Here is a 57,671-nt window from a genome sequence, read left to right on the forward strand (position 1 = left end):
ACAGCATGTAGCAGCAGCAGGCAACTTTAAAGAGGCAGGCTTTGAATATACAGGAGCTTTGCGGATTTTAAAAGTGATGCTAAGCTACGAATATCTGTGGATGAATATTCGTGTAAAAGGCGGAGCTTATGGTTGTATGAGCTCTTTCAGAAGAAACGGTGATGGATTTTTAGTTTCTTATCGAGATCCAAATCTGGAAAAAACTTTGGAGGTATTCAGAAAAACAGGCGATTTTATCCGTTCTTTTGACGCAGATGAAAGAGAAATGACAAAATACATCATCGGAACCATTAGTGAACTGGATGTTCCTATGACTCCGTCTACAAAGGGAAACATGTCTTTAAATGCTTGGTTTTCTAAAGTAACAGAAGAAGATATGCAAAGAGAGCGTCAAGAAATCTTAGATGCACAGCCAAAAGATATTCGAAAGCTGGCAGGAATTGTAGACGCCATGATGGAACAGAACCGTATTTGTGTAGTGGGCAGCGAAGAAAAGATAGAACAAGAGAAAAAGGTATTTGAGGTTACGAAACATTTACTGTAAAAGGAGAATTTATGAGGGCAGATTTTAAATCAGGATTTGTGGCAATTATCGGAAGACCGAATGTGGGGAAATCTACGTTGATGAACCACTTAATCGGGCAGAAGATTGCCATTACTTCCAGAAAACCACAGACAACAAGAAACAAGATACAAACTGTGTATACAGGAGAAAAGGGACAGATTGTCTTTTTAGATACTCCCGGTATTCACAAGGCAAAGAATAAACTGGGAGAATACATGGTAAATGTAGCCCAGAGAACCTTTAAAGATGCAGATGTGATTTTGTGGCTGGTAGAACCAACTTCTTATATCGGAGCAGGAGAACGACATATAGCAGAACAGTTGAAAAACTGCAAGCTTCCGGTGATTTTAGTAATTAACAAAGTAGATACGGTAAAGAAAAGTGAGATTGCGGGATTTATTGACGGATATCGAAAGCTGTATAATTTTTCTGATATCGTACCGGCGTCCGCACTTCGGGCACAAAATTTGGATACGGTATTGGATTGCATCTTTAAATACCTGCCTTACGGACCGATGTTTTATGATGAAGATACCATTACAGACCAGCCTCAGAGACAAATTGTGGCAGAGATGATACGAGAAAAGGCGCTTCGAACCTTAGATGAAGAAATTCCTCACGGCATAGCCGTTACCATTGACCAGATGAAGGAACGTACAGATAAAGATTTGGTGGATATTGACGCTACCATTATCTGCGAAAGAGACTCCCACAAGGGAATTATTATCGGAAAACAAGGTGCAATGCTGAAAAAAATCGGCAGCGCAGCCAGATATGAAATCGAGCATTTCTTAGAAAAACCGGTAAATCTGAAGCTGTGGGTAAAGGTGAAAAAAGATTGGCGTGACAGTGATTTTCTCATTAAAAACTTTGGATATGATAAGAAGGAAATTTAATGAATGATTTCATTACCGTAACGGGTATGGTTTTATCTGCCATGCCCGTGGGAGAATATGATAAACGTCTTGTGATTTTAACACGGGAAAAAGGGAAGATAACCGTTTTTGCAAAAGGTGCAAGAAGACAGAACAGCACCATGATGGCTGTATCAAATCCCTTTGTGTTCGGTTCTTTCCTGATATATGAAGGGCGCACAGCCTATCAGCTGCGTTCTGCTTCTGTGAAAAATTATTTCTCAGAGCTGGCAGGAATTCAGCCGGAGGTTTATTATGGTTTTTATTTTCTGGAACTGGCAGATTTTTATGCCAGAGAAAATATTGACGAAAAAGAAGTGTTAAATTTACTGTATATTACCTTAAAAGCGTTGATAGCACAGCGAATAGAGCCAATGCTTATCCGTTACATTTTTGAGTTAAAAACAGTTGCCATTAACGGAGAAGCCCCTTATGTGTTTGCCTGTGAGGAATGTGGCACAACAGAGGAGCTGCAATGGTTTTCTGTAAGAGAAGCAGGTGTTTTCTGTAAAAATTGCGGAAACGGCAAAAAAGGAGTAATGTATATCAGTCCCTCCGCTTTGTATACCATGCAGTTTATTCTTGCGGCAAAATTAGAAAAACTCTATTCCTTTACTGTGACAAAAGAAGTGCAGGAGGAGTTGGGAAAAATAATGCGTTCTTATATGAAAGAACAAATTGATAAAAACTTAAAAAGTCTGGAGATTTTACAGATGATGATATAGAAAGGCGTTGGCTGAAAATCAGCCGGCGCCTTTTGACTGTGCAAAATTCTTTCTTCTTATAATAAAGTGAAAATGTATAAATATTATAGATGAAATGTATGAAAATTGCATAAAATGCCAAACGTTTGCGGAAAAAGATAGATAAAATAACGAAAAATTCATTGATTTAAAAGGGAATGGTAAGTTAATATGTAAAATATGGAAACTATATAAGAAGATGGAGGAATGCGACATGAAACGATGGAAACAAGTTTGCAGCACCATGCTGGCAGGAACTATGCTGTTCCAGACTCCGGTAGCAGCTGCTCCGAAGGAGGAGAAAGAAGAAAAATCTCCTTGGGTATCAGACTGGAAACCGGAAGACGGTACAACCACAGGGGATGCTTACCAGATTTATCCTGTTCCCCAGAAGATTGAATATCCCTCAAAGACAGAATTTGACATGGATAAGAACGTGGGTGTGGTAAGCGGCGAAAAGGTAGACAAGGCTACAAACGACTACTTGAACGAAGTCTTGGAGGAGTTTGACAGAACGCCAAAGAAAGAGAAAAAGGCAGGAGACGGTAGTGATATTATTATTGGTGTAAAGGGCAGCGGAGACGAAGCTGATAAATACTTTGCCGATAAGAAATTAGATGAAAATCTCTTTGAACAAAGCGGCGGCTACGCATTAAGCGCAGACGGAGAGGATATTGTCATTTTAGGAAAGGATACAGAAGCAGCATTTTATGGAGTTGCCACTTTGAAAATGATGTTTTCTTCCTTTAACGGAGAAAAATTTTATCCGGTAGAAATTCAGGACTATGCTTCCATTGATGCCAGAGGTTATATCGAAGGCTTTTACGGAAGCTGGACACATGAGCAGAGAAAGAGCCTGATGGAGTTTACCAGAGATGTGAAGATGAATTTGTACGTATACGCATCAAAAACAGACGCATATCACACTTCCAAATGGGCAGAGCTCTATCCGGATGATATGTTAAACCAGTTTAAAGAGTTGGTGAAATTACAGGAAAAGAATAAAACGGAATTTTCATGGGCAGTACATATCGGAGACATGTTGAAAGGTGTACAGCCTAACGCATCTGTACAATATGACGAAAATAAATATCAGGAAAGCAAGAAAAAGCTTATGGCGAAATTCGACCAGTTATATAATATCGGAGTGCGCCGCTTCTGTCTCTTGAACGATGACTTTGGAGCAGGCTCACCGGAACTGGTAGTTCGTCTTGTAAATGACTTGAATAAGGAATACATCAAAGCAAAAGGATGTAAGCCGATTATTTACTGTCCGCAGGGCTACAATGTGGCATGGTCACAGGGAGCAAACGGACAGAAGGAACTGGAAACTCTGAAACAGTTTGACAAAGATGTTTTGATTTTCTGGACAGGACAGGATGTAAACTCTCCGTTTACACAGGAGTCCATTAATTATGCAAAAGAAAAAACGGGACACTCTCCTGTATTCTGGGTAAATTATCCATGTAACGAGCATGCAAAATCCGGTATTTTCTTAGGAAGCAGCGCTCATTATATCAGAGATAATATTACAGGATTGGCAGGGGCAGTATCCAACCCAATCCATTTTGCAGAAGCAGATAAAGTAGCATTATTCCAGTTGGCTTCTTATTTCTGGAATGTGAATGATTATTCACAGCACACAGAAGAGGTGTGGGAGCAGTGCTTTAAATACTTAGAGCCGGAAGTATATGACGCATATCTGACCATTGCAAGAAACGTATCCAACTGTCCGGGTTCAGGACGTGTGCCGGAAGGCTTTGAAGAGTCCTTATACCTTGCAGATACCTTAGATGCAATCAAGAAAGCAGTAGAAGGAAATACTTTTACGGCAGATATGCAGGAAGTAAAAGATTTAAAAGCAGAATTCGCTCATATTCTTTCTGCAATTAAAACTTTTAAAGAAGAGTGTACAAACAAAGCTTTAGTACAGGAGCTTACCAATCCGGGTAACCGTGAGAACGGTGAAGGCTGGCTACAGGCTCTTGAAAATGTCGTAAAAGCAGGACAATACATTTTACAGGCACAGGAAGAAATGGCAAAAGCAGAACCGGATATGGGTATTGTATGGCAGAATTTCTCTGACGCATCAGCAGAAATGGACGTTTACAACAAACGTACTTACGAATTTCCGGCAGGCGGCACACAGTCTGTAAAAGCAGGAAGCCGCAGACTTGTACCATTTGTCAATGCCTGTATGGAAGATGTAAAAGCAGTGGTGGATGAGCTTCTGGCAACAGGAAATGCAGAAACACCTGCTGACCGAATTTATACAAACGTAAGTAAATATGCAAAAACACCGTTAACCATTGATGAAAAAGAGTATGGTGTTCGCAATGTAAAGGTAACTCTCGAAAAAGACCAGTACATCGGTATTAAAACAAAAGAAATCGCTGAAACTTCCAAGGTTATTCTGGAAAGCTCTGATGTATCCGGTCTGACATTAGAATATGCTCTTTACGGGGATGACTGGAAAGAAGTAGAACCAGGAGATTTACAGAAAAATATAGAAGCAAGATATTTGCGTCTGGTAAACAAAGGAGAGAAACCGGTAACTGCTATGGTGAAAAAGCTGGCGGCAGTAATTGAAAACAGAGCAGTATCCATGTCTGTAAAAGGAACAAATATCAAAGAACTTCAGTCCGGTTCATGGGATATGATGCTTGACGGCAATGCTGAGACTTTTGCCTTGACAAAAGGAGCGCAGAAAAAAGGAGACTATATTACCGTTGATTTAGGCAGAACACAGGCAATCAATGATATTACTTTCCATACAGCAGACGGAGACCAGAAAATTTATGACGCAAAGGTATCTGTTTCTAAAAACAATAAAGATTTTGAAGAAGTTGCCACATGGAACAGTGAAAGCGGAAAAGTAGACCCTCCTCGCAGAGAGTACAAGGCAGATGCTAAAGGAAAAGAAGGACGTTATGTTCGTTTACAGGTAACAAAGGATAATAATAATCCTCTGAAAATCTTTGAAGTAGAAGTAAATAAAGGTCAGAAAGCACCGGGAACAATTTCTCCTGATTTTGCTCTGACAAGTGATGAAAAAGCAGACAAGAAAGCTCTGACAGATAAAAATCTGGCAACCGTATTCCAGATTTCCCAGACAGATGACAAGAGCTATCTGGAATACAGAATTACAGATAATGTAAATCTGGACAGCTTTACTGTATTGCAGGCAGGCTCCTGTGAGGCAAAAGTTATTTTGAAAACAGCGGACGGAAAAGAAAAAGACTTAGGAAAGCTGACAAAAACCACACAGGAATTTAAAGGCTGGGAAGAAAATGTTCATGCAATAAGATTTGAATTCCCAAAAGGAAAAGATGTAAAATTAAATGAAATCATTCTCAAATACGGTGAAAATCCATCCGGCGACGTAGGACAGGCAGTTGAAAACATTCCTGTTGACCCGGGTGTGGAAGACTCAAAAGAAACAGTAAACCTTGCATTAAACCAGCCGGTAGAAGTATCCGGCATTGAAACAAATAACGTAAAACCGGAAAGCGCCGTGGACGGTGATGAAAATACAAAATGGGACAGTGCGGCGTTAAAAGGCAGCGGAGCTAAGAGCCCACAGTGGATTATTGTTGATTTGGGAACTTATACAAATATGATTTCCGAAATCAAAATGAGCTACTTTAACAAAGTATATCCGACCGATTATGATGTACAGGTAGCCAATGACAAGGAAAACTGGGTAACTGTTAAAACCATTAAAAAAGAAAATAATGGACCTACAAACCCGGTAGATACTGTAAAAGAAGAACTTACACAGCCGGTAGCAACCAGATATGTGAGAATTCTCTTTAGAAGCATCAATGCCAATGCGGCAGGTAACTGTATCGGATTAAAAGAACTGACCGTAAATGGTGTAAGACGCCATGTACCGGTAAGCTATACTTCCGTAGCAGAGCTTGAGAATGTAAATGCAGAAGTAAACGCAGAAAATGTAGCATTACCTGCAATGGTAGAAACAACGATAAAAGCAGGAGAAGAAAAAGAACAGCCATTAAAGGTTCTTCCTACATGGGATACAGAAAAAATTGATACATCAAAACCGGCAGATATTTTAGTAAAAGGTGCACTGCCAATCAATTACAGCTTAGTAAATCCGGAAGCTCTGGAAGCACAGGTTCATGTAATTGTAGGCGAGGGAGGAACAGAGCCTGAAAATCCGGAAAGAACCAATCTTGCCTTAAATCAGAAAGTAGAAGTTTCCGATGTAGAAACAGACTTTGACGGAAGTAAAACAGATTATGAGGGAGAATACGCTGTTGATGGAAAAGCAGATACCAGATGGAGCAGCGGACCTTTGAACAGTAAGCTGGGATTAGGCGGAGAACCAAAAGACCAGTATATTATTGTAGATTTAGGTGCAGGCAAAAATACCATAGATGAAATTAAAGTTTCTTATTTCAAGAAAGTATGGCCTACAAATTATACAGTGGAAGTTTCAGCAGATAAAAATACATGGGAAACTGTGAAGACCATTGAGAGAAATTCTTCAAATGACCTTAATGTTGTAGACGATTTCAAATTAGAGGAAGTGAAAAATGCCAGATATGTGCGTCTGTCCTTCCCGAAGGACGGTTTGAATACCAATGCAGCAGGAAGCAGCGTTTCTATTACAGAGCTGGAAGTATACGGAACAAAAGAAAATGTTGAACTTGATACCACAGCTTTAGAGCAACAAATTGCGGCAACAGAAGAAATTATAAAGAATGCAGAAGCTGAACCAAATAAATACGACAGTGCAACGGTAGAAGCGTTAAAAACAGCATTGGAGGCAGCAAAAGCAGTTGTAAATAAACCGGAAAGTCAGGAACAGCTTGATAAAGCGGTAGAGGACTTAAAAGCAGCACAGGCAGGCTTGAAAGAATTAAACTTAGATGAATTAAAGGCAGCGCTTCAGAAAGCAGAAGAAATTCTGACAGAAGAAAACTGCTATACACCGGAAAGCTATGAAGCCTTTAAAGCGGTTTATGAAAAAGTAAAAGCTCTTTTAGGAAAACCCATGACACAGCAGCAGGCAGATGATGCAAAAGCAGAGCTGGAAGCAGCACAGGGACAGTTAGAAAAAGTAGGAAAAGAAGGCTGGGTTCAGACCGAAAACGGCTGGGAATACTATGAAAACGGACAAAAAGTAACCGGATGGTTATATACAGGAAATCATTGGTACTATATGAACGATAATGGTATCATGGTAACCGGCTGGGCAGCGGTAGACGGACATTGGTATTATATGGACCAATGGGGAGCAATGTGCACCGGCTGGGTAGCGGCAGACGGACATTGGTATTATATGGATCAATGGGGAGCAATGTGCACCGGCTGGGTAGCAGTAGACGGACATTGGTACTATATGGACCAGTGGGGAGCAATGTGCATCGGCTGGGTACTTGTAGGAGATACATGGTATTACATGAATGGCAGCGGAGCAATGTGCACCGGCTGGGTAGCGGCAGACGGACATTGGTATTATATGGATCAATGGGGAGCAATGTGCACCGGCTGGGTAGTAGTAGACGGACATTGGTACTATATGGACCAATGGGGAGCAATGCGTACCGGCTGGGCGCTTGTAGGAGATGATTGGTATTATCTGAATGCAGACGGAACCATGGCAAGCAATCAGTGGATTGGCGGTTATTATGTAGATGCGTCCGGAAAGATGGTGTAAAGAATAAAATATCTTCTTTAGAGGTTGAAAACCTGTTACTTAACAGGTATAATAGGCTTCATAAACAAAAATGCCATAACAGTATTTTGAAAAAATGTAAAATAGAGGAGATTGTACAATGGAAAAGACAATGGAAAAGATTGTTGCACTTGCAAAATCCAGAGGATTTGTATATCCGGGTTCTGAAATTTACGGAGGTCTGGCAAACACATGGGATTATGGAAATCTCGGTGTTGAATTAAAAAACAACGTAAAAAGAGCATGGTGGCAGAAATTCGTAATGGAAAGCCCATACAATGTAGGTGTTGACTGTGCCATTTTAATGAACCCGCAGACATGGGTTGCTTCAGGACATCTGGGAGGCTTCTCTGACCCTCTGATGGATTGTAAAGAGTGTCACGAACGTTTCCGTGCAGATAAAATTATTGAAGATTACTGTGCGGAAAAGGGAATTGCCATTGAAGGAAGCGTAGATGCGTGGTCACAGGAACAGATGAAGGATTTCATCGAAGAACATCAAATTCCATGTCCTACCTGCGGAAAACATAACTTTACAGATATTCGTCAGTTTAACCTGATGTTTAAAACTTTCCAGGGTGTTACAGAGGATGCAAAAAATACAGTATATTTAAGACCGGAAACAGCGCAGGGTATCTTTGTAAACTTTAAAAATGTGCAGAGAACATCCAGAAAGAAGCTTCCTTTCGGTATTGCGCAGATTGGTAAATCCTTCCGTAACGAAATTACACCGGGTAACTTTACATTCCGTACTCGTGAATTCGAGCAGATGGAGCTGGAATTCTTCTGTAAACCGGATACAGACTTAGAATGGTTTGCATACTGGAAACAGTTCTGTCTTGACTGGCTGCACAGTCTGGGATTAAAAGACGAAGAAATCCGTTACCGTGACCATGATAAAGAGGAATTAAGCTTTTACAGTAAAGCAACCACAGACGTAGAGTTTCTTTTCCCATTTGGCTGGGGCGAGCTTTGGGGTATTGCGGACAGAACAGATTATGATTTGACACAGCATCAGAATGTTTCCGGACAGGATATGACTTACTTTGATGATGAAACAAACCAGAAATACATTCCTTATGTTATCGAGCCTTCACTGGGCGCTGACCGTATGGTGCTTGCATTCCTTTGCAGCGCTTATGACGAAGAAGTGTTAGACGCAGAAAAGAACGATGTTCGTACCGTGCTTCGTTTCCATCCTGCATTAGCGCCTGTAAAAATCGGTGTGCTTCCATTATCTAAGAAGTTAAACGAAGGTGCGTTAAAGGTGTTCGAGCAGTTATCTAAGAAATATAATTGTGAATTTGACGACAGAGGAAACATTGGTAAACGTTATCGCCGTCAGGATGAAATCGGTACACCATTCTGTGTAACTTACGATTTTGACTCTGAAACAGACGGAGCTGTTACAGTACGTGACCGTGACACAATGGAACAGGAAAGAGTAAAAATTGAAGATTTAAAAGCATATTTCGAAGAAAAATTTGTATTCTAAGAAAAGCTTGTAAGAAGCAGGAGTTGTTGTGAAAGACAACTCCTGCTTTTTATGGTGAGTCCAGCGGGCGCACGTTTTAAATTTCTTGCCGAAAAAGGTTGAATATGGTATATTTTTACTATGACACAAAGGTAGAAGAATATAAAGGCTAGAGTGGGGCTTATGTAGAAGTATAAAAAATTTGAAAATAAAAAGAAAAGCCTTAGAGCATTGGGGGTAGGCTTAACTATATCAGTTGTCGCAATACTTGTTATTTTTTATTCGAATTATAACAGAATTTATAAATTGTTTTTAGAAAAGGATATGGAACAAATTAAGTTTACATCTAACTATGTTACAAAGCTTATACAGACAGAAATCGAAAATCTGTTATCAGAGATGGAAACCAGTTAGAAGATTTTTTTGGACCATAACGAAGAACAGCAGGATGAGGTTGTAGAACATTTAAAAGAAATAAAAGAACAAGGGGCTTTTGAAAAAATCGGTGTGGTAGATTTAACGGGAAGAAGTCTTGATGATACGGGAAAAACAGAAAAAATTCAAGATACAGAATTTTTGAACAGCATGTATCATAATCAAAATTATGTGTCAAATGTCCAAGATATTTCAGATACGATGATGATAGCCGTACCCATAACAAGAAACGGTCAGGTGACAGGGGCGATTTGGGGATATTATTCTATTTCAAGAATTTGATGTAAATACGATTAAGCTGGACAGATTGTTTTTCTTAAACAGTAATGAAAAAACATGGAAGGTTGTAAAAGTATTTATTTCTTTGGCGCATGAGCTGAAAATTACCGTTGTGGCAGAAGGCGTGGAAAATCGAAGCCAGATTGAAAAGTTAAAAGAAATAAATTGTGATTTGGTGCAGGGGTATTATTATTCAAAACCATTACCGGAAGAAGAATTTATATATTGGGTAAGCAAAAGAGGATAAAGAATGTGGGGAAAATCTTATGGACGAAAAAGAAGAACTATTAAAAAAAGACAGAGAACGGCAGAAAAAACGTGAGGCGCTGCGGGAAAAACGTGAGCAGGAGCTGAAAAAGAAGGTCAGGCTTTTTACGGGAATTGGAATACTGGTATTTTTGATTTTGACAGCAGGCATTTCCCTAGGCGTACATAATCACAAAAAAGCCGAGGCAGAAAAAAAGAAAGAAAAAGCCAGACAGGAAAAACTGGAAAAGAAGAAAGCGCAAGAAGATCTGACTGTGGAGTTTCTTGCAGTAGGAGACAACATTGCCCATAGTCCTATTTACAAATCAGGGAAAGGGGAAGGAGATGTGTGGAATTATGACCACATCTATGAACCGGTGAAGAAAGATATTGAGGAAGCGGATTTGTCTTTGGTGGTACAGGAAACTATTTTCGTAGAAGACAGAAATGATATTTCCAGTTATCCGACTTTCGGGACACCTGTGGAAATCGGTGATGCACTGGTGAATACAGGATTTGATGTTATTGCCCATGCGACCAATCATGTATTGGATAAAGGCACAAAATCCATTGAATACACACTGGATTGGTGGGAACAGGCACATCCGGAGACCGAGATACTGGGAATACATAAAAGTGCAGAGGAAGCAGAAAATATTTCTGTAATTCAGTGTAAAAACTTAAAGATTGCCATGGTGAATTATACATACAGTTTTAATGGAATGGAATTGCCGAAAGAGAAGGAATATCTGGCTGATTTATTCGATGAAGAAAAAGCACGCAAGGACATTCAAAAAGCAAAAGAACTGGCGGATGTTGTCATGGTAGTGATGCACGTAGGAGATGAGTATGTGCAGGAAGTAGACGAGCAGACAAGGAACTGGACTGAGATATTCTTGGAAGAAGGGGTAGATATTGTCATTGGTTCTCATCCGCATGTCATTCGCCCTATGGAAACTTTAACAGGCGAAGACGGACATAAAATGTTGGTATATTATTCTCTTGGAAACTTTGTATCTACACAGAATGATTTGCCATGCCTTTTAGGTGGAATGGCAAAAATCACTGTTCAAAAAGATTTAGAAAGTGGAGAAATTCGGATACCAAATCATGAGTATATTCCGTTATTGATGTATTATGACAGAGAAAATCCGAAGGCAACAGTGTATAAGCTGGAAGATTATCCTGCGGATTTGGTGGAAAAACATTCCGTATATAAGAAAAATCCAAGAGAATTTTCGTTGGAATACTATCAAAACCTGTTTAAAAAAATAGAAGAACAGGGAAATAAGGATGCAATTTAGAAGAAAATGTTGAAAATGCACAAAAAAATATAAAAAAGAAGAAAAAACTATACAGAAAAACCATAAAACTATTGAAAATAACGTTTCTTTTTGTTACAATAATACTCACATTGAGTGACTTGTAAGGAGGGAACGGCAAAATGGCGAAAAAGAGAAATATTATTGTTGGACAATCAGGCGGACCGACAGCAGTAATCAATTCAAGTCTTGCAGGGGTTTATAAAAATGCCATTGAACGTGGCTTTGATAAGGTGTACGGTATGTTACACGGTGTTCAGGGGCTTTTAGATGAGCAGTATGTGGACTTATCCACACAAATTCATTCGGAGCTGGATATTGAGCTTTTAAAGAGAACGCCGTCTGCATTTTTAGGCTCTTGTAGATTTAAACTGCCGGAAATTCATGAAGACAAGACGATTTATGAAAAGTTATTTGGTATTTTAAATAAGCTGGAAATTGACACCTTTATTTATATCGGTGGCAATGACTCTATGGATACCATTAAAAAATTATCAGATTATGCCATTATCACAGGACAGAGTCAGAAATTTTTAGGCGTACCAAAGACCATTGACAATGATTTGGCTTTGACAGACCATACGCCGGGCTTTGGAAGCGCTGCAAAATATATCGGAGCTTCCACAAAAGAAGTAATTCGTGATGCACAGGGCTTGAATTATAAGAAAAATACCATTACGATTATGGAAATCATGGGAAGAAATGCCGGCTGGCTTACAGGAGCAACAGCTCTTGCAAAAACAGAAGACTGTGACGGACCGGATTTGATTTACCTTCCGGAGGTTCCTTTTGATACGGAGCGCTTCTTAAAGAAGGTAAAGGAATTATTAAAGAAAAAATCTTCTATCGTAATTGCAGTTTCAGAGGGAATTAAATTGCAGGACGGCAGATATGTATGTGAATTGGGTAATGTAGGGGATTATGTTGATGCCTTTGGACACAAGCAGCTTCAGGGAACAGCGACTTATCTTGCGAATTTCCTTGCGGCAGAATGTAACTGCAAAACAAGGGCAGTGGAGCTTTCCACACTTCAGAGAAGCGCTTCTCATATGGCGTCCCGTGTAGATATTGAGGAAGCCTTTATGGTAGGCGGTGCGGCAGTAAAAGCAGCGGATGAAGGGGATACAGGAAAGATGATTGTCATTGACAGAGTTTCCGATGACCCGTACATGAGTGCGACCGGCATTTATGATGTTCACAGAATTGCCAATGAAGAAAAACTGGTTCCGAGAGAATGGATGAATAAAGAAGCAAATTATGTGACAAAAGATTTTATCGACTACATAAAACCATTAATTCAGGGTGACTATCAGCCGATTATGGTAAATGGTCTTCCAAGACATTTGGTATTAAAGATGAAAAAGAAATAACAATACAGAGAGTAAAAGCTTTGGAGAAGGTTTTTATAGAGGGACAGTCCGAATTGGGGAATTCGGGCTGTTCTGTTTTTCTAAGGGGTTGTGGTTTGTTCTGTAATATAGTATCATTATTTATATTTCAAACGAAAAGGAGAACGAACATGAAACAAACAGCACTTGTAATTATGGCGGCAGGAATTGGCAGCCGTTTTGGAAAAGGAATTAAACAGTTGGCAAAGGTAGGACCAAGCGGAGAAATTATTATGGATTATTCCATACATGATGCGCTGGATGCAGGCTTTAACAAGGTTGTTTTCATTATTCGCAAGGATATTGAAGAAGAGTTTAAGCAGGTTATCGGAAACAGAATTGAGAAAATTACACAGGTAGAATATGTATATCAGGATATTCAGGACTTACCGGAAGGATTTACCTGCCCAAAAGAACGTACAAAACCTTGGGGAACGGGACATGCTGTTTTAGCAGCTAAAAAGGTAATTAACGAGCCTTTTGTGGTAATCAATGCAGATGATTATTACGGAAAAGAAGCTTTCGTCAAAATTCATGAATATCTTGTAGAAGACAGAGAAAAAACAGATAAGATGGATATCTGTATGGCAGGCTTTATTCTGGAAAATACATTAAGCGACAATGGCGGTGTTACAAGAGGAATTTGCGCACTGGATGAACAGAAGAACCTGATTGGTATTACAGAAACTTATAATATTCAGAAAACAGAAAACGGACCGGCTGCCGTAGAGGAAGAAACAGGAGAAAAGACAGCTCTTGATGAGAAAACCTTAGTTTCCATGAATATGTGGGGACTGACACCGGAATTTCTGGAGGTTCTGGAAAGCGGTTTCAGAAAATTCCTTTCAGAAACAAAGCCAGAGGAACTGAAAAAAGAATATTTACTTCCGACAGTAGTAGACAATATGATTAAAGAAGGAACCGCACAGGTTGCCGTATTAAAGACACATGACACTTGGTTTGGCGTAACTTATCAGGAAGATAAGGAAAAAGTTATGGAGTCATTTAAAGAATTAGTGAGAAAAGGTATTTATAAAGAACAGCTCTTTTCATAAAATGCGTGACAAAATTCTTATTTTGTGGTATTTTAGTATATGACAAAAATACAAAAAATAAGAATGATTGTGCAAAGGAGCGATTATGGGTAAATATTTTGGGACAGATGGGTTTCGAGGAGAAGCAAATGTAAACTTAACAGTAGAGCATGCTTTTAAAGTAGGACGCTTTTTAGGTTGGTACTTTGGAAAAGAGCATAAGGCACAGATTGTTATTGGAAAAGATACCAGAAGAAGCAGCTACATGTTTGAATATTCCTTAGTAGCAGGTCTTACAGCATCCGGTGCAGATGTGTATCTTCTTCATGTAACAACAACACCAAGCGTGTCTTACGTGGTGCGTACAGAGAATTTTGACTGCGGTATTATGATTTCCGCCAGCCATAATCCTTTCTATGACAACGGAATTAAAATTATGAACGGCAACGGACAGAAGATGGAAGCTGCCGTAGAAGAGCAAATTGAGAAATATATTGACGGCGAGCTGGAAGAGCTGCCTTTGGCAAAGAGAGAGGATATCGGAAGAACAATAGATTTCTCAGCAGGAAGAAACCGCTATATCGGATATCTGATTTCTATTCCTACCCGTGCATTTAAAAATGTAAGAGTGGGACTGGACTGCTCAAACGGAAGTGCATCTGCCATTGCGAAAAGTGTTTTTGATGCACTGGGTGCGAAAACTTATGTTATTCATAATGAGCCGGATGGTACGAATATTAATACCAACTGTGGTTCTACCCATATTGAAGAATTAAAGAAATTTGTAAAAGAAAAGCAGCTGGATGTAGGTTTTGCCTATGACGGTGATGCAGACCGTTGTATTGCAGTTGATGACAAAGGAGAGGAAGTCAACGGCGATTTAATCATGTATGTTTGCGGAAAATACATGAAAGAATGTGGAAAATTAAATAACAATACCATTGTTACAACAGTAATGTCGAATTTAGGACTTTATAAGGCATGTGACAGAGAAGGAATTTCCTACGAAAAAACAGCAGTGGGAGATAAATATGTATGTGAAAATATGATGGCAAACGGACATTCCATTGGAGGAGAGCAGTCAGGACATATTATTTTCTCTAAGCATGCCACAACAGGTGACGGAATTTTGACTTCATTGAAGCTGATGGAAGTAATTATTGAGAAAAAACTTCCGTTAAGCGCATTGACAAGAGAAGTGAAAATTTATCCCCAGGTCCTTAAAAATGTGAGAGTATATGATAAAAAGACGGCAAGAGAAAATCAGAAGGTAACAGAGGCTGTTCACAAGGCAGAAACAGAATTAGGCGAAGACGGAAGAATTCTGGTAAGAGAAAGTGGAACAGAGCCTTTAATCCGTGTTATGGTAGAAGCGCCCACAGATGAGGTATGTGAAAAGTATGCACAGCAGGTGGTGGATGCCATGAAAGAAGAAAATCTGATTGCCGAATAAGGAAATGAGGTTAAAAGGGTGAAGAAACGAGTCGTACTGACGGTTTTCTTGAGCATGTGTCTGTTAGGCGGATGCAAAGGAAAAGAACTTACAGATTATGAAAAAGGTATGGAAAATCTGGAAAAGCAGAATTATAAAGAAGCTCTGGAAAATTTTCGGGAAGCAGTAAGTGACGGAGAGGATGCCGCAAAAGCATGGAGAGGTATAGGGATTTCATGGAGCGGACAGGGAGCTTTTGACAAAGCAGAAGAAGCTTTTTTAACAGCTTTGGATTTTACAGAAAAATCTGAAAAGAACCTCAGAACAGACTTGAGTCTTTACCTTGTAGATGCACAGTATCATCAAAAAGAATATCAGGCGTGTATTAAAACCTGCGATGAAATTTTAGATGAAAAAAAAGAAAAAAACGGGTATTTTCTTCGAGGAAGTGCATATCTTCATTTAGACGAGTATAAAAAAGCAGAAAAAGATTTCTCAAAAGTGATTTCCGGTTCTAAGGAATATGAGGACTATCTGGATATTTATCGAATTTATCAGGAATGTGACTTAAATGCAGACGGAGCGGAATATCTGGAGCTGGCTTTGGAGATGAAAGCCAAATCACCGGAGGATTTTTATAACAGAGGCAGAGTCTATTATTATCTGTCAGAATTTGAAAAGGCAGAAAAAGAGCTGAAAACAGCATGGGAAAAAGAATATGCTCCTGCTGCCGTTTATCTGGGAAAAGTGTATGTGGAAGCAAACGAGCCGGAAAAAGCCAAAGATATGTATCAAAAGTGCTTAAAGCAGGATGAATTAAAAGCAGAGGCATATAATGGGCTGGCGTATTGTTCGATGGAGCAGGAAGACTACGAAAAGGCTTTGGAATATATTCAAAAGGGATTGGAAGTAAAAGACAGAGAAGTCAATCAGGCATTACTTTTTAATGAAATTGTTGTATATGAAAGAAGCAGAGACTTTGCTTCGGCAAAAGAGAAAATGCAGCAGTATTTAGCCCAGTATCCGGCAGATGCTGCTGCTGTAAAGGAGAATTATTTTTTGCAGACCAGATAGTGAAGGGACACATGAAAATGTGTGGAAGGAATGGTGACAAATATGAGGTTAAAAAGAGTAATGTTAATTGCCGCAGTAATGGTAATGGCGGGGGCTTTTACAGGCTGTGGTAAAAAAGAAGAAAAACCGGAGCAGCCGAAAATTGAAAAAGAGAAAGAACCGGAAGCAGAAAAAACAGTAGGTGAAGTCGTAGAAGAACCGGAAATTCCGGCAAACCAAAATCTGCTTACGGGGTTAGGTGATTTGTCAGAGGGGGCAATCGGAAAACGTCCTGTGGCGGTTATGGTAAATAATGTGGAAAAAGCCATGCCACAATATGGAATTGGGCAGGCAGATATTATTTTTGAAATTCCGGTAGAAGGGGATGTAACCAGATTTATGGCGCTCTACGGAGACTATACAAAGGTTCCGAAAATCTGTCCAATCCGAAGCTGTCGTTATTATTTTCCGGCGATTTCACAAGGATTTGATGCCTTTTATGTAAATTGGGGAATTGATGAAACGGTTTCAGATTATCTGAAATCCTTAAATATGGATCAGATTGAAGGAATTACCAACACAGGAGGGCTTTTCGGCAGAGACCAGGATAAGAGAAATCAGGGCTATGCGCTGGAGCATACAGGATATTTTGACGGTACGCAGCTGCCTTCTTATATTGAGTCAAAAGGGCTGCGCACAGACCTGAAAGAGGATAAAAAAGGACCTGCATTTTCTTTTAACGGCATGGAAGAACAAATAAAACCTGCTTCTTCGGACTGTACTTCTGTTCAAATTGATTTTGGCTCACAAAGTGCAGCATTTACCTATGATGCAGAAAAAATGCAGTATTTAAAACAGATAAACGGAAATCCACAGATGGATGCAGTAACAGGGGAACAGCTGGGATTTACCAATGTATTTGTTTTGGAAACAGAAATTTCTGTAAGAGATGATATGGGACATAAGAATTTAGACTGGGATGGCGGTGCAGACGCTAAGGGATATTATATTTCAAACGGCGGTATGCAGCCTATAACATGGTCAAAAGAAGAAGGAAAGGAAGACTCATACCTGACCTTCTATGATGAGTCGGGAAATGTGCTGAATATCAATAGAGGAAAGAGCTATATCGCCTTAAATTACAAAGACAAGGCAACCTTTCAGTAAAGAAATAGAGAGACAGGAGAAAGACATTTTTCAGGAATAGTCAGTCTTCTGTCTTTCCTGCTTTTTAGAAAAATTTTTTTAAATACTATGAAATTGCCAAAAGAAGTGTTAAAATGGGTATTATTTAAGAGGAGGGAATGACATTGAGCGAATATAAAATAACTTGTTGTTCTACTGCCGATATGCCGGCAGCGTATTTTGAAGAAAAAAATCTGCCCTTTGTCTGCTTTCATTTTCGGATGGATGGGGTAGAGTATCCGGATGATTTAGGAAAATCTATGGCATTTGACGAGTTTTATAAAAGGATATCTGCGGGTTCTGAACCGACTACCGCACAGGTAAATACGCAGCAGTATATGGAGCTTTTCGAGCCTGTCTTGAAAGAAGGAAAAGACCTTCTGCATCTGACTTTATCCAGTGGGATTTCAGGAAGTATTAACTCTGCCAATATGGCAAAAATCCAGCTAGAGGAAAAATATCCGGAGAGAAAAATTTTTATTGTGGACTCTTTATCGGCATCTTCAGGGTATGGAATGTTGGTGGATGCTGCACTGGAAAATCAGGAAAAAGGATTTTCCATAGAGGAGAATGTAAAGTGGATTGAAGAAAACAGAAATCGCCTGCATCATTGGTTTTTCTCCACAGATTTAACCAGCTTTATCAGAGGCGGCAGAATATCAAAGGTGTCCGGTTTTGTAGGTCAGGCGCTGAACATTTGCCCGCTTATGAATGTAAATACAGAAGGAAAATTAATTCCGAGAAATAAATACAGAGGGAAAAAGCAGGTTATTCGTGAAATGGTGAAGCGAATGGAAGAGCATGCACAAAATCAGACACAGTATAGCGGAAAGTGTATGATGTCTTGCTCTGCGTGTGAAGAGGATGCCAGAAAAGTGGCTGATTTGGTAGAAGAGAAATTTCCAAAGCTCAACGGAAAAGTACAGATTAACAGCATTGGAACGGTGATTGGTTCTCATACCGGACCGGGAACGGTAGCGCTGTTTTTCTGGGGAGATGAGAGGACTGAGTAAAATCTATGTAAAATTTTTCTAACGTTTGTGAAAAATACTTGCACCATAAGAGAAACAATGATATATTGAACCTCGATAGTGTTTGAAATTTGACAAAGAGAAAAAGGAGAATTTTATGTTAGAGAAGTACCTGATTGTGTTTTTTGTATCCATGGTACCGTTAATTGAATTAAGAGGTGCAATTCCCATTGCGGAAGGGTTACAGCTGCCGTTTGTTCAGTACTATATTGTTGCAATTTTAGGAAATATGCTTCCGGTACCGATTATTTATTTCTTTGCAAGAAAAGTTCTTGTATGGGGAAGTACAAAACCGGTAATCGGTAAATTCTTTTCCTGGTGTCTTGATAAGGGCGAGCGTGGTGGAAAGAAATTACAGGAAAAAGCAGGAAAAGGTTTGTTTGTTGCACTGCTTTTATTTGTAGGAATTCCTCTTCCGGGAACAGGGGCATGGACAGGAACTCTGGCGGCCAGTATTTTAGATATGGATTTTAAATCCAGCGTAATCGCAGTTATGCTGGGAGTTTTGTTGGCAGGTATCATTATGGCTGCTGTAAGTATGGGCGCATTTGGTGCATTGGGAGCACTTTTTTAAAGAGTAATTAAAAGAGAAGAAAGAAAAGGCATCATTCTTAATTGGTTTTGAGAATGATGCCTTTTTAACATATTTCGTTGTCCATTGGAAAATACCTCACATTAAAATTGAATAATGAAAATTTTTTCTTTTTGGGTTAAGTTTTAAAAGTTTCTGGTGGTCCGTACCTCTCTTTCGATAAATTATAAGGTTTGGTTTAAGTTTTTGGTGGTATCAGTCCTTTCTGATTTCTTTTTTTTCTTTCGATTTATTTTATGATTAGACTATACCATACAAATATTAAAAAGTCAACAAAAAAACGAAAAATAAATAAAAATAATTTTAAAAGACTGTATTAAAATGATATATATTATAAAATATCAGAAAATTTAAGAAAAATCCAAAAGTGGAAAAAAAGAAAAAATAATGATACAATAACATTTAAAAGAAAACAAAAGAAAGGTCGCAGAATATGGAAGTAAGACAGGCATTATTGGAAGAAATTTCTGAAATTATGAAAATATATGAAGCAGCAAGGTGTTTTATGGCAGAACACGGAAACCCAACACAGTGGGTAAACGGATATCCTTCGGAAGAACTGGTGACAGAAGATTGTAAAAACGGAGAATTGTATGTATGTGTTTCTGACGAACAGATTGCAGGTGCTTTTATGTTTACCAAAAAGCCGGATATTACATACAGAGAAATCTTTCAGGGAAAATGGTTAAATGAAAAGCCTTACGGAACCATGCACCGAATGGCTTCTTCAGGCATTCAAAAGGGAGTGTCCTCTTTTTGTTTAGACTGGTGTTTCAAGCAGTGTGGGAATGTAAGAGGAGATACGCATAATGATAATTATGTGATGCAGAAGGTATTTGAAAAGAATGGCTTTAAACGATGCGGAATTATTTATGTAGAAGACGGAACGCCTAGAATTGCATATCAAAGGGAGAATTAGAAAATGGAATTATTAGAAAGAAATGCACCATGCTGGTGCGGAAGCGGAAAAAAATATAAGAAATGTCATTATAATTTTGACGAGAAATTAAAATTTTATGAAAGTAAAGGTGTTTTAATTCCATCTCATGATATTATCAAAACACCAGAACAGATTGCAGGAATTAAAGAAAGTGCAAAAGTAAATATTGAAATTTTAGACTATGTGTCAGAGCATATAAAAGAAGGTGTTACCACACAGGAAATCGATAATTGGGTAGCGGATATTACGGCAAAAGCAGGAGCGGTGGCAGCGCCTCTTAACTATGATGGATTTCCAAAGAGCGTGTGTACATCTATCAACGAACAGGTATGCCACGGAATTCCCTCAGAGGATATTGTGCTGAAAGACGGAGATATTATCAATGTAGATGTATCTACAATTTTAAACGGATATTATTCTGACTCATCCCGTATGTTTTGCATCGGAAATGTTAGCGAGGAAAAGAAGAAGCTGGTGGAAGTCACACGTCAGTGCGTGGAGAAGGGGTTGGAACAGGTAAAACCATGGGGATATTTGGGAGATATGAGTCAGGCGGTCTATGAGCACGCCCATGCCAACGGATATTCTGTGGTAAGAGAGATTGGCGGACATGGAATTGGACTGGAATTTCATGAAGACCCGTGGGTAGGATATATTGGAAAAGCAGGTACGGGGATGCTGTTAGTTCCGGGTATGATGTTTACTATTGAACCAATGATTAACATGGGAAGTCATGAGATATTTGTAGATGATACAGACGGATGGACAATTTATACAGAAGACGGTAAACCATCTGCCCAGTGGGAAATTATGGTGCTGGTGACAGAACAGGGATACGAAGTTATTTGTTATTAAAAGAAAAAGGGTTGACATTCTATTTTTTTAATGGTATGTTGTAATTGCTTATATGACTGACGGAAGTGGAAATGACCACAGGGAGTATAAGCCAAGGAAGCCGACCGTCTGGGCATATATGCTCGGGCAGTGGGCTTTTTTGTGTATCAGAAAATCCTATTCTGGTTTACCGAGTATATCGTTCATTGAAAAAAAGGAGAAAAATTCATGGAAATGTTATCATTAACAAAAGAATTGAAAGAAAACGCATATCCTGGCAGAGGAATTGTTCTGGGAAAATCAGAGGACGGAAAAAAAGCAGTAGCTGCTTACTTTATCATGGGAAGAAGTGAAAACAGCAGAAATCGTGTATTTGTAGAAGATGGCGAAGGAATTCGTACACAGGCATTTGACCCTTCTAAGCTGGTTGATCCAAGTCTGATTATTTACGCTCCTGTACGTGTTTTAGGAAACAAAACCATTGTGACAAACGGAGACCAAACAGATACGATTTACGAAGGTATGGATAAACAGCTTACTTTTGAGCAGTCTTTAAGAAGTCGTGAATTTGAACCGGACGGACCGAACTATACACCTAGAATTTCAGGAATTATGCACGTTGAAAACGGAAAATATAATTATGCAATGTCTATTTTAAAAAGCAATAACGGAAATCCACAGGCATGTAACCGTTATACATTTGCCTATGAAAATCCGGTAGCAGGAGAAGGTCATTTTATTCATACTTATATGCACGACGGAAATCCCCTTCCAAGCTTTGAAGGAGAACCAAAGCTGGTAAGTATTCAAAACGACATTGATGAATTTAAAGACAGCCTGTGGGAAAGTCTGAATGAAGAAAATAAAGTCTCTTTATTTGTTCGTTTTATTGATATTGAAACAGGTAAATATGAAACAAGAATTGTGAATAAAAATAAATAAGAAGTAAGAAGGGAGAAAATCATGAAAGAATTAGCTTTAAAATACGGTTGTAATCCAAACCAGAAACCATCCAGAATTTATATGGCAAATGACAGTGAGCTTCCTATTCAGGTATTATCCGGAAAACCGGGATATATCAATTTCTTAGATGCGTTTAACGGCTGGCAGTTAGTAAGAGATTTGAAAAAAGCAACAGGTCTTCCGGCCGCAACATCCTTTAAGCATGTATCTCCGGCAGGTGCAGCAGTAGGTCTTCCTCTTACAGAAACTCTGGCAAAAATTTACTGGGTAAATGATATGGATTGGAAGAATTTTTCACCAATCGCCTGCGCTTATGCAAGAGCAAGAGGCGCTGACCGTATGTCTTCCTTCGGTGATTTTATTGCATTGTCTGATGTATGTGATAAAGACACAGCATTATTGATTAAAAGAGAAGTATCTGACGGGGTTATTGCACCGGGTTATACAGAGGAAGCTCTGGAAATTCTGGGACAGAAGAAAAAAGGAAATTACAATGTGATTGCTATTGATGAAAACTATGTACCGGCTCAGTTAGAGCATAAAGAAGTGTTTGGTATTACTTTTGAGCAGGGACGTCAGGAGCTTTGCATTGATGACGCATTGATTTCTAATGTAGTTACAGAAAATAAAGAGCTGACAGAAGAAGCAAAAAGAGACTTAAAAATTTCCCTGATTATTTTGAAATATACACAGTCCAACTCTGTATGCTTTGTAAAAGACGGACAGGCAATCGGTGTGGGAGCAGGACAGCAGTCCCGTGTACACTGTACACGTCTGGCAGGTCAGAAGGCAGACAACTGGTGGTTAAGACAGTGCCCGAAGGTTTTAAATCTGCCATTTAAAGAAAGCATCAGCCGTGCAGAAAGAGATAATGCCATTGACGTATATATCGGTGAAGAATATATGGATGTTCTGGCTGACGGCGCATGGGAAAATACTTTTACAGAAAAACCGGAAGTGTTTACAAGAGAGGAAAAGAGAGAATGGCTGGATAAAATGCAGGATGTTATTCTTGGCTCTGACGCATTCTTCCCGTTTTCTGATAATATTGAAAGAGCACATAAAAGCGGTGTGGCATATATCGCACAGCCGGGCGGCTCTGTACGTGATGATGCAGTAATTGAAACATGTAATAAATATAATATGGTGATGGCGTTTACAGGTATTCGCCTGTTCCACCACTAAGAGGAAAAGAGGCACCTTCGGGTGTCTTTTTCTTTTGGGGAAGTTGATATGCACGGCATAAAAACCATTGACAAAGACCAAGTTTTTGATATACTTTGAGAGTAAATAATGTGTCAAAGAACAGATAGGAGAGTGAAATATGAGTATTAAAATTGGTATTTTGGGATATGGTAACTTAGGTCGCGGTGTGGAGTGTGCTGTGAAGCATAACCCTGATATGGAGCTGACAGCAGTATTTACACGCCGTAATCCTGCAGATGTTCAGATTTTGACAGAGACAGCAAAGGTTTATCATGTAGATGAAGCCGTAAAAATGAAGGATGAAATCGATGTTTTAATTCTCTGCGGCGGAAGCGCCACAGATTTACCGGTTCAGACTCCTGAATTTGCACAGTATTTTAATGTGGTAGACAGCTTTGATACTCATGCAAGAATTCCGGAGCATTTTCAGGCAGTAGACGAAGCTGCTAAGAAGGGAAATAAGGTTGCAATGATTTCCGTAGGCTGGGATCCGGGTATGTTTTCTTTAAACAGATTATATGCAAATGCAATTTTACCGGGCGGAAAAGATTATACTTTCTGGGGAAAGGGTGTCAGTCAGGGACATTCTGATGCAGTTCGAAGAATAGATGGGGTACTGGATGCAAGACAGTACACAATTCCTGTAAAAGAAGCTTTAGACGCTGTAAGAGAAGGAAAAAATCCAGAGCTTTCCACACGTCAGAAGCATACAAGAGAGGTATTTGTAGTTGCTGATGAAAATGCAGATAAAGCAAAAATTGAGCAGGAAATTAAGACAATGCCAAATTATTTTGACGAATATGATACAACAGTACATTTCATTACAGAAGAAGAAATGAAAGCAGAGCACACAGGACTTCCTCACGGAGGATTTGTAATCCGCAGTGGAAATACAGGATGGGAAGACGAACATAAGCATGTGATAGAATACAGCCTGAAGCTGGACTCCAATCCTGAATTTACATCATCCGTTATTACAGCTTATGCAAGAGCTGCCTATCGCATGAGTCAGGAAGGACAGAGCGGCTGCAAAACCGTATTTGATGTAGCGCCTGTTTATTTAAGCCTTCAGACACCGGAAGAGCTCCGTGCAAAAATGCTGTAAGGTGCAGGGAAAGTGAGTGAAAAAGTGAGTGCTAAGGTAGATGCAAAAAAAGAGACGAAAAGAATTCTGTTCGGTCTTATCGGTGCGGTGATTATGGCTGTGAATATTAAGACCTTTGTGCGGGCAGGGGGCTTGTATCCGGGAGGATTTAACGGTGTCACACTGTTATTTCAGACCATTTGCGACAGATTTTTCGATATTACAGTACCGTTTTCTCCTATCAGCTTAGCGTTAAATGCCATTCCGGCAATTATCAGCTTTAAGGCAATAGGCAAGAAGTTTACAGTTGTTACAAGCTGTATGATTGTTGCTACCAGTATTTTGACGGATATTGTTCCGGCAGTGCCTATTACAGAGGATATTTTGCTGATTAGTATATTCGGTGGCTTGATTAACGGAGCGGCAATCAGTATTTCACTGATTGGAGGAACTTCCACAGGCGGAACAGATTTTATTGCCATTTACTTTGCGGAAAAGAAAAATAAAGATGTGTGGAATTATATTTTATTGGGAAATGCAGTGGTACTGATTATTGCAGGCTTTCTTTTTGGATGGGATAAAGCCCTTTACTCCATTATTTTCCAGTATACTTCGACACAGATGATACATTTATTGTATCAAAATTATAAAAAGGTTACGTTATTTGTAGTTACAGAAAACGCCGAGGCTGTTTATCAGGCTATTTCAGAGGTTACAAATCACAGTGCAACTGAATTTTCAGCAACGGGAATGTATTCCAATGAGAAACGAAAAATGATTTATTCTGTTGTGTCCACAGTAGAAGCGAAGATGCTTACCAGAAAAGTTATGGAAGCAGATGCCCATGCTTTTGTAAATATTGTGAAAACAGATACTTTGTTGGGGCGTTTCTATCAGGAAAATAATTACTAACGTAAAAAGGGAGCTATTGTATTAGACGCATATTTCTAAATGCTGTTTAATACAATAGCTCCTGTTTTTTTCTAAAATCTTATTTTTTACCGCTGAAGCAGTAAGTACATACTTTACACGGCTCGATAGGAATGGAAGATAATAAATCGTCTAAACGATGGAAATGCAGAGTAGTAAAGTTCAACTGTTTTCCGATTTCTTCCAGCATTTCTTTGTAATTTTGAGAGTCAGGATTAGCATAAGACTCTAAAACCTCACGGCTTACGTTTTCTCCTTCTCTTGCAGCGATAATTCTTCTCGTAATTAAATCCATTTCAGATTTAGAACGGGAGAAGTTCAAATAAGGGCATCCGAACATTAAAGGCGGACATGCCGGACGGATATGTACTTCTTTTGCACCGCTGCTATATAAAAATTCTGTTGTTTCACGAAGCTGTGTTCCTCGAACAATAGAGTCGTCGATTAACAAAAGCTTTTGATTTTTAATCAATGCCTCAACAGGAATTAATTTCATTTTGGCAATAAGATTACGCTGTTCCTGACGGGAAGGCATAAAGGAGCGAGGCCATGTTGGAGTATATTTAATAAATGGGCGGGCAAATGGAATGCCGGACTCGTTTGCATAACCGATAGCATGAGCAATACCGGAGTCCGGTACGCCGGCTACTAAATCAGGTTTTACATCATCTCGCTGCGCATCACGCTGTGCCAGCTTCTTACCACATTCGTAGCGCATATTTTCTACATTGATGCCTTCGTAGGTAGAGGTAGGATATCCATAATATACCCACAGGAAAGAACAAATTTTCATTTCGTTCAAAGGCTCTGATACGGTTTCGCAGCTTTCCGGAGTCAGATAAACAATTTCGCCCGGACCTAATTCTTTTAAGGTTTCATAACCCAGATTAAGGTAAGCAAAGCTTTCAAAAGAAACACAATGTGCGCCGTCTTTATGCCCTACAATAAGAGGCGTTCTTCCCATGCGGTCACGGGCAGCATAAATGCCTTCCGGTGTTAAAATGAGAAGTGTCATAGAACCTTCAATTAACTCCTGCGCATAACGAATACCGTCTACGATGGTCTCCTGCTGGTTGATTAAAGATGCGACGATTTCAGTAGGGTTGATACATCCGCCGCTCATTTCTAAGAAATGTGTACAGCCGTTTTTGTAAGAAATATCAACAAGCTCCTCTGTATTGTTGATTTTACCTACTGTTGTAATTGCAAAGCTGCCTAAATGGGATTGTACCAAAAGCGGCTGAGGCTCGTTGTCTGAAATACAGCCGATACCACAGGTTCCTTCCAGTTCATCTAAATCACCGTCAAATTTTGTACGGAACGGTGTGTTTTCGATGTTATGGATTGAGCGGCTGAAGCCGTTTTCTCCATGGACTGCAAGTCCTCCACGTTTGGTACCTAAATGAGAATGATAGTCTGTTCCGAAAAATAAGTCCAGGGTACAACTGGACTTAGATGTTACTCCAAATATTCCACCCATTGCTGTTCTCCTTTTCTTGGAATTACCAATTTAGTTTTCTCCTTATTATATACTCCAAATTTGCTTTTCGTAAAGAGATTTTGGGAAAGTTTTTCACTTCGCAAAGGAGAAAAAATAGTGTATAATGAAAAAGTAAATGTGCAAATAGACAAGAAAAGGAGAAGAAAATGAAATTTATTTCATGGAATGTAAATGGTCTGCGGGCGTGTGTGAAAAAGGGATTTACAGAATTTTTTGAACAGACAGATGCAGACTTTTTCTGTATACAGGAAACAAAGCTTCAGGAGGGGCAGATTGATTTTGAACCGGAAGGATATTTCTGTTATTGGAATTATGCTGTGAAAAAAGGGTATTCCGGTACAGCAATTTTTGCAAAGAAGGAGCCGTTAAGCGTACAGTACGGCATTGGTATAGAAGAACATGATCAGGAAGGTCGTGTGATTACCTTAGAATATGAAAATTTTTATATGGTTACCGTCTATACGCCGAACTCCCAAAGCGAGCTGGCGAGATTGTCTTATCGTATGCAATGGGAGGATGATTTCAGAGCGTATTTGCAGCAGTTAGACGAGAAAAAACCTGTGATTATGTGTGGTGATTTAAATGTGGCACATCAGGAAATCGATTTGAAAAATCCGAAGACGAACCGTCATAATGCCGGCTTTACCGATGAAGAAAGAGAAAAATTCACTACGTTTTTGGACGCCGGCTTTACCGATACTTTCCGTTATTTTTATCCGGATAAAACAGAGATTTACTCTTGGTGGTCTTACCGATTTAAAGCCAGAGAAAAAAATGCAGGGTGGAGAATTGATTATTTTTGTACTTCAAAAAGACTGGATGAAAAGTTACTTTCTGCTTCTATTCATACAGATATTTTCGGCTCAGACCATTGTCCGGTAGAAGTTCAGATTGAGTTATAAACAGAGAAAATGGGGGCAAAAATATGTCAGATTGCGAAAAGGTGATTTTTCATATTGATGTAAACAGCGCTTTTTTATCGTGGGAGGCAGTTTACCGTTTAGAACAGGGCGGAACGGTAGATTTAAGAGAAATTCCCTGTGCGGTAGGCGGAGATAAAACAAAGAGAAGGGGCATTATTTTAGCAAAATCTCTGTCTGCAAAGGCATGCGGTGTAAAGACAGGAGAACCCTTGACAGAAGCGTTAAAGAAGTGTCCGTCTTTGATTGTTGTGTCGGCTCATCATAGCATGTATCGCCAGTATTCCCAAAAATTTCTTAATATTTTAAGGGAATACAGCCCTTCGGTAGAACAGTACAGTATCGACGAGGCATTTATGGATATGACGGGAATGGAAAAGCTCATAGGAAATCCTGTGGCTTTTGCTCATAAGCTAAAAAATAGAATTAGCAAAGAGCTGGGGTTTACGGTAAATATTGGAATTTCCGGCAACAAATATCTGGCAAAAATGGCATCGGATTTTGAGAAACCGGACAAGGTGCATACCTTATTTCCAACAGAAATCAAAACAAAAATGTGGCCGCTGCCTGTATCAGACCTGTTGTTTGTGGGGAGGGCTACTACGCAGGTTTTAAAGAAGCTGGGGATTTATACTATCGGAGACCTTGCCAATACAGATGTAGAAATTTTAAAATGTCATTTAAAAAAGCAGGGAGAGAGTATCTGGAATTTTGCCAATGGAAGGGATACTTCGCTGGTGGAAAGCGAAAGTCAGGGAAACAAAGGATATGGGAACAGTACCACCATTGCTTTTGACGTGACAGACGAAGGAACAGCCAAAATGGTGCTTCTTTCTCTGTGTGAAACAGTGGCAGCAAGACTTCGAAAAGATGATGTAAAGGCAGAGGTAGTGTCTGTTTCTGTTCGGGATTTTGAGATGAAAACAGTTTCTCACCAGAGGGTTATGGCAGCGCCTACCAACATCACAGGTGAAATTTATGATACGGTCTGTGTGCTCTTTGATGAGCTGTGGGACGGTATGCCTATTCGTCATTTAGGCGTGCATACCAGCCGTGTTTCTAAGGAAGAACGGGGACGTCAGATGTCCTTGTTTGATTTGAATACCAACTATGAAAAGATGGAAAAAATGGATATGGCAGTGGATAAAATCAGGAAAAAATTCGGAAATAATGCCATTATGCGAGCCTCTTTTCTGGATAATAAAAAGGTAGAAAATATGACAGGCGGCCATCCTGACGGAAGACAGGTGGATTTAAAAACATTGAAAGAGAAGAAAAATGAGTGAGATAATCGAAGAGTTTTTTAACGGATATTGTAAAAATTATGATATGGCAAGAACTGCCATAGGAGAATTTACAGAGGAAAACGGAGTTTTAAATCTGGAGCAAATTGACTGTGATTATGGAAAATGTCCATACGGTGAAGACTGCGAAATGATGCACAAGGTCTTTGCATTTATAAAAGAAAGGGAAGGTAAAAAGAAGTGTTAAATATCAGAGATATTCAGGAAAGTGACAGAGCGGAATTTTTTCAGATGGCTAAGGAATTTTATGGAGGTCCTGCATGTGACCACGATATTCCCCAAGAACATTTTGAGGCGACTTTGCAGGAATGTTTAAGAAGTAAAGAATATTCCCGTACATTGATGCTGGAAGATGAAACAGGCATAGTGGGATATTTCCTGATTGCAATTACATGGAGTAACGAAGCCGGAGGAATTACCATCTGGCTGGATGAATTGTTCTTTAAGAGCAGCTCCAGAGGAAAAGGCTATGGCACACAGGTATTTGACTGGGTGGAAAAAGAATATCCACAGGCAAAGCGTTTTCGTCTGGAGGCAACTTACAGTAATGAAAGAGCAATTTCTCTTTATAACCGTTTGGGGTATAAAGAACTGCACTATTATCAGATGATTAAAGACCGTTAAAGATTACTTCCGCTGTTTGCAGCAAGCATGCGTTTTACATCGGGTACTGCACAAAGAACAGGGTAGAGCAGCTGAGAAATGAGAAGTCCGCTTATTCCCTGAATAAGATTGGCAGGAATACTGGCAGCTGCGCCTTGTCCGTACAGGAAAAACTCAAAGAGGAAATATCCTCCGGCTACCAGTACAATGTCTGCAATTCCTCCAAGAGCTAATGGCAGATAGTGCTTTTTAGAAGAAGCAGCAAGCTTTTGGAAGGCAAGAGCAGAGAAAAAAGCTACCAGTCCTTTGATGAGAAAAGTAATGGGAACATAGGTCAGATATCCGCCTAATAAGTCGGCAAGACAAGAGCCAATTCCGGCGATGAGAAAGCCCCATACAGGTCCGAAAAGCGCTCCGGACAGAATAACAAGAGCGTCTCCGGGGTGGATATAACCGCCTGTTCCGGGGGTGGGAATACGGATTGACATGGTGGCTACACAGGTCAGCGCCATAAAAAGGGCGGACAGAACTAATTTTTTTGTTTGAAATTTCATAAAACCAGACTCCTTTATTTAAATTTAGTGTAATCATTATAATATAAAACTGGCTATGTATAAATAGCCAGTTTTTCTAAAAATAAGCAGTCCAGTTTGCAATGTGTTTCTGAATATTCTATTCACGGAAAGTTAAAGATGTGTCAGTCATGGAGTCAATAATTGCCAGAGACTCCACACGGATACCTCTTTCACGAAGCATATCGCCGCCTCTTTGGAAGCCTTTTTCAATTACAATTCCCGTACCTTCTAAGGTTGCCCCTGAATGATGTACAATATCAATCAGTCCGTTTAATGCGCATCCGTTTGCAAGAAAATCGTCAATAATCAGGACATGGTCTTCAGGACTTAAAAATTTCTTTGCCAGAATAACATCATAAACTTTTTTATGTGTGAAGGACTCGATTTTTGTAGTATACATTTCTCCGTCAAGGTTTACACTTTTTGCTTTTTTGGCAAAAACAACCGGTACATTAAAATATTGTGCCGCAATACATGCAATTCCAATACCGGATGCCTCGATAGTCAGAATTTTTGTAATCGGTGCATCTGCATAAATCCTTTTAAATTCTTTTCCGATTTCGTTAATCAGCGGAATATCCATCTGATGATTTAAAAAACTGTCTACTTTCAGTACATTTCCCGGTTTTACTGTACCGTCTTTTAAAATTCGTTCTTTTAAAAGCTCCATTTGTATTCCTCCTGTGTATTGTCATTTAAACAATCATACGATATATTTATTAGAAAGGCAATTTATTTTTTTGTTTTTTAACAAATCTAAAGAGAAGAGGAGCAGAAATTATGAAGGAATACGAAATTATAAGAGAAATTATTAACCTGTGTCCGGGCAACCATACAAGAGATACTTTTATTGAGGAGGCAGAGCTTCCCGATGATGCGGATTTAGAAGCTTATGTGAGAGACAAATTTAAAAACGAAGCAGAGCTTAAAATTGAGCGTATTGACAGGGAAGATGGCAGTGTAGTATTTGATGTAATGACAGCAGCGATACATCAAAGATATACTTTCTCAGAATTTTAACAGGGATTTTACATTGCTTTTTTTAACAGGTTTGTTATAATGAAAGGAGTGCGAGAAAGGAGAAAACTATGGATAGCAATCATGAACATACCCATGTAATGGAAGACGGAACTGTTGTTACACATAACCATGGACATTCTCATGGACACACCCATAGCCATGCGCATACGAAAGCAGTTCTAAACCGACTTTCCCGCGCAATCGGCCATTTAGAGTCTATTCGCCGTATGGTGGAAGAGGGCAGAGATTGCAGTGAAGTTCTGATACAGCTTTCAGCAGTGAAATCAGCCATTAATAATACAGGGAAGGTTATTCTGCAAGATCATATTGAGCATTGTATTGTAGATGCAATCGAAAGTGGAGATCACGAGGCTTTAGATGAGTTAAATAAGGCTATTGACCGTTTTATGAAATAAAGGAAGAAAGGAAAAGAGCAATGAACGAAGAAAAGAAACAGTGTGACAGCAAGAGCTGTACAAAAGAAGATTGTGCCGGATGCAGCCATGCAAAAGGTGCGGGCGTACCAAAGGAAAATTTAAACACACATTCAAAAATTAAAAAAGTAATCGGTGTTGTCAGCGGAAAAGGCGGCGTAGGAAAATCTCTGGTTACTGCCTCTCTGGCAAATGAAATGGCATTTCAGGGATACCGTGTCGGCATTATGGATGCAGATATTACAGGACCTTCTATTCCCAGAATGTATGGCTTAAAAGGCTCTGCCGTAGCGGATGACAAGGGAATTTACCCAATGGAAACAGGCAATGACGTAAAGGTAATGTCTGTAAATCTTTTACTTCCGCAGGAGGATGCACCGGTTATCTGGAGAGGACCGATTTTGGCAAATATGGTAAAACAGTTCTGGACAGATGTTGTCTGGGGCGAGCTGGATTATCTTTTTGTGGATATGCCGCCGGGAACAGGCGATGTGCCGCTTACCGTATTCCAGTCTCTTCCGATTGACGGAATTGTAATTGTATCTTCTCCTCAGGATTTGGTACAGATGATTGTGAAAAAGGCATACAACATGGCAAAAATGATGAACGTACCTGTTTTCGGATTGGTAGAAAATTATAGCTATGTAAAATGTCCGGACTGCGGAAAAGAAATTTATATCTTTGGAGAGAGCAAGGTAGATGCGGCAGCAGAGGAAGTCAATGTTCCGGTAATCGGTAAAATGCCGTTGGACAGAGAAATTGCAGCAGCAGTGGATGCAGGACAATTTGCCGGTGTAGTGAATACATATCTTTCCGGTGCAGGCAAATATCTGCCGGAGGTTTAGTACATTTTCATGTGATTTATAGAGAAAAAACAGTATGTTTTTGTGGAAAAATAGTCGGTCTTTCGTTAGGAAGACCGATTTTTTGAAATTTAAGAAAAGTTGTTGTGAAATATATATAAAATTGTGATGATTTGTGTTAAAAATATGTAAAGAAGCACTGAAAAAATCGGAATAACTGGTACTACCAGAGAAATGTCGAAAACAGGCTGGTTCTGTTGACAAAGGTCACTTTTAGTGCAATAATACCTAAGCACAGAAAGGGATGAATATTTATGGTAGAGCGCCAAATTAAGCTTACTGCAAATGAAGACGTAAAAGAATTCGTAAATCAGGCAAGTAAATGTGATTTCGATATTGATGTTTTTTACAACAGAGTGGTAATTGACGCAAAATCAATATTAGGAGTTTTAAGTATGGATTTGACCAAAGTCTTAACAGTAAGATGCAATGGTCATGATGAAAGATTTGACGAGTTTTTAAATAAATTTGCAGTAGCATAGGAAAAGGGAGCTGTCGCAGAAGTTGCGGCAGCTTTTTGCATATGAAAAAGAAGTATGATAAGATAGAGGTATGGAAAAAGAAAGAATAAAAATTTCTGTCCGAAATCTGGTAGAATTTATTTTGAGAAGCGGAAATCTGGATAACAGAAGAACAAGTGTGGCAGATCGGGAGGCAATGCAAAAGGGAAGTAGAATACACAGAAAGCTTCAAAAGCAGATGAAAGCTTCTTATAAAGCAGAAGTTCCCTTAAAGTGGGAGGAAGAATATTCGGATTTTATTATTGAGATAGAAGGCAGAGCAGACGGAATTATCGATGACGAGGAAGCGTGTGTCATTGATGAGATAAAAGGTGTATACAGAGACTTATATTTTCTGGAAGAGCCTGTGCCGGTTCATAAAGCACAGGCTATGTGTTATGCTTATTTTTATGCCAGCCAGAAAAAAATTTCGAAAATCGAGGTACAAATGACCTACTGCCATTTGGAAACAGAGGAAATTAAGCGGTTTCGGGAAGAATTTTCTTTTTCTTATTTGAAGAAATGGTTTGAGGATTTGCTCAGTGAATACTATAAGTGGGCAAATTTTCAGTATCAGAGGAGAATAGAAAGACGCAGCTCCATGGAAGGATTGGAGTTCCCTTATCCATACAGAAAAGGGCAAAAAGAACTGGTATCAGGAGTATATCATACCATGCGGACAGAAAAGCAGCTGTTTATTCAGGCGCCTACGGGTATCGGAAAGACTATGGCAGCTATTTTTCCGGCAGTTCGTGCGGTGGGAGAGGGGCATGGAGATAAAATCTTTTATCTTACGGCAAAAACCATTACCAGAACTGTGGCAGAGGAAGCATTTTCTATTTTAAAAGAAAAGGGACTGTCTTATAAAACTATCAGTATTACGGCAAAAGAGAAGCTGTGTCTGTGTGAGGAAACAGATTGTAATCCTGAGAAATGTCCTTATGCAGAGGGGCATTTTGACAGAGTAAACGCAGCGGTATTTGAGATTTTAAATGAAAAAGATACTTATTTAAGGGAAGATTTGCTGGAGCAGGCAGAGAAGCACAGAGTATGCCCTTATGAAATGTGCCTTGATATTTCTTCATGGGTAGACGCTGTTATTTGCGATTATAATTATGTATTTGACCCCAATGTATATTTGAGACGGTTTTTCGGTGACGGCGTTAAAGGAGATTATCTGTTTTTGATTGATGAGGCTCACAATCTGGTGGAGCGAGGACGGAAGATGTACAGCGCTGTTTTATGTAAAGAGGATTTCTTAGAAACAGCCAAAATTGTGAAGGAACACAGTGCAAAGTTATATAAAATTTTGAAGAAATGCAATCGTCTGATGTTGGAATATAAGCGGGAATGTGACGAATGTACCGTGATGGAAAATATTGCAGGACTTTCGTTACAGCTTATGAATTTATTAGGAGAGATGGAAAACTTTTTGGAAAAGGAACATGAGGAAAAGGTACAGAAGGCTGTGCTGGAATTTTCTTTTTCTGTTCGGCATTTTCTGAATATGTACGATATTGCAGATGAAAATTATGTGATTTACAGCCATTATGATGATGAGCAGCGGTTTCTCATCACCCTTTATTGTGTTAATCCGAAAAGAAATCTTCAGGAATGTTTAAATAAAGGAAGAGGAGCGGTGTTTTTCTCAGGAACATTTTTGCCATTGCCTTATTACCGCTCTTTGTTTAGTGAAAGACGGGATGATTATGCCATCTGTGCCAGCTCACCATTTCTTCGGGAAAATTTAAAGCTTTTGGTTGCCTGTGATGTGAGCAGTAAATATACAAGGCGCGGTGTTTCAGAATATGAGAAAATGGCAGAGTATATTTATGAGCTGGCAGCAGGAAAACAGGGGAATTATATGGTGTTTTTTCCCTCTTATCGTATGCTGGAGGACATTTACGAGATTTTCCGGAACAAGACAGAAGAGAGACAATTTGAAGTATCCTGTATTTTGCAGAGCAGCAATATGACAGAGCAAGAAAGGGAAGAATTTCTGGAAGCTTTTCAGGAAAATTCTGCAAAAACCCTGATAGGATTTTGCGTGATGGGCGGAATTTTTTCAGAAGGGATTGATTTAACAGGAGAGCGTTTGATTGGCGCTGCCATTGTGGGAACGGGGCTTCCGCAGGTGGGCTGTGAGCGGGAAATTTTGAAGAATTATTATGATGAGAAAGCGCAAAACGGCTTTGCCTACGCATACAGATATCCCGGAATGAACAAGGTATTGCAGGCGGCAGGCAGAGTCATTCGTACAAAAGAGGACAGAGGTGTGGTACTCCTTTTAGATGAACGTTTTCTGCAAAGAGAATATTTAGAATTATTCCCACAGGAATGGCAGAGCTATGAAAGGTGTACTGTTGGAAACGCAGGGCAGAAAATCAGGGCTTTCTGGGACAGCTAAACCATAAGCTTATCACAGTGAAGATACTCCAAAAAATTTTTTGCGGCAGGAGAGGATAAAAGCTTTGGATTATACGCAAGGACAAGCCGGCGTTTCGGAAGGTTTTCTTTTAATTTTAATGGATAAAAATCCTTTTTTTGTGATTTCAGGACATAATCCGGAACAACGGTAATTCCCAGTCCGATACGGGCAAAATCAAGGAGCAGGTCATTGCTGGAAAGCTCTGCTTCCGGTGTCAGGGACACGCCGTTTTTAATAAAAAACTCATGGAGAAACTCACTGGTAGAGCTGGTTTTATCCAGCATTAAAATAGGATATTGGGCAAGCTGTTTCAGAGAAATAATCTGCTCCTGAAGGCTGAAAAATTTCTTTCCTGCCACAAAGACGTCTTGAAATTCCTGTATGGTACAACACATATCTTTATTGGTAAGGTGCGGGTTTGGGGCGTTGGTAACAATAAAATCCACCTTGTTATTGTGCAATAATGAAACGCAGCCTCCAGAAGTAGAGTTGGTTACCTTAATAGGAATATTTGGAAACTCCTTATGAAAGCGTTTAAAATAAGGAAGCAGAAAATAGCGGCAGATGGTATCCGATGCTCCCAGACGCAAAGGAGCTTCAGAAGGCTGTGCGTGAGAAATCTGTCGTTCTGCATTGTAAAGAAGATTGACCGCAGGCTCTACATAACGAAGTAAAGCTTCTCCTTCCGGTGTCAGGGTGACTTTTTTCGTATTTCTTAAAAATAAGGGATGCCCCAGCTTATTTTCTAAAGCCTTTACAGCCTGACTTACCGCAGACTGGGAGATGTAGAGCTGACGGGAAGCTTCTGAGAAATTTAAGGTAGTGGCAACATAGTAGAAAACTTTGTATAATTCGAAACTGATATCCATGATTGTTCCTTTCTATTGCTTTGGGGTATATAGGTGCTCAGCTATTTCATCGCAAATTGCTCCATTTTTTTATTTTTCTCCGCCACTTATCGATGCTTTGTACGCAAAACTCGTGCTTGCGCACTCAGACACAGCCTCCAAAGCATCATTATGCTCGAAAAATTGCAAAAATGTTCGCATCATTTGCTAAGAAATACTGAGCCTATATATACGGAAAGTAATGGAAAAGGGGAGTTAAATAATTTAAGGAGGGACAGAAAGACATAAAAAATTAGTAGTTGTCTATATCATAAAAAAAAGTTAATAATATGTCAATAAGTATTGCTAATAAATAATATAAGTTATATTAATTTTACTAATAAAGTGAAATGTGATAAGCTAAGAAAAGAAGTGGCACAAGAAAACTATACGAAAGCCATTGCCTTACAGGCAGAAAGGAGCCCACATGAGCAGTGTAAAACGTGTTTATGTTGAGAAGAAGCAGGACTTTGCAGTTCAGGCAAAGGAATTGAAGAGTGAGATTGAAGGTTATTTAGGAATTAAAGATGTAACTGGCGTGCGTGTGCTAATTCGCTATGATGTTGAAAACATTTCTGACGAGGTATTTGAAAAAGCATGTACCTGTGTATTTTCAGAGCCTCCGGTAGATGATTTATTTAGAGAAACTTTTGAAATGGCAGAGAATGCAAAGGCATTTTCTGTGGAATACCTTCCGGGACAGTTTGACCAGAGAGCGGACTCCGCTGTACAGTGTGTGCAGTTTTTAAAAGAGGATGAAACTCCGATTATTCGTTCTGCAACGACTTATGTAATTGAAGGTAATATTTCTGATGAAGAGCTGGAAGCAATTAAAAATCATTGCATTAATCCGGTAGACTCCAGAGAAGCAGAAGCTGCAAAACCGGAAACATTAGTAACGAAATTTGAAGAACCGGAAGATGTTAAGATTTTTGACGGCTTCATGGAAATGCCGGAAGCAGACTTACAGGAATTATACAATTCTTTAAATCTGGCTATGACATTTAAGGATTTCCTGCATATTCAGAATTACTATAAAAATGAAGAAAAACGCAATCCTTCCATGACAGAAATCCGTGTTCTGGATACTTATTGGTCAGACCATTGCCGTCATACAACCTTCTCCACAGAATTAAAGAATGTTACTTTCGGCGAAGGTGATTACAAAGAGCCAATCGAAAAAACTTATGAGAAATATCTGGAAGACCGTCAGGTACTTTACAAAGACAGAGATGATAAATTTGTTTGTCTTATGGATTTGGCTTTAATGGCAATGAAAAAGCTGAAATCTGAAGGAAAATTACAGGATCAGGAGGAGTCTGATGAAATTAACGCCTGCTCCATCGTTGTTCCGGTAGATGTAGATGGAAAAGAAGAAGAATGGTTAATCAACTTCAAAAACGAAACACATAACCACCCAACAGAAATCGAGCCTTTCGGTGGTGCGGCAACCTGCCTTGGCGGTGCAATCCGTGACCCGCTTTCAGGACGTACTTATGTGTATCAGGCAATGCGTGTGACAGGTGCGGCAGACCCAACTGTTTCCGTAAAAGAAACTATGAAAGGTAAACTGCCTCAGAAGAAGCTGGTTCGCGGCGCTGCTCACGGATATTCTTCTTACGGTAACCAGATTGGCCTTGCGACAGGTTATGTAAAAGAAATCTATCATCCGGACTACGTTGCAAAGCGTATGGAAATCGGCGCTGTTTTAGGCGCTGCTCCAAGACGTGGGGTTATTCGTGAAAATTCTGATCCGGGCGATATCATTATCTTATTAGGCGGACGTACAGGACGTGACGGCTGCGGTGGTGCTACAGGTTCTTCTAAAGTACATACAGAGGAGTCTATTGAAACCTGCGGTGCAGAGGTACAGAAAGGTAATGCGCCTACGGAAAGAAAAATTCAGAGATTATTCAGAAGAGAAGAAGTCAGCAAAATCATTAAAAAATGTAATGACTTTGGTGCTGGCGGTGTTTCTGTTGCCATCGGTGAGCTGGCAGCAGGACTGAAAATTGACTTAGATAAGGTTCCAAAGAAATATGCAGGTCTTGACGGTACAGAAATTGCTATTTCCGAGTCACAGGAGAGAATGGCAGTTGTGATTGATCCAAAAGACGTAGAGAAATTCCTTGGGTTTGCAAAAGAGGAAAACTTAGAGGCAATTCCTGTTGCAACGGTAACAGAAGAACCAAGATTGGTGATGAACTGGAGAGGCAAAACCATTGTAGACTTATCCAGAGCCTTCCTTGATACAAACGGCGCTCATCAGGAAACAGACGTATTTGTAGAAATTCCGGGTAAAGAAGACAATGCTTTGACAAAAACAAAAGAAGTGAAAGACGTAAAAGAAGCATGGCTTTCTACTTTAGCAGACTTAAATACCTGTTCTCAGAAGGGACTTGTGGAAATGTTTGACGGTTCTATCGGAGCAGGCAGCGTATTTATGCCTTACGGCGGTAAATATCAGCTTACAGAAACACAGACTATGGTAGCAAAAGTTCCTGTATTAAACGGTAAAACAGAAACCGTAACCATGATGAGCTATGGATTTGATCCTTATGTATCAAGCTGGAGCCCATATCACGGAGCTGTTTATGCAGTGACAGAGTCTGTTGCAAGAATTGTGGCAGCAGGTGGTGATTATAGTAAAATCCGCTTTACTTTCCAAGAATACTTCAGAAGAATGACAGAAGATCCACATCGTTGGAGCCAGCCATTTGCAGCGCTTTTAGGCGCTTATGCGGCACAGCTTGGATTTGGTCTTCCGTCTATCGGCGGAAAAGACTCCATGTCAGGAAGCTTTAATGAAATTGATGTGCCTCCTACATTGGTATCTTTTGCAGTTGATGTGGCAAAACAGAAGGATGTTATTACACCGGAACTGAAAAATGCCGGAAATAAATTAGTATGGCTTCGTGCACCAAAGGCTTCTTATGATTTACCTGATTTTGAAGCTTTAAAAGAACAGTATGACAAGCTTCATGAAGACATTCAGGCAGGCAGAGTTGTTTCTGCTTACGCTTTAGACCGTCAGGGTATTGCGGCAGCCGTATCAAAGATGGCATTCGGTAACCAGATGGGTGTAAAGCTTTGCGACAGCGTAGAAGAAGCAGCCGTATTCGGAGCAGGCTTTGGCGATATTATCTGTGAAGTGGCACATGATAAAGTAAATGAACTGAAAATGGATTGTGTTGTAATCGGTGAAGTAACAGATAAAGCAGCATTTGAATATAAAGATATGACAATTTCTATGGCAGAAGCTTTGGAAACATGGAAAGCGCCATTGGAAAACGTATTTAAAACACGTTCCGGTTCTGAAACAGACGATGCAACAAAGAGCATGGACAGAGGCTTATATGATACAAAAGAAGTTCATATCTGTTCTCATAAAATTGCACAGCCGACTGTATTTATCCCTGTATTCCCAGGAACAAACTGTGAATACGACAGTACAAAGGCATTTGAACGTGCAGGTGCAAAAGTGATTACAAAAGTATTCAAAAATCTGGATGCAGCAGATATCCGTGACTCCGTAGACGCTTTTGAAAAAGCCATCGACCAGTCTCAGATGATTATGTTCCCGGGCGGATTTTCCGCAGGTGACGAACCGGACGGTTCTGCAAAATTCTTTGCAACTGCATTTAGAAATGAAAAGATGAAAGAAGCGGTTATGCGTCTGTTAAATGAAAGAGACGGTTTGGCTCTTGGTATTTGTAATGGTTTCCAAGCTCTTATTAAACTGGGCTTAGTACCTTACGGAGAAATTGTCGGACAGACAGAAAATTCTCCGACACTTACCTTCAATACAATCGGACGTCATATTTCTAAGATTGTATATACAAAGGTTGTAACAAATAAATCTCCATGGCTGTTAAAAGCAGAGCTTGGCAAGGTTTATGCAAACCCTGCTTCTCATGGTGAAGGTCGTTTCGTAGCAAATGATGAATGGCTGCAGAAGCTGTTTGCAAACGGTCAGGTAGCTACACAATACTGTGATATTAACGGCAATGTTACGATGGACGAAGAATGGAATGTCAATGGTTCTTACTGTGCAATTGAAGGTATCACAAGTCCTGACGGACGTGTGCTTGGTAAGATGGCACATTCTGAAAGACGTGGTGATGGCGTTGCCATGAATATTTACGGTGAACAGGATATCAAGATTTTTGAGTCTGGTGTAGAATATTTTAAATAAAGAAAAATGATAGGAGTATCCGGCAGGAAGTTATCTGCCGGATACTTTTTTCTAGAAAATTAAATTTACATGGATTTAAAAAAGTATTAACAAATTAAAGATAGAAGCAGGGAATAGTGTATGTTACCTTTATCATAAAGAAAAATGCAGTCAAAATGATGGAGGTAAGTATGAAGAAATTAGACAGGAAATCTATAACTATGAGCATGCTGGGGCTGGTTGCTATTGTAGGAGTTGGTCAACAGGTTTTAGCTCAAGATATAGAGAAGACCTCTCAAGAGGTTCAAGCACCAATTCTTGTTACTGAGGTTGTACCTAATACAGATAACTTAAATAGTCTTGATGCGTATGAATATTTTGAATTAACCAATATTACAGATCAAAGTGTAGATATGGAAAATTATGATTTGGTTTATTTAAATGGTGAGAAAACAAGTGTTTGGACTCCTGATTTTGAAAGTATTCCCGCAAAGTCCAGTGCGATTGTTTGGATTAGAAATGAAGGGAATACCGAAATTACAAAATCTGATTTCTGTGCATATTATACCGAAAAAGGATATGGAGAAATAGAAGAAAATTCTCTTATAGGAGAACTGGAGTGTGATGGGTTAAGTAATTCGGGAACCAGACAACTTCAAATTCTGTCAAAAACAGGAAAAATTCTTACGACAGTGGAATACAATACAGATGAGTCGGAGAATAAAAAAATAGATGTAGATGAAGCTATTTGCTTTTCTTATGATAATAGTAATGTTACATCAAAATATGATTGTGAACCAACGCCTTTAACAGTAGCTCCGGAAGACATAAAATGTGGATTTACCTTTCCATCTAAAGTAGATGCAGCAAATATGATAGCAACAGAGGTTTCTAATTTAGATGAGAATACAGACTTAAATATTGAAGTGACGGATACGAATTTAGGGATAGATCAAATCCTTTCAGGGAAAATTATAATTGATGGAGAAAATGAATATCCCCTTCATTACAATGAAAAAGGAAAATTAGTAGGGACAGTTCCGTTTTCAGATTTGGAAGACAAAGAAAGTTTTTTTTATCAAGCTACAATATTTGATGGAACAAACACAGCCAAAACTCAGGAACGGCAGGTAGTGATTCATAAGGACGCAGAAAAGCCGGAGATAGATATTACAAAGGTACCACCGCTTACGATAACGGAGGTTCTTCCGGATACTTCAAATGTAGAAGGCGCAGATGCGTATGAATTTATTGAAGTAAGTAATAACTCGAATCAGGAAATTAATTTAAAAGATTATGGGATTTATTACGTATATCCGGATACCGGAGTTCAGACGGCATGGTGGGAAACAAATAAAGATAAAAAAATACAGCCGGGAGAAGCACTGGTGTTTTGGATTAAAAATGGCTCGAATGATTATCTGACAAGAGATGATTTTAATGCAAATTTTGGAGTAGAGTTATCAGAAAATGAATTGATTGAGGTTTCCAGTGGTGGTATGGCGAATAGTGGGAAAAGAGGAATTCGGATTTGTACAAATGTAGGAGACGAAATTGATAGTATTGTTTATAATGATGCAAATGCAGACAATACAATAGCAGATAAGTCAATTACATATCAAAATCAGTATACCAATGGCATTTTTCAAACAGTTATGACAAGTGATGAGGCAGAACCTACGCCAGGGACAATTACTGATAAAGAAAAGGCAACTTATCAGGCGCAGTTGACAGTACCAGCAGATTCCCCAAAAGTGGTGGACCATACAGGTACAGCCTTTGATAATTCAACAGAGTCATTTCCGTTTTCAGTAGAGGCTTTTTCAAATGAAACTACAATTAAAACAGTGATGCTATATCTAAAAAATAATAATCAATCCCAATTTGAAAGCTATAAGCTGGTTCGCAGCGGAGAAAACCAATTTGAAAAAGTATTAAGTAATGTGGATTTGTTAAATAAGAAAAACTTTACATACTATTTTGAAGTAAGCGATGGATATTCTACCATTCAGACAGAAGAAAAAGAAATTTATAATACAGATGCAGAAATAATGGAAAGCTTAAATTTGAAAGACGGGGATATTGTTACCGATAAACAGCAAATTATTGCAAACGGCAATCAATTACAGATTGACGGCGTGGATGTTTCTGAAAAATCACAGAAATCAATTAATGGAAATGGAAAAATTGCCTTTGAGGCAACTGATACAGATGTATTTTTTAAAAATGCGGTAGCCGTTGATGGAGAAGTTGTAGGAGTATTCAATGAGGGAACTTATAGTGATGTGGCTACCTATGTATACGATATTCATGCGGAAAAATTTGACGTAGAAAATAAGACAATTACCGTAGAATTTCATGCGGGAAATAAGGCAAATGTTCTGGAGCATAATATAGAAAATAATGATGACTTTACCATTCGGAATATTCGCTTGATATTGCCAAACGGAAAGACATTATTTCCAATTTCTTATCAGGCGAAAAAAGGCTTGGGGGCTGTTGAGCATGATAATATGGATCAAGCGCCGATGATAGATGTATCCATACCATCGCAGGAAACCGATATTTCTATGGGAGACGGAACATCAAAATATGAAATATTATATGCTACTTTTCACTTAGAAGATACCGATTTTGATGCAATACGATACTTGTGGGATACAACACAGGAAACAGATGGTGAACATGTAATTTCCAATGGAAAAAGCCAAATTTCTGTAAGAGTAGATAATACGGCACCGGAAATTATCAGTAATATAGAAGAAGGAAAGCTGTACCATAGCGGAACAATTGAAGCAGAGGTAAAAGATACAATTAGTAATCAAGTATCTATGGCGGTACTTTTAGATGGTAAGAGTATTTCAGTTCCGTATGAATTTCGTGCACTGGAAATGAAGCAGGGAGAACATATTATTCAGATTACAGGTAGAGATGAAGTAGGAAATATGGCAGAAAAAGAAATTCATTTTACCACACCGGTAGAGTCAGCAACCATAGATGAAAATGTTTTGCCTGAAAATGGTACAACAGTACAGACTGCTCCAATATTGTCGATAAAACCAACAGATGAAACAAATGATGATATGACAGTTACTTTTAAAAAAGGTGAACGATATCAGTTGGGCGACAGCAACATTGTGAAAGATAGCGGAATTAGCAATCAAAGTGGAATAGTAGAAAAAGCTTTTGAAGAAAATATAGGAAATGGTTTTCCGTATGACAGCTTCCAGCTTCAGTTAGATGATACAGTAGATGAGAATACAGTTATTTCCTTAGAATGGTCTGGAAATAGTAACAATGAAAAGACATTTATGTATGTATATAATACAGCCTTAGAACAGTGGGAAAAAATAGAGGCACAACAGACAATCATAGAAGAAGGAATGAAATTAACAGGAGATGTAACGTTAAAAGACCATATTTTAGATGGCAAGGTGAATGTCATTGTACAGAATGGAGAAGGGTATACACCTACACAGTATGATGAAAATTCAGGAGCTTCAAATTATTCTATTAATGAAACACCGGACAATGTTGAAACCTTCAATGAGAATGATACACCAAGAAACGAGTATGATTTTACATTTGCAGTAGAAAGCGATACGCAATATTATAACGAGGATTATGAAGACAATCAAGATCAGACGGTAGACGGAGCGTATCAGCATCAGTTGAATATTCATAATTGGCTATTAGGAAATCGGGAAAGAATGAATATTCAGTACTTGTTCCATGATGGAGATATTATTGATGACGAACCAAATCAAAAGGAATGGGTTCAGGCTGACGAAGCGTATCAGAAATTAGATGATGCAGAGTTTCCTTATGGAATTCTTGCAGGCAATCATGATGTAGGACATCTCAATGGTGATTATGGAAATTATCAGCAATATTTTGGAGAAAGCCGTTATGAAAATAATCCATGGTATGGGGAGAGCTATAAAGATAATCGGGGACATTACGATTTGATTACTGTTGGTGGAATTGATTTCATAATGATTTATATGGGCTGGGGAATTGGAGATGAGGAAATTCAATGGATGAATGATGTATTGGCACAATATCCGGAGAGAAAGGCAATTTTGAATTTCCATGAATATCTTTTAGCAAGTGGGGGATTAGGAGAAGAACCACAGCGTATTCATGATGAGGTTGTTGCAAAAAATGAAAATGTATGTATGGTTTTATCCGGTCATTATCATAATGCAAAAACAACGGTAGATACTTTTGTTAATGAAGATGGAACACAGAGAGAGGTTTACAATTTATTATTTGACTATCAGGGCTTAATTGAGGGTGGTGCAGGATATATGAGATTGATGCACTTTGACTTAGATAATGAAAAAATTATTATTCGTACATTTTCTCCTTCTCATGGCGGTACGGAATATGAAAACTATGGGGATTATGATGCGAAACCGTCAGAAAATCCCAATGTTGGAAATGAATTTTGCATCGAAGATGCAAATCTAAATGATGCAGAAACGTTTGAAATTCCTTTTGCAGAGCTTGGTATTCAGCCGGAAATAAAAACTTTAGAAACAACCAGTTTAAATGTGAATGTTTATAATGATGATGTAATTGGCAGTGTAACAGATGTTAAAAGCGGAACCGATGCTTCCTATGTTTGGGAAACAGCAGAAGAAGGAATGAATGGCTGGTATGCAGAAGTTACAGATGATAATGGTGGATTTTCCAGAACAAATGTGCATTATATAAATGTACAATATGATACAGAAAAACCGATTTTAACAGTTCCGACAGATACAAAATTAAAAGAGGGAGATTGTTTTGATGAGTGGGAAGGAGTAAGTGCGGTTGATAATGTAGACGGTGACATCACAAAGAATATTATTATAACGGGTAAAGTCAATACTAGTATAGCAGGTGAATATGAACTTATTTATGAGGTTACAGATTTTGCAGGAAATAAGACATCCATTAACAGAAGCGTTGTAGTAGAACCGAAGAACGCAACACCTATAAACCCAGAAGATAACACGTCTGGCAACGGGAAATCGGATGGAGGAAACGATGATAATACTACAGCTGGTTTGAAACCACAGAGTACAGTACATAATAGCACAAATGTAAAAACAAAGGATGAAAATGAGGTTGGAATTTTGTTAGGAATAGCGTTTCTTGCATTTGTTACAGGAGGAAGTATTTTTGTGTATACATTAAAAAAACACAGATAACAGATAAGGGTAAGAAATAAATCCCTCTTGAAATAGCATAAATTTGTTATTTCAAGGGGGATTTTTGAATTTTTTTACAAAAAATTAAGAAAAAAGTCAGAGTTTCATTAAAAAAAAATACGATTTAGTTGCTATAATAAACCAAGTCAAGAATGAAATTTTATATGATGAAAGGATAGTTATCACAAGCAAGAATAAAATTCCTTATACAAAAGAAAATGAGGTGTCAATATGGACAAGATATCAATAGTAATTCCTTGTTTTAATGAAGAGGAAGCAATTCCGGTATATTACATGGAAATGAAAAAAATTATGAAAGAAATGTCCTATGTAGGTTTTGAACTGTTTTTTGTGGATGATGGTTCTTCCGACAGAACATTACAGGAATTAAGAGCGTTATCCGATAAAGACGAGAGATGTAATTATCTTTCTTTTTCCAGAAATTTTGGGAAAGAGGCTGCCATTTATGCAGGACTTTCTCATATCACAGGAAATTATGGTGTTGTTATGGACGTAGATTTGCAAGACCCTCCTGCATTGTTGGTAAAAATGTATGAGCTCTTGCAAAGTGAGGATTGGGATTGTGTTGCTACGAAAAGAGGCGATAGAAAAGGAGAGCCGAAACTCCGTTCTTTCTTATCTGACAGTTTTTATAAAGTCATTAATAAAATGTCAAAGACAGAAATTGTCAATGGGGCAAGGGATTTCCGAATGATGAAAAGAACCATGGTAGATGCAGTGCTTTCCATGAGCGAGTACAATCGTTTTTCAAAAGGAATTTTTCAATGGGTGGGATTTCGCACTACATGGTTGGAATTTCCAAATACCAGTCGTTGTGCGGGAACAACAAAGTGGTCTTTACGAAAGTTGGTGTCTTACTCATTGGAAGGGATTACAGGTTTTTCAGTAGCTCCCTTGTCATTGGCATCTGTGGCGGGAATTACTTTTTGTGGAATTTCTTTTCTGCTGATTATTTTTATTGTTATTCGTACATTAGCATTTGGAGATCCTGTTCCGGGATGGCCTTCTTTAGTTTGTATCTTGTTTTTTGTAAGTGGAATTCAATTATTTTGCACAGGAATTGTAGGGCAATATTTGTCAAAGACCTATTTGGAAACAAAACACAGACCTCTTTATATTTTAAAGGAGTCCCATGAGCAGAAGGAAGATGCAGATGAAGAAAACAGAAAAAATTAAAATACCTTTGCTGCTGTTTGTTATATGTCTGGCAGTATGCTGGATTTTTGTATTACAGTACGGAATTTTTGGTTCAGATTTAGACTGGGTAAATCAACACAGCGTATTGCCGGATTATTTCAGACTGCGATTTTACGATACAGGACAGCTTTTTCCTGATATTACGTGGAATTTAGGTGCGGGACAGAATATTTATAATTTTTCTTATTATGGTCTGTTTAATCCGATTATTTGGATTTCTTATCTCCTTCCCTTTGTTCCCATGAGTCTATATATTCAGATTACCTCCATTTTATCCTATGGTGTATCTGTGGTGATTTTTTACTGCTGGTTAAAGAAGAAATGGGATGACAGAATTACTCTGGCATGTACGTTTCTGTTTTTGCTGGCAGCGCCACTGGTGTATCATTCCTATAATCAACTGATGTTTGTCAATTATATGCCTTTTCTGTGTGCTGCCTTTTTAGGTGTGGATAAATATGTAGAGGAAAAGAAGAAAGCATTGCTGTTATGCGGCGTGTGTGGAATGATACTTACCAGTTTTTTCTTTAGCATAGGCGGACTTCTGGCGGTGGGGATTTATGGGGCTTCCAGATTTACAGAGAGAGGAATAAAAGTATTTTTAAAAGACAGTATTTCGCTGGCTGGAGTGCTGTTTCATGGAGTGCTTTTGTGTGGAATTTTGCTTATCCCTACGGCGTTTGTACTTTTGGGACGAGGTGGAAATGGTTCACAAGCAGAAGCAGTTGTGTCGCTTTTTACTGTTCAGCCTATGCGTTTTTTGTATACGCCTCATGGTGTAGGTTTATCTGCATTGGCTTTGGTTGCTTTATTTGATGGAATGGTATGCAAAAGAAAATGGCAGGAAAAAATGCTTCCAGTCAGTCTTTTTTTGATTTTTACCATTCCTCTTGTGGGATATGTATTAAATGGTGGACTTTATGATAAAGGAAAGGTTTTTATTCCTTTTCTTCCTCTTATGTGTATGGAGATTGCCAAGTATATAGAGCGTATCAAAAAAAGGGAAAATAGTTTTAGGGATATTCTGCCATATTTTATAACAGCAATTTTCCTGTTTGCAGGAAAAACATTCTGGGCATTGTTAGACTGTGGATTGATGTTGCTTTTCTTTTTTTTAAGGAAAAGATTTTCAATTTATCCTTTGGCGGTATGGGCTTCCTGTGTGATTTTGTTTTGCTCCGGTTGGGCAATTAACAAAGGGAGTAATCATATTATTCCAAAAGAAGATTATGAAAAGATTTTAGACAGAGATACTAAGGCAGAAGTAGAGGAGATTTTAGAAAAAGATACAGGCTGGTATCGCATGGAGGAGCAGCAGGGCGGAAAAAAAGAATTGCAGGATATAAACCGAATAGAGGATAGCAGGCAATGGATTACTTCCATGTATTCCTCTGCCTATAACGAAGAATACTATAAATTTCGCAGGGAAACCTATGATATAAACGAGCATTTTCGAAATAATATGATGCAGGCTGTATCAGACAATCCATTGTTTTTACAGCTTATGGGTGTGAAATATGTAATTGGAAATCACCCTTTAGCAGGGTATGAACTTTTAGAAGAAGGAGAAAACGGAAATCTCTATGTAAATTCTCATGCAGCACCCATAGGGTATGTAACCAATGAGGTGGTGTCGGAAAAGAATTATCAGACCTTGGATTTTCCTGCAAATCAGACCGCCTTTTTGTGGAAAGCGGTGACAGAAAGTGCAGGGGATGATGGAGATTTTCCTGTTATGAATACGTGTTCTTTGGAAATACTGGAAATCAACGAAGAAGAAAATCAGATTAAAAAAACTTCTTTTGGCTGGAGTTTTTCTCTTTCAACAGAGAAAAAAGTTAGTATACCGATGAAAGATGTGCCTATGACAGAAGATTTACTGTCCGTGAGATTTCAGGTGAAGAATAAAAAAGACAAGGATATGTATATACGGCTTTGCGGGCAGACCAATCGTCTTACTGCAAAATCTCATGAATATGCCAATCACAATGAGTCTTTTGCCTATACAGTTACCCTTAATCCGGAAAATCAGACAGCAGATTTTATTTTTGGACCGGGCGAATATGAGATTTCTAATCTGGAAGTATTTACCGGAAATTTAAGTGAATTAAGGAATGAAAAGCTGTATGAAACACCTTTAAAATTGGAAAAAACAGAAGGCGATACGCTGATTTGCAGTGTGAATAATAAAGAAGCAGGATATCTGATTACTAGTATTCCTTATGATGAAGGGTTTGAAATACACATAAACGGAGAAAAAACTTCTGTGGAAAAGGTAAATACAGCATTTGTAGGCGCAAAAGTACCAAAGGGAAAATGCACCATTGAAATTTCTTATGAGGCGAAGGGGAAGACATTGGGCTTTCTCTGTACAGGTGCGGGGATATTGCTTCTTTTTGGGTACAAAATTCGTTGTAATAAAAAGGGGAGAATGGTACAATAATTTAGAAAGTATAAAAACAGGAGATAATTATGAAATACTATTTTGCCCCTATGGAGGGAATTACAGGATATATTTACCGACAGGTTCATCATCAGTTTTTTCAAGGAATAGATAAATATTTTACTCCATTTATAACACCGGGAAGTAAAAAGCTGATGACCCCCAAGGAGCTGCGTGATATTTTACCGGAAAATAACGAAGGATATCATCTTGTGCCTCAGATTTTGACAAATCAGGCGCAGGATTTTATTCGATTGGCAGAAGAATTAAGAGAATATGGCTATGAAGAAGTGAATTTGAATTTAGGATGTCCTTCGGGAACGGTAACAGCGAAAAAGAAGGGTTCTGGATTTTTAGAATTTCCTGCCCAGCTTGAGAAATTTCTGAATGAAGTATTTGAAAATCTGGATATGAAGATTTCTGTTAAGACAAGGATTGGAAAGGATGAGCCGGAGGAATTTACAGAACTGCTTCGGATTTATAACCGATTTCCTTTGGAAGAACTGATTGTGCATCCCAGAATTCAAAGCGATTATTACAAGAATGAGCCCAGAATGGAACAATTTCAAGAGGCGGTGAGATGCAGTCAAAATTCCTTATGTTATAATGGAGATTTATTTACACGGTCAAAATGTGAAAAGTTCTTTGAAGAATATCCTTCCATAGAGAAAGTGATGTTAGGACGGGGACTTTTGGTAAATCCGGCGTTGGTACAGCAGGTACAGAAGGGGACAGTGTTAGAAAAGGTAACGCTAAAAGCTTTTCATGACAAGCTGTGTGAGGAATACACAGAAGTCATGTCAGGGGACAAAAATGTTTTGTTTAAGATGAAAGAATTGTGGTTTTATATGGGAAACCTGTTTGCAGATAACCAGAAATACTTGAAGAAAATAAAGAAATCCCAGCACTTAAAGGAATATCAGGCAATCGTAGAAGAAATGTTTCAGGTATGCCCGTTGGGAATAAAGGAATAATTTATGAACGATAAATTTTTAAATCAGATTACAGAGTTTATTTTTGTAGAAGATAAGCCTGAAAAGTCAGATGTGATTTTCATACCGGGAAGCGGGTTTCCGCAGTTGGCAGAGGAAGCAGCAAAGCTGTATCATCAAGGACTGGTGCCCTATATTTTGCCTTCAGGAAGATACAGTGTTTTAAACGGGAAATTCGCAGGAGTACAGGAAAAGAAAGAACTTTATGACGGAGAATATGAGACAGAATGGGAATTTTTAAAAGAAGTTTTGAAGAAAAACCATGTTTCGGAAGAACATATTTTAAGAGAAGATAAGGCAACGTATACTTATGAAAACGCCATTTATTCCAGAAAAGTAACGGATTGTCTGGGGATGGAAATAAAAAAGGCAATTTTGTGCTGCAAGCCTTATCATGCCAGACGAAGCCTTTTGTACTATCAGCTTTTATATCCGGAAACACAGTTTTTCGTGCGTCCGATACAGGACAGTGACGTAAAGAGAGAGAACTGGTATCTGACGGAAAAGGGAATTCGACTGGTGTTTGGGGAAGTGCAGAAGATTGGAGAGCAGTTTGAGGATATTACCAAAGAAATGAGTATGGAATAAGATAATAAATAGTTTAACAGGAATATATCTACATGGCTCTGCAGCAATGGGATTATAGAACTGTCAACGGTTCAAAAAAATTTCGGCAGATATTGATAATATGTTTGAAAAGATAGTATATGTAATTTGTGAATAAGTGATATAATAAGAAATCGTAGTTATAAAAAACGAAGATGAAGAAAAGGAAGAATTACTATGAAGATTACAAAAATAATATTAACCACAATTATGATTGTGGTTGCTGCACTAGGATTATTCCGAATTCTACCCTTCAATATAACAAATTCCATTATGTTTACTTCACTTGCTACTTTACTCTTGCTAAGAAGTATAGAGTGGAAAAAGAGCAGAGATAAAACAGGCTTTCTTTTTACATTTATTGCCGCTGTATTTATTTATATCGTTGTTATTTTCAACATTTGTTCTTCACTTCTTGGATATGAGAAAGTGGATAATCGAGACTGTTTGAAAGATATAAATCCTTCAGAAATAGTTGAAATTAAATGTTCAGGAACAACTGGTGGGAAAGATGGTCATTTTGAGTATTTCTTAGATGAAAGACAGCAAGAAGATTTTGTAGAACTGTTAGGAAAAGTGAAGCTGGGAAGAAAAGCAGAAAGAGAGGAGACATTATCTTCAGGAGCAGTTACCTATTATACATTGGAATTTGAAGATGGAGAGGTGTTAGAAGTCAGTCCTGGAAGATTTTTTATGGTAAATGACGATTATTATTATTTTTTGAATTATGATAAAATATGGGATGAATTTTTAGAATTGTAGATAAAATTATAGGCTGATATTTCACATAGAAATTGTTGTGAAGTATCAGCCTTCTTTATAATTATTTTCTTACTCGGTATTTTTTATAGCTTTCCAAAATATAGGAGCGTGCTTTTTGCGCTTCTTCTTTTGGAAGATTTTCCATCCCCTTTAGCGGATATTCCATATTTAATTCAGAATATTTTTGTTCTCCCATGTTGTGGTAGGGGAGAACTTCCAGTCCTTTGATATTTTTGTGGGAAGCGAGAAGCTTTCCGATACCGTCCAGTTCTTCTTTGGAATTTGTAAAGCCCTTCACAATGACGTGACGGACAACCACAGGAACTCTTGCTGTCTCCGAAGCCTTCAGAAAATCAAGAACAGGTGAAAGAGGATGTCCTGTTAATTTTTTATGTTCTTCTGAAGCACTGTGCTTAATATCCAGCAAAATCAAGTCTGTATAGGAAAACAGTTTTTGATAAGCTTCCGCTTGTTTTTCTCTGTAAAGAATACCGGAGGTGTCAAGGCAGGTATGGATGTTTTTTGACTTTGCAGCCTGAAATAATGCAGTGACAAATTCCAACTGCATCAAAGGCTCGCCTCCGGTAACGGTAATTCCTCCATTCTGATAAAAGCCTTTGTTTTTTTCATAGATTTCCAGAATTTCCTCTACGGTCATAGACTGTCCTTTTTTGGGAGCCCAAGTGTCCGGATTATGACAGTACAGGCAGCGCATAGGACAGCCCTGCAAAAAGACTACAAGTCTGATGCCGGGGCCGTCTACTGTGCCAAAGGTTTCAATGGAGTGTACAAAGCCTGTTTTACATTCCGTCATGGAAGGTTCTTGAGATAACCTCATCCTGCTGTTCTTTTGTCAGCTTGTGGAAGTTTACTGCATATCCGGACACACGAACAGTAAGCTGCGGATATTTTTCAGGATGCTTCTGTGCATCTAAAAGAGTTTCCTTTGTAAATACGTTGACATTTAAGTGATGTCCGCCTTTTTCTGCATATCCGTCTAATAAATTTACTAAGTTATCGATTTGAGCATTACTGATATTCATTGAAAATTCCTCCTGTAAAAAGTATTATTGTAAGTCAATGTTTGGCTCGCAGCAAGCGCAGTCCGGTTCTAATTCAAAAGCAATGTCATTAAAGAAAACTGCATCATCTTTTCCCAGAGCGCCCGGAATAATGGAAAAGGTATTGGAAATACCATCCTGTGCGTCCTTAAACGGAAGCTTGGAAACAGAATTTAAGGATGCAACAGCGCCGTGACTGTCTCTGTGGTGCATTGGGTTAGCTCCCGGAGCAAATGCCTGTCCTGCTTTTCTTCCATCCGGTGTAGAACCTGTTGCTTTTCCATATACTACGTTAGAAGTAATGGTAAGGATAGAAGTTGTAGGAATTCCTCCACGGTAGGTATGATTTCCTTTAATATATTCCATAAAGGTATGAACAATATCATAAGCAATATCGTCAACTCGGTCATCATCATTTCCGTATTTTGGAAAATCTCCTTCGATTTCATAATTTACGGCAATGCCGTTTTCGTCACGAATGGCTTTTACTTTTGCATATTTAATTGCGGACAGAGAGTCAGCGACAACAGAAAGTCCTGCAATACCTGTTGCAAACCAGCGTGTGACTTTTTTATCATGAAGCGCCATCTGCAATCTTTCGTAAGAATATTTGTCGTGCATATAGTGAATAACATTTAAAGTATTTACATAGACACCGGCAAGCCATTTCATCATATCCTGAAATCTGTCCATAACCTCATCGTAATCTAAATATTCGGAAGTAATAGGACGGAATTTTGGACCAACCTGCTTTTTAGATACTTCGTCAACACCGCCGTTGATTGCATATAACAAACATTTTGCAAGGTTTGCACGAGCGCCGAAGAACTGCATTTCTTTTCCAATGCGCATAGAAGATACGCAGCAGGCAATGGCATAATCATCGCCGTGAGTTACACGCATTAAATCGTCATTCTCATACTGAATGGAAGAGGATGCGATAGAAGTTTTGGCGCAGAAGCGCTTAAAGTTTGCAGGCAGCTTTGTAGACCATAAAACCGTTAAGTTTGGTTCCGGAGAAGTACCCAGATTTTCCAGTGTATGAAGGTAACGGAAGGACATCTTTGTTACAAGGTGACGTCCGTCAATTCCCATACCGGCGATGGACTCTGTTACCCAAGTAGGGTCGCCGGAAAACAGCGCATTGTATTCAGGGGTTCTTGCAAATTTCACAAGACGCAGCTTCATGATAAAATGGTCGATAAATTCCTGAATTTGTTCTTCTGTGAAGGTATTGTTCTTTAAGTCACGTTCTGCATAAATGTCAAGGAAGGTAGAAGTACGTCCAAGTGACATGGCAGCACCGTTCTGTTCCTTAATGGCAGCAAGATAGCCCAGATATAACCACTGGATAGCTTCCTGCACATTGGCAGCAGGGCGGGAAATATCAAATCCGTAAATTTTACCCAGCTCTTTTAATTCTTTTAAAGCACGGATTTGTTCGGATAATTCTTCACGTTCTCTTGTTACATCAGAGTACATGGTAGTACGTGTGGTATTTTTTTCATTTTCTTTATCTTCAATCAGGCGGTCTACACCGTAAAGAGCCACACGGCGGTAGTCGCCGATAATACGTCCTCTGCCGTAAGCATCCGGAAGTCCTGTGATAATATGGCTGGAACGGCATGCGCGCATTTCCGGTGTGTAAGCGTCAAATACACCGTCATTATGTGTTTTGCGATGCTTGGTAAAAAATTCAACAACCTCAGGGTCTACGTGATAGCCATTGTCCTCACAGGCTTTCATTGCCATACGGATACCGCCGTAAGGCTGTAAGGAGCGTTTAAAAGGTTTGTCTGTCTGAAAACCTACGATTGTTTCTAAATCTTTATCTAAATATCCCGGTCCGTGAGAAGTGATGGTGGAAATGATTTTTGTATCCATATCCAGTACACCGCCCTTTTCCTGTTCCTGCTTTGTAAGCTCCATAACCTGCTCCCAAAGCGTCTGTGTTGCTTTTGTAGGACCTGCAAGGAAGGCATCGTCACCGTCGTAAGGAGTGTAATTCTTCTGAATAAAGTCCCTTACATCTATCTCTTTTGTCCAATTTCCTTTGTTAAAGGAAATCCATTCTTCTCTCATAAGTCTGTGTCCTCCTATATCTTGTGGTTAGTTATACATAACTTTCCTTGTATAGGGGGATTTTATAATATTGGACTAAGAAAGTCAAGGTGGTATTGTGTTTATAATTCAATACAAAGAAAATTTTATTTTGGAAAATCCTTCGCCTGCGGTGGGCGCTTTCGTAATAAAAAAAGAGCTTCTTAATTAAAAGAAACTCTTTTCATAGAAAAACATCTTATTTTTCGGAGATTTCAGGAAGTTCATTTTCTTCTTCTTCCTCATGTGGCTCATATTTTTCAAAGACTTTTCTTAAAATAATGGAGCATACATAAGCCACACTGGCAAAGCCAAAAAGCAGCCACAGCATACTGCCGTACACCAGTGTTGAAGCTGTTAAGAAGGTTAGAAATCCCAGTCCCAGAGGAATAAGCATTAAAAGAATGGTCCAAGGGAGATTTAAAATTGCAATTAACAGAGAATTTTTAAAAATATTTTTAATATTATTTATGAAACGCGCCGTATATGGGAAAACATATACCAGTATCATAAAATAAAGAATACCTAATGCACCGATTAAAATCTGGAAAATTGTGCTCATATTCCCCGGAAGGAAGGCAGTAGCACGATAATCAACATAAATAAAAATTCCGATAGCTGCCATAATCAGCCAGATAATCGTAGACTGTTTGAAATTTTCTTTAAAGGCTTTTAAGAAGCCTTTGAAAATATAAGACTCTTCTCCACGCACCATTTTCAGAGTAACGGTATACATGGCGGTGACAGAAGCGCCGGCAGTAATAATAGGAATACAAAATACAATACATAAAATATTTAAAATCATAATATCGCATACACGGGACAGAAAACGCATAATCGGACTGTCCATATTAAACAAGCTGCTCATAATAAAAATCCTTTCCTGTTTTAAATTTATTCGTCAAAATTTTCTTCGGTTTTTTCAGGAAGATAAATATGAACGGTTTCGATACGATTTCGTTCTGCTTTATCTACAACAAGTTTTACACCGCCATCTGTGGTGACGGACTCGCCGGCAGCAGGAAATCTGTCGAGCTGTTCAATGATATAGCCTCCAATGGAGTCATAATCATCAGAAACAATATTCAAGTGAAGTGTTTCATCTAAATCGTCAAGTCTGGCAGAACCAAGAGCGATATACTCACGGTTCGGGATAATTTCACGAAGCTCTTCTTCCTCTGAGTCATATTCGTCATGGATGTCCCCTACAATTTCTTCAATTAAATCTTCCAGAGTCACAATACCGGAGGTCGCTCCGTATTCATCCAATACAACGGCAAAGGTTACTGAATTTTCTTTCATTTCCATCAGAAGCTCAGAGGTTCGTTTGTATTCGTAAGTGAAATAAGCCTCTCTTAAAATTTTCCGCACGGAAAAATCTTCCTTGCTTGTAAGAAGCAGGTCTTTTACATTGACAATACCGATAATATTGTCGGTGGTATCCTCAAAGACAGGGAAGCGTGTATGCTTTTCATCACGAAACAGACCGACTAAGTCTTCATATGAACTGTTTACATCAGCGAAGGTTACATCAATACGTGGTATCATGACATCTTCTGCCTGAGAGTCGCCGAAATCAAATACATTATAAATCATTTGACGTTCTTCGCTTTCAATAACTCCTTCTTCATGTCCTACATTTACCAAAGTACGAAGCTCATGCTCGGTAATGGTATTGCATTTTGCATTGGCATCAATCCGCATCAGCGTCAGAACACCCTGCGCCAGCTTATTGATAATAAAGATAATCGGCGTCAGAATGAACATTAAAATGCGAATGACTTTTGCATAAGACAGTGCCATTTTTTCGGAATGTACAGTTGCCAGAGTTTTTGGAGTGATTTCCCCAAAGATTAAGACCAGAAGAGTAATAATACCCGTACTGATACTTACGGCAGCACTGCCGAACAAGCGCATGGTAAGCGTAGTGGCAAGGGAAGATGCACTGATGTTTACAATGTTGTTACCGATAAGAATGGTACTCAGAAGCTTGCCGGAGTCTTCAATTACGTTCAAAAGTGTCAGGGCTCGCTTGTCCCCTTGGTCGGCTAAAGCTTGAATACGAATTTTGTTCACTGTTGTCATAGAAGTTTCTGCTGATGAAAAAAATGCGGAAAGGCAAATGAGAATAATCAAAATCAGAAACTGTATGGCGTCACTGGAATCCAATATGTTCAACTCCTTTTGATAATAAATTATAGCTTTGGCTATTAAAGTCTAATATACATGATTTTTATTTGGATTGCAAGAAATCTGTATGAAATCCACGGGAAAAAAGTTGATTTTTGGGGGTGTCGGAAAAAAGAAAATTGTGTTATACTAAATCAGAATAACAAAAACTGAACTTGTTCACATTTGATTTAGAAAGGGAATAAGGGAAATGAATAGAAATAAAAAAAATTTACATAAAGTGGCAGCCAATGTACTGGGTGTTACCCTTGCTTCTGCACTGGTGACAGGAGCAGTGGCAGAGACAGCGGCTCCAATTGCTGTATTTGCTGCACAGCAGGAAGCACAGACGCAGGAGAAGATTATCTACTTGAACGGAAGTATTCAGGCAGGAGAAAATGCTGACGGAACCGGTCAGGCGCAGGCAGTGGACTCCTTTGAAAAGGCATTTGCCTTGGCAGGAGGACAGGGAACGGTTATGGTATGCGGTATGGTCAATGTCAGCACAGAAAAGAAGCTTCATATTCCTGCGGGAGTTAAGATAAAGAGAAATGCCGGA

45 protein-coding genes, 1 pseudogene and 1 riboswitch (2 of these 47 running past the window's edge) are annotated in these 57,671 nt (G+C 38.9%); of the genes and pseudogenes, 38 read left to right on the forward strand and 8 right to left on the reverse strand.

The features are described 5' to 3' along the window. From CGC63_RS04970 to CGC63_RS05070, 21 genes are all read left to right on the forward strand, one after another. Positions 1-544: the 3' portion of an insulinase family protein gene (locus CGC63_RS04970; RefSeq protein ID WP_004223111.1), read on the forward strand. It extends 2,375 nt beyond the left edge of the window; the window shows 544 of its 2,919 coding nt (coding positions 2,376-2,919); its start codon lies beyond the left edge, outside the window; it ends in the stop codon at positions 542-544. A gap of 11 nt (positions 545-555) precedes the next feature. Continuing rightward, a complete protein-coding gene (era, locus tag CGC63_RS04975; RefSeq protein WP_004223108.1) occupies positions 556-1,461 on the forward strand; it encodes a GTPase Era in 906 nt (301 codons plus the stop codon). After that, complete coding sequence (recO, locus tag CGC63_RS04980; protein WP_004223105.1) at positions 1,461-2,204, forward strand: DNA repair protein RecO; 744 nt, start codon at positions 1,461-1,463, stop codon at positions 2,202-2,204. The genes era and recO overlap by 1 nt, the downstream gene beginning before the upstream one ends. Before the next feature lie 232 nt (positions 2,205-2,436). After that, the gene (locus CGC63_RS04985; RefSeq protein ID WP_040351276.1) at positions 2,437-7,908 is read left to right on the forward strand and encodes a beta-N-acetylglucosaminidase domain-containing protein; all 5,472 of its coding nucleotides are present in this window, start codon (positions 2,437-2,439) and stop codon (positions 7,906-7,908) included. Between the two features lie 118 nt (positions 7,909-8,026). Beyond that, the gene (locus tag CGC63_RS04990) at positions 8,027-9,421 is read left to right on the forward strand and encodes a glycine--tRNA ligase (protein WP_004223096.1); all 1,395 of its coding nucleotides are present in this window, start codon (positions 8,027-8,029) and stop codon (positions 9,419-9,421) included. Between the two features lie 402 nt (positions 9,422-9,823). Beyond that, positions 9,824-10,117, forward strand: a complete 294-nt coding sequence (locus tag CGC63_RS04995; protein WP_004223095.1) for a hypothetical protein — start codon at positions 9,824-9,826, stop codon at positions 10,115-10,117. 25 nt (positions 10,118-10,142) lie between these two features. After that, positions 10,143-10,361 (forward strand): EAL domain-containing protein, encoded by a 219-nt coding sequence (locus CGC63_RS05000; RefSeq protein ID WP_004223092.1) that lies wholly within the window; start codon positions 10,143-10,145, stop codon positions 10,359-10,361. A gap of 19 nt (positions 10,362-10,380) precedes the next feature. Then, positions 10,381-11,664, forward strand: coding sequence for a CapA family protein (locus CGC63_RS05005; protein WP_004223090.1), 1,284 nt, complete (start codon positions 10,381-10,383; stop codon positions 11,662-11,664). A 140-nt stretch (positions 11,665-11,804) separates the two neighbouring features. After that, positions 11,805-13,052: a 6-phosphofructokinase gene (locus CGC63_RS05010; RefSeq protein ID WP_004223089.1), complete on the forward strand. Its 1,248-nt coding sequence runs from the start codon at positions 11,805-11,807 to the stop codon at positions 13,050-13,052. A 149-nt stretch (positions 13,053-13,201) separates the two neighbouring features. Then, the gene (locus tag CGC63_RS05015) at positions 13,202-14,125 is read left to right on the forward strand and encodes a nucleotidyltransferase family protein (RefSeq protein WP_004223088.1); all 924 of its coding nucleotides are present in this window, start codon (positions 13,202-13,204) and stop codon (positions 14,123-14,125) included. Between the two features lie 85 nt (positions 14,126-14,210). Continuing rightward, positions 14,211-15,557 carry a phosphoglucosamine mutase gene (gene glmM, locus CGC63_RS05020; protein ID WP_004223087.1) on the forward strand — a complete coding sequence of 449 codons (1,347 nt, stop codon included), beginning with the start codon at positions 14,211-14,213 and terminating at the stop codon, positions 15,555-15,557. An 18-nt stretch (positions 15,558-15,575) separates the two neighbouring features. After that, the gene (locus tag CGC63_RS05025; RefSeq protein WP_040351275.1) at positions 15,576-16,610 is read left to right on the forward strand and encodes a tetratricopeptide repeat protein; all 1,035 of its coding nucleotides are present in this window, start codon (positions 15,576-15,578) and stop codon (positions 16,608-16,610) included. Positions 16,611-16,652: 42 nt separating this feature from the next. Next, positions 16,653-17,756, forward strand: coding sequence for a DUF3048 domain-containing protein (locus tag CGC63_RS05030; RefSeq protein ID WP_154965449.1), 1,104 nt, complete (start codon positions 16,653-16,655; stop codon positions 17,754-17,756). A gap of 137 nt (positions 17,757-17,893) precedes the next feature. Next, entirely contained in the window at positions 17,894-18,787 is an 894-nt protein-coding gene (locus tag CGC63_RS05035; protein WP_040351274.1) for a DegV family protein, read from the forward strand. A gap of 115 nt (positions 18,788-18,902) precedes the next feature. Beyond that, complete coding sequence (locus CGC63_RS05040; protein ID WP_009246779.1) at positions 18,903-19,379, forward strand: COG2426 family protein; 477 nt, start codon at positions 18,903-18,905, stop codon at positions 19,377-19,379. Between the two features lie 451 nt (positions 19,380-19,830). Then, positions 19,831-20,316, forward strand: coding sequence for a GNAT family N-acetyltransferase (locus CGC63_RS05045; protein ID WP_004223079.1), 486 nt, complete (start codon positions 19,831-19,833; stop codon positions 20,314-20,316). Positions 20,317-20,319: 3 nt separating this feature from the next. Continuing rightward, positions 20,320-21,192, forward strand: coding sequence for a methionyl aminopeptidase (locus tag CGC63_RS05050; RefSeq protein ID WP_004223077.1), 873 nt, complete (start codon positions 20,320-20,322; stop codon positions 21,190-21,192). A 42-nt stretch (positions 21,193-21,234) separates the two neighbouring features. Continuing rightward, positions 21,235-21,313: riboswitch (ZMP/ZTP riboswitch) on the forward strand. 86 nt (positions 21,314-21,399) lie between these two features. Beyond that, positions 21,400-22,113 carry an IMP cyclohydrolase gene (locus tag CGC63_RS05055; protein WP_004223074.1) on the forward strand — a complete coding sequence of 238 codons (714 nt, stop codon included), beginning with the start codon at positions 21,400-21,402 and terminating at the stop codon, positions 22,111-22,113. Between the two features lie 21 nt (positions 22,114-22,134). Beyond that, on the forward strand, positions 22,135-23,319 hold the full coding sequence (locus CGC63_RS05060) for a phosphoribosylaminoimidazolecarboxamide formyltransferase (protein WP_004223071.1): 1,185 nt from the start codon (positions 22,135-22,137) through the stop codon (positions 23,317-23,319). A 139-nt stretch (positions 23,320-23,458) separates the two neighbouring features. Continuing rightward, positions 23,459-24,445, forward strand: coding sequence for a diaminopimelate dehydrogenase (locus CGC63_RS05065; RefSeq protein ID WP_004223069.1), 987 nt, complete (start codon positions 23,459-23,461; stop codon positions 24,443-24,445). Positions 24,446-24,457: 12 nt separating this feature from the next. Next, on the forward strand, positions 24,458-25,336 hold the full coding sequence (locus CGC63_RS05070) for a YitT family protein (RefSeq protein ID WP_004223067.1): 879 nt from the start codon (positions 24,458-24,460) through the stop codon (positions 25,334-25,336). 79 nt (positions 25,337-25,415) lie between these two features. On the opposite strand, the gene CGC63_RS05075 is transcribed toward CGC63_RS05070, so the two are convergent. Continuing rightward, a complete protein-coding gene (locus CGC63_RS05075; protein ID WP_004223065.1) occupies positions 25,416-26,834 on the reverse strand; it encodes an amidophosphoribosyltransferase in 1,419 nt (472 codons plus the stop codon). 167 nt (positions 26,835-27,001) lie between these two features. Between CGC63_RS05075 and CGC63_RS05080 the strand changes: the two genes are divergently transcribed. The 4 genes from CGC63_RS05080 to CGC63_RS05095 are packed head-to-tail and all read left to right on the forward strand — an operon-like array spanning position 27,002 to position 29,703. Next, a complete protein-coding gene (locus CGC63_RS05080; protein ID WP_004223063.1) occupies positions 27,002-27,757 on the forward strand; it encodes an exodeoxyribonuclease III in 756 nt (251 codons plus the stop codon). A gap of 23 nt (positions 27,758-27,780) precedes the next feature. After that, positions 27,781-29,061 carry a DNA polymerase Y family protein gene (locus CGC63_RS05085; protein WP_004223061.1) on the forward strand — a complete coding sequence of 427 codons (1,281 nt, stop codon included), beginning with the start codon at positions 27,781-27,783 and terminating at the stop codon, positions 29,059-29,061. Then, the gene (locus CGC63_RS05090) at positions 29,054-29,266 is read left to right on the forward strand and encodes a hypothetical protein (protein ID WP_004223058.1); all 213 of its coding nucleotides are present in this window, start codon (positions 29,054-29,056) and stop codon (positions 29,264-29,266) included. The genes CGC63_RS05085 and CGC63_RS05090 overlap by 8 nt, the downstream gene beginning before the upstream one ends. Then, the gene (locus tag CGC63_RS05095; RefSeq protein ID WP_004223056.1) at positions 29,260-29,703 is read left to right on the forward strand and encodes a GNAT family N-acetyltransferase; all 444 of its coding nucleotides are present in this window, start codon (positions 29,260-29,262) and stop codon (positions 29,701-29,703) included. The genes CGC63_RS05090 and CGC63_RS05095 overlap by 7 nt, the downstream gene beginning before the upstream one ends. On the opposite strand, the gene CGC63_RS05100 is transcribed toward CGC63_RS05095, so the two are convergent. Together CGC63_RS05100 and CGC63_RS05105 are read right to left on the reverse strand one after the other, a co-directional pair. After that, positions 29,700-30,236: an ECF transporter S component gene (locus tag CGC63_RS05100; protein WP_004223053.1), complete on the reverse strand. Its 537-nt coding sequence runs from the start codon at positions 30,234-30,236 to the stop codon at positions 29,700-29,702. The genes CGC63_RS05095 and CGC63_RS05100 overlap by 4 nt on opposite strands. A gap of 118 nt (positions 30,237-30,354) precedes the next feature. Continuing rightward, a complete protein-coding gene (locus tag CGC63_RS05105; RefSeq protein WP_004223051.1) occupies positions 30,355-30,927 on the reverse strand; it encodes a xanthine phosphoribosyltransferase in 573 nt (190 codons plus the stop codon). A gap of 110 nt (positions 30,928-31,037) precedes the next feature. Between CGC63_RS05105 and CGC63_RS05110 the strand changes: the two genes are divergently transcribed. The 5 genes from CGC63_RS05110 (at position 31,038) to CGC63_RS05130 (ending at position 35,481) form a co-directional block, all read left to right on the forward strand. Beyond that, positions 31,038-31,277, forward strand: a complete 240-nt coding sequence (locus CGC63_RS05110; protein WP_004223047.1) for a hypothetical protein — start codon at positions 31,038-31,040, stop codon at positions 31,275-31,277. Positions 31,278-31,345: 68 nt separating this feature from the next. After that, positions 31,346-31,693, forward strand: coding sequence for a metal-sensing transcriptional repressor (locus CGC63_RS05115; RefSeq protein WP_004223044.1), 348 nt, complete (start codon positions 31,346-31,348; stop codon positions 31,691-31,693). Between the two features lie 20 nt (positions 31,694-31,713). Then, complete coding sequence (locus CGC63_RS05120) at positions 31,714-32,556, forward strand: Mrp/NBP35 family ATP-binding protein (protein WP_004223042.1); 843 nt, start codon at positions 31,714-31,716, stop codon at positions 32,554-32,556. Positions 32,557-32,828: 272 nt separating this feature from the next. Beyond that, on the forward strand, positions 32,829-33,056 hold the full coding sequence (locus CGC63_RS05125) for an HPr family phosphocarrier protein (RefSeq protein WP_004223039.1): 228 nt from the start codon (positions 32,829-32,831) through the stop codon (positions 33,054-33,056). Between the two features lie 70 nt (positions 33,057-33,126). Beyond that, on the forward strand, positions 33,127-35,481 hold the full coding sequence (locus CGC63_RS05130; RefSeq protein ID WP_004223036.1) for an ATP-dependent DNA helicase: 2,355 nt from the start codon (positions 33,127-33,129) through the stop codon (positions 35,479-35,481). Here the strand turns inward: CGC63_RS05130 and CGC63_RS05135 are convergent. Next, on the reverse strand, positions 35,478-36,371 hold the full coding sequence (locus CGC63_RS05135; RefSeq protein ID WP_009246772.1) for a LysR family transcriptional regulator: 894 nt from the start codon (positions 36,369-36,371) through the stop codon (positions 35,478-35,480). The genes CGC63_RS05130 and CGC63_RS05135 overlap by 4 nt on opposite strands. A 445-nt stretch (positions 36,372-36,816) precedes the next feature. Between CGC63_RS05135 and CGC63_RS05140 the strand changes: the two genes are divergently transcribed. The 7 genes from CGC63_RS05140 to CGC63_RS05170 all read left to right on the forward strand — a co-directional run bounded on the left by CGC63_RS05140 (position 36,817) and on the right by CGC63_RS05170 (position 51,782). Next, entirely contained in the window at positions 36,817-40,584 is a 3,768-nt protein-coding gene (locus CGC63_RS05140) for a phosphoribosylformylglycinamidine synthase (RefSeq protein ID WP_004223032.1), read from the forward strand. Between the two features lie 170 nt (positions 40,585-40,754). After that, entirely contained in the window at positions 40,755-45,761 is a 5,007-nt protein-coding gene (locus tag CGC63_RS05145; protein WP_242648473.1) for an immunoglobulin-like domain-containing protein, read from the forward strand. Between the two features lie 231 nt (positions 45,762-45,992). Then, the gene (locus tag CGC63_RS05150; RefSeq protein ID WP_004223028.1) at positions 45,993-46,958 is read left to right on the forward strand and encodes a glycosyltransferase family 2 protein; all 966 of its coding nucleotides are present in this window, start codon (positions 45,993-45,995) and stop codon (positions 46,956-46,958) included. Then, positions 46,936-49,422 carry a YfhO family protein gene (locus tag CGC63_RS05155; protein ID WP_154965450.1) on the forward strand — a complete coding sequence of 829 codons (2,487 nt, stop codon included), beginning with the start codon at positions 46,936-46,938 and terminating at the stop codon, positions 49,420-49,422. Before CGC63_RS05150 ends, CGC63_RS05155 begins: the two co-directional genes overlap by 23 nt. A gap of 29 nt (positions 49,423-49,451) precedes the next feature. Next, positions 49,452-50,396, forward strand: coding sequence for a tRNA dihydrouridine synthase (locus tag CGC63_RS05160; protein ID WP_004223024.1), 945 nt, complete (start codon positions 49,452-49,454; stop codon positions 50,394-50,396). Between the two features lie 3 nt (positions 50,397-50,399). Further along, the gene (locus CGC63_RS05165) at positions 50,400-51,002 is read left to right on the forward strand and encodes a YdcF family protein (RefSeq protein WP_004223021.1); all 603 of its coding nucleotides are present in this window, start codon (positions 50,400-50,402) and stop codon (positions 51,000-51,002) included. A gap of 195 nt (positions 51,003-51,197) precedes the next feature. Next, positions 51,198-51,782: a hypothetical protein gene (locus CGC63_RS05170; RefSeq protein ID WP_004223018.1), complete on the forward strand. Its 585-nt coding sequence runs from the start codon at positions 51,198-51,200 to the stop codon at positions 51,780-51,782. Between the two features lie 61 nt (positions 51,783-51,843). Here CGC63_RS05170 and pflA read toward each other — a convergent pair whose 3' ends face one another. The 4 genes and pseudogenes from pflA to CGC63_RS05195 all read right to left on the reverse strand — a co-directional run bounded on the left by pflA (position 51,844) and on the right by CGC63_RS05195 (position 57,112). Further along, a complete protein-coding gene (gene pflA, locus CGC63_RS05175) occupies positions 51,844-52,596 on the reverse strand; it encodes a pyruvate formate-lyase-activating protein (RefSeq protein ID WP_004223016.1) in 753 nt (250 codons plus the stop codon). Further along, positions 52,583-54,925: pseudogene (gene grcA3 / locus CGC63_RS05185) on the reverse strand (autonomous glycyl radical cofactor GrcA3). The gene pflA and the pseudogene grcA3 overlap by 14 nt, the downstream one beginning before the upstream one ends. Positions 54,926-55,142: 217 nt before the next feature. After that, on the reverse strand, positions 55,143-55,811 hold the full coding sequence (locus CGC63_RS05190) for a YesL family protein (RefSeq protein WP_040351273.1): 669 nt from the start codon (positions 55,809-55,811) through the stop codon (positions 55,143-55,145). 26 nt (positions 55,812-55,837) lie between these two features. After that, positions 55,838-57,112: an HlyC/CorC family transporter gene (locus CGC63_RS05195; protein ID WP_009246765.1), complete on the reverse strand. Its 1,275-nt coding sequence runs from the start codon at positions 57,110-57,112 to the stop codon at positions 55,838-55,840. 211 nt (positions 57,113-57,323) lie between these two features. On the opposite strand from CGC63_RS05195, the gene CGC63_RS05200 reads away from it, so the two are divergent. Further along, a protein-coding gene (locus CGC63_RS05200; RefSeq protein ID WP_004223001.1) for an LPXTG cell wall anchor domain-containing protein crosses the window boundary here: on the forward strand, positions 57,324-57,671 show its 5' end (the start). The gene runs 1,695 nt beyond the window's last position; the window shows 348 of its 2,043 coding nt (coding positions 1-348); it begins with the start codon at positions 57,324-57,326; its stop codon lies off the right edge, out of view.

Origin of the sequence: Blautia hansenii DSM 20583 (genome assembly GCF_002222595.2) — a bacterium.
GTDB lineage: Bacteria > Bacillota > Clostridia > Lachnospirales > Lachnospiraceae > Blautia > Blautia hansenii.

Bases quoted from the DNA above. Each gene is read 5' to 3' on its own strand.
- CGC63_RS04990 (WP_004223096.1), top strand. From the start codon at position 8,027: ATGGAAAAGACAATGGAAAAGATTGTTGCACTTGCAAAATCCAGAGGA.
- CGC63_RS05040 (WP_009246779.1), top strand. From the start codon at position 18,903: ATGTTAGAGAAGTACCTGATTGTGTTTTTTGTATCCATGGTACCGTTA.
- CGC63_RS05120 (WP_004223042.1), top strand. From the start codon at position 31,714: ATGAACGAAGAAAAGAAACAGTGTGACAGCAAGAGCTGTACAAAAGAA.
- pflA (WP_004223016.1), bottom strand. From the start codon at position 52,596: ATGACGGAATGTAAAACAGGCTTTGTACACTCCATTGAAACCTTTGGC.
- glmM (WP_004223087.1), top strand. From the start codon at position 14,211: ATGGGTAAATATTTTGGGACAGATGGGTTTCGAGGAGAAGCAAATGTA.
- CGC63_RS05125 (WP_004223039.1), top strand. From the start codon at position 32,829: ATGGTAGAGCGCCAAATTAAGCTTACTGCAAATGAAGACGTAAAAGAA.
- CGC63_RS05085 (WP_004223061.1), top strand. From the start codon at position 27,781: ATGTCAGATTGCGAAAAGGTGATTTTTCATATTGATGTAAACAGCGCT.
- CGC63_RS05140 (WP_004223032.1), top strand. From the start codon at position 36,817: ATGAGCAGTGTAAAACGTGTTTATGTTGAGAAGAAGCAGGACTTTGCA.
- CGC63_RS04985 (WP_040351276.1), top strand. From the start codon at position 2,437: ATGAAACGATGGAAACAAGTTTGCAGCACCATGCTGGCAGGAACTATG.
- CGC63_RS05100 (WP_004223053.1), bottom strand. From the start codon at position 30,236: ATGAAATTTCAAACAAAAAAATTAGTTCTGTCCGCCCTTTTTATGGCG.
- CGC63_RS05160 (WP_004223024.1), top strand. From the start codon at position 49,452: ATGAAATACTATTTTGCCCCTATGGAGGGAATTACAGGATATATTTAC.
- CGC63_RS05030 (WP_154965449.1), top strand. From the start codon at position 16,653: ATGAGGTTAAAAAGAGTAATGTTAATTGCCGCAGTAATGGTAATGGCG.
- CGC63_RS05045 (WP_004223079.1), top strand. From the start codon at position 19,831: ATGGAAGTAAGACAGGCATTATTGGAAGAAATTTCTGAAATTATGAAA.
- CGC63_RS05010 (WP_004223089.1), top strand. From the start codon at position 11,805: ATGGCGAAAAAGAGAAATATTATTGTTGGACAATCAGGCGGACCGACA.
- CGC63_RS05090 (WP_004223058.1), top strand. From the start codon at position 29,054: ATGAGTGAGATAATCGAAGAGTTTTTTAACGGATATTGTAAAAATTAT.
- CGC63_RS05190 (WP_040351273.1), bottom strand. From the start codon at position 55,811: ATGAGCAGCTTGTTTAATATGGACAGTCCGATTATGCGTTTTCTGTCC.
- CGC63_RS05130 (WP_004223036.1), top strand. From the start codon at position 33,127: ATGGAAAAAGAAAGAATAAAAATTTCTGTCCGAAATCTGGTAGAATTT.
- CGC63_RS05055 (WP_004223074.1), top strand. From the start codon at position 21,400: ATGGAAATGTTATCATTAACAAAAGAATTGAAAGAAAACGCATATCCT.
- CGC63_RS05145 (WP_242648473.1), top strand. From the start codon at position 40,755: ATGAAGAAATTAGACAGGAAATCTATAACTATGAGCATGCTGGGGCTG.
- CGC63_RS05015 (WP_004223088.1), top strand. From the start codon at position 13,202: ATGAAACAAACAGCACTTGTAATTATGGCGGCAGGAATTGGCAGCCGT.
- CGC63_RS05165 (WP_004223021.1), top strand. From the start codon at position 50,400: ATGAACGATAAATTTTTAAATCAGATTACAGAGTTTATTTTTGTAGAA.
- CGC63_RS05050 (WP_004223077.1), top strand. From the start codon at position 20,320: ATGGAATTATTAGAAAGAAATGCACCATGCTGGTGCGGAAGCGGAAAA.
- CGC63_RS05150 (WP_004223028.1), top strand. From the start codon at position 45,993: ATGGACAAGATATCAATAGTAATTCCTTGTTTTAATGAAGAGGAAGCA.
- CGC63_RS05115 (WP_004223044.1), top strand. From the start codon at position 31,346: ATGGATAGCAATCATGAACATACCCATGTAATGGAAGACGGAACTGTT.
- CGC63_RS05075 (WP_004223065.1), bottom strand. From the start codon at position 26,834: ATGGGTGGAATATTTGGAGTAACATCTAAGTCCAGTTGTACCCTGGAC.
- CGC63_RS05080 (WP_004223063.1), top strand. From the start codon at position 27,002: ATGAAATTTATTTCATGGAATGTAAATGGTCTGCGGGCGTGTGTGAAA.
- CGC63_RS05155 (WP_154965450.1), top strand. From the start codon at position 46,936: ATGAAGAAAACAGAAAAAATTAAAATACCTTTGCTGCTGTTTGTTATA.
- CGC63_RS05135 (WP_009246772.1), bottom strand. From the start codon at position 36,371: ATGGATATCAGTTTCGAATTATACAAAGTTTTCTACTATGTTGCCACT.
- era (WP_004223108.1), top strand. From the start codon at position 556: ATGAGGGCAGATTTTAAATCAGGATTTGTGGCAATTATCGGAAGACCG.
- CGC63_RS05105 (WP_004223051.1), bottom strand. From the start codon at position 30,927: ATGGAGCTTTTAAAAGAACGAATTTTAAAAGACGGTACAGTAAAACCG.
- recO (WP_004223105.1), top strand. From the start codon at position 1,461: ATGAATGATTTCATTACCGTAACGGGTATGGTTTTATCTGCCATGCCC.
- CGC63_RS05065 (WP_004223069.1), top strand. From the start codon at position 23,459: ATGAGTATTAAAATTGGTATTTTGGGATATGGTAACTTAGGTCGCGGT.
- CGC63_RS05170 (WP_004223018.1), top strand. From the start codon at position 51,198: ATGAAGATTACAAAAATAATATTAACCACAATTATGATTGTGGTTGCT.
- CGC63_RS05035 (WP_040351274.1), top strand. From the start codon at position 17,894: ATGACATTGAGCGAATATAAAATAACTTGTTGTTCTACTGCCGATATG.
- CGC63_RS05005 (WP_004223090.1), top strand. From the start codon at position 10,381: ATGGACGAAAAAGAAGAACTATTAAAAAAAGACAGAGAACGGCAGAAA.
- CGC63_RS05060 (WP_004223071.1), top strand. From the start codon at position 22,135: ATGAAAGAATTAGCTTTAAAATACGGTTGTAATCCAAACCAGAAACCA.
- CGC63_RS05110 (WP_004223047.1), top strand. From the start codon at position 31,038: ATGAAGGAATACGAAATTATAAGAGAAATTATTAACCTGTGTCCGGGC.